The organism is Oerskovia sp. NPDC060287 (assembly GCF_042726775.1).
GTDB lineage: Bacteria > Actinomycetota > Actinomycetes > Actinomycetales > Cellulomonadaceae > Oerskovia > Oerskovia merdavium.
Genome location: NZ_JBHXBO010000003.1, coordinates 1 through 47,933 on the forward strand (window position 1 = coordinate 1; position 47,933 = coordinate 47,933).

A 47,933-nucleotide genomic window follows, 5' to 3' on the forward strand; every position below is an offset into this window, starting at 1 on the left:
CCGGCCGCGGCCGGAGGTCCCTGCGCTTGCGGTGGGGTCTACCGCTGGCGGGGCTGCGGTCCGCTGGTCGCGTCCTCGAGAGGCCCGACGGCGTCGCTCGCCTCGTCCTCGTCGGTCACCAGGAGCTGGCCCTCGGCCAGGGACTCCGCGGCGATCTCTTGCTCGACCGAGGTCGCGAGCGGCTTCTCGTGGATGAAGCACAGGGCGATCGCGGCGATGAGCGCGAGCGGCACCATGTAGAGGAAGAGCGGCACGAGCGCCTCGTTGTAGGACTCGATCACGAGGGCGCGCACGCCGTCGGGCAGGGACTGGACCAGGTCCGGGGTGAGCGAGCCCGTCCCGCCCGCCGACCCCGTGCCCTGCGGGAACTTCTCCGCGATGAGCGTGGTCAGACGCGAGATGAAGACGCTGCCGACCACGGCCGATCCCAGCGTGGCACCGACCTGACGGAAGTAGTTGTTGGCCGCTGTCGCGGTCCCGACCTCGCGCAGGGGGAACGAGTTCTGCACGATCAGCGTCAGGATCTGCATGCTGCTGCCCAGCCCGATCCCGATCACCGCGAGGAACACGCAGATCATCGGGGTCGCGGTGTCGGCCTTGACGGTCGAGAGCAGCGCCAGGCCCACGCCCAGGATCAGCGAACCGACGATCGGGAGGACTTTGTACCTCCCGGTCCGCGAGACCATCTGGCCCGTGATGACCGAGGTGACGAGCAGCGATCCCATCATGGGGATCATGAGCAGGCCTGCGACGGTCGCGCTCGCGCCGGTCGCCATCTGGAGGTACGTCGGCATGTAGCCGATCGCGCCGAACATCGCGATACCGGTCGCGAGCGCCGCGATGGTCGTGACCGTGAAGTTGCGGTCCGCGAACAGGTGCAGCGGGATGATCGGCTCGTCGGCACGCTTCTCGACGAGCACGAACGCCACGGCGGCCACGACCGCCAGCGCGATGAGCCCGAGGATCGTCGCCGAACCCCACTCGTACTGCGAGCCGCCCCAGGTCCCGACCAGCACGATCGCCGTGGTGGCCACGGCCATGAGGGCCATGCCGAGGTAGTCGTGGCGCACGCGCTCGGCGCCTCGCTGCTTCCTGGGCAGGTGCAGCAGGAAGATCGCTGCGAGCGCGGCGAGGATGCCCAGGGGGATGTTGATCCAGAAGACCCAGCGCCAGCCGGGCCCCTCGGTGAACCAGCCGCCCAGCAGCGGTCCCGCGACCGAGGAGACCGCGAAGACCGCGCCCATGATGCCCATGTACTTGCCGCGCTCCCGCGCGGGGATGACGTCGGCGATCGCGGCCTGCGACAGGATCATGAGCCCACCGCCGCCCAGGCCCTGGACCGTGCGGCCCACGATGAGCAGGTTCATGTCGCCTGCGACGGCGCCGATCACGGAGCCCGCCATGAACAGCAGGATCGCGGTGAGCAGCAGGGGCTTGCGGCCCAGGACGTCCGAGATCTTGCCGTAGATCGGCATGGTGATGGTCGAGGCGAGGATGAAGGCCGTGATGACCCAGCTCATGTGCTCGACGCCGTTGAGCTCGCCCACGATGGTGGGCAGAGCACTGGACAGGACGGTCTGGTTGAGCGACGCGAGCAGCATGGTGACCATGAGGCCCATGAACAGCAGGACGATCTTGCGGTCCTTCGGTGCTGGGGCCGCCGCGGACGTGGCCTGTCCGGGCGCGGTGGGTGCCGCGCGCCGGGTGGGTGCCGGCGTGCCGCCGGCCGGGGTGGGGTGGGTCATAGCGTGGCCTCGAAGACCTCTCGGAAGATGGTGATCGCTTCGCTGATCTCGGCTTCGGCGTCGGCGTCGCTCAGGGCGGCTCCGGGGTCGCGCGAGTACGCGAAGCGCATGATGGTGCCGGCGAGCATGAGGAGCGCTCGGGCGGTGTCGGGGCTGTCGGGCAGGCCCAGCGACGCGAGCTCGCTGAACCCCGTCCCGTCCTCGGCCCGGTCGGACAGCAGGTCGTTGACGAGCGACTCGACCTGGGAGACGTAGCCCATGGCGTGCCGACGCAGCTCGGGGTGCTCCCGCACGAGAGCCTTGCGCTCGGCGAACGGCACGCCGGGGTGCAGCGTGGACCGCAGGATCGAGAGCAGGAACCGCACGACCCGCTCGAACGCGGGACCCTCGGTCTCCGCGCGGAAGGCGGCGAGCGCCTCGTCGGAGACGCTCGGGGGCACGAGCCCCAGGATCGCCTCCTCCTTGGTCGCGAAGTAGTTGAAGAACGTCCGCTGCGAGACGCCTGCCGTGGCGGCGATCTCCTCGACGGTCGCGTGGTGGAGCCCCTTCTCGCGCACCAGGGCGGAGGCCGCCTGGTGGATCGCGAGCCAGGTCTCGGCGCGCTTGCGTTCGCGGAGGGACGTCGGAGGGTTGTGCATTACTGCACTATATGCACGACTGCAAAGATTGCACAACTGCACGTTCGAGGTCTAGGTGGCGGGAGCGGAGCGGCCGTCGTCGGCCGGGCCGATCGACGACGGCCGCTCGGCACTCACGAAGGGTCGTCGACCCCCGCGCCCCTCACATCCCCATCCCGCCGTCGACCGGGAGCCCCGCACCGTTGACGAACCGCGCCGCGTCCGATGCGAGGAACACGACGGCGTCGGCCATGTCCTCGACCGTCCCCAGGCGCCCGGAGGGAGTCAGGTCGACCACGGCACCGACCGCCTCCTGGGCCGAGCCGTACAGCCCCAGGGTCGCCATGTCGTTCGCGAGCCCCGCACCCATCGCGGTCGGCACGAGGCCCGGGTAGACGCAGTTGACCCGGACGCCGTAGCCGAGCTTTCCGCTCTCCATGGCGGCGACGCGCGTCAGGCGGTCGACCGCGGACTTGGTGGCCGAGTAGACGGAGATGCCGGGGAAGGCGATCGTGGCCGCGACCGAGGAGACGTTCACGATCGCACCCCCGGAACCAGCGGGCCCACCAGGGCGCATCGCTCGCAGGCCGTGCTTGATCCCGAGCGTGGTCCCGAGGACGTTCACCTCCAGCATCCGCCGGACGTCGTCGGGATCGACCTCGGTGAGCAGCCCCGAGATCTCGATGCCCGCGTTGTTGACCAGGACGTCGAGCCCACCCACGGCGTCGATCGTCGCGGCGATCGCCCGCTCCCAGTCCGGCTCCACGGTGACGTCGAGCCGGGTGAACGCGTGCTCCTGCCCGTGCTCGGACGGCAGTCCGGCCGCGACCTGCGCTCCGCTGTCCTGCAGGTCCGCGACCACGACGGTCGCGCCCGCCGCCGCGAGAGCGCGGGCCATCCCTTCGCCGAGGCCCTGGGCCCCGCCCGTGACGAGGGCCCGGCGCCCGGTGAGGTCGAACACTGTCATGGCATCTCCTGAGGTGTCGGCAGGGCGGTCGAGACAGGGAGGACGGGCCGCGCGGCGGCCGGTCGCCACCGCTGAGGCGGCCGAGAAGTGGTGCGCGTCACATGCTCGCCGAGTCCCCGGTGCCCGTCAATCGCTCGCTCGCCCGGGCGGCTTCCGGTGGGTACGACGACGAGCAGGGCCGGCCTACCCCGCTCCGGCCCCGTGCCACTGAGACGCCGTGCGTCACGAGCCCGTGAGATAGAGATGCTCGCTCGCCGCGCCGGAGCAACGGTCCCGTCTGCCCGCGGCCCGCAGCTGGCGACCGAGCTCTCGGCGAAAGGCGCTCGACGCCTCGTCCACGGCCAGCTGGACCCGCCCGGCCGGGGACCGGACGACCAGCTGAAGCGGGCCGTAGGGGATCCAGAAGACGTCCACCTCGGTCACGCCCACCAGGTCGAGATCCGTTCGACGGGTCATGAATCGACGCAGGAGGTGCCCGTCGCGGAGGTCGAGCCGGATGCTGGGGCCCAGAGCCGCGTAGCCGATCCCGCCCACCACCACCCCACAGATCAGGAGCACCCTCCACGGTCCGTCGGTGGCGAACGCCGCCAAGGGGACGACGATCACGAGCGTGATGACGGCCAGCCCGGTCCGGTTCACGCGGTCGTACTCCACCAGGGTCGCCGCGACCGGTCCCTCGTCCATGAGTCACTCGGTTCCCGGGCCGTCGGGGAGCTCGATGTCGACGGAGGTCCGGCCGCCGCACCGAGGGCCACCAGTTCCGGGACCGGCGCAACGGTATCCCGATGGTGGGGTCCGGCATCCGCCTGGCACACGACCCACCGAGCGCAACCACCCGCCCCGGGCAACCATGGACCCATGGCCTCCTCCACGGCGGCGCAGACCGTGAGCGTCGGCGGTCACCGCCTCAAGCTCACCAACCTGGACAAGGTCCTGTACCCGGCCACGGGCACGACCAAGGGCGAGGTCCTGGCCTACCTCGCTGCGGTCGCCGACGTCCTGCTCCCCCACGCCTCGAACCGGCCGGCGACCCGCAAGCGCTGGCCCAACGGCGTCGAGGGGCCCGTGTTCTTCCAGAAGAACCTCGACGCGGGCACCCCCACGTGGGTCCGGCGCCGCACGATCCAGCACAAGCACAGCACCAACGCGTACCCGCTCGTCAACGACCTCGCGACGCTCACGTGGCTCGGGCAGATCGCCGCCCTGGAGATCCACGTGCCGCAGTGGCAGTTCGGCCGGACCGGGGTCCAGAAGAACCCGGACCGCCTGGTCCTCGACCTCGACCCCGGTGAGGGCGCGGGGCTGCCCGAGTGCGCCGAGGTCGCCCGCCTGGCCCGCGAGGTGCTGCGTGGCATGAGCCTGAACCCCCTGCCTGTGACGAGCGGCTCCAAGGGCATCCACCTGTACGCAGCCCTCGACGGGCACCAGACCACCGACGAGGTCAGCGCGGTCGCGCACGAGCTCGCCCGCTACCTCGAGGCCGAGCACCCCGACCTCGTCGTGAGCGACATGAAGAAGTCGCTGCGCGGCGGGAAGGTGCTCGTCGACTGGAGCCAGAACAACGGCAACAAGACCACCATCGCGCCCTACTCGCTGCGCGGCCGCACCCACCCCACGGTCGCCGCTCCGCGTACGTGGGAAGAGCTCGACGACCCCGACCTCGCGCACCTCGACAAGGACGAGGTCGTGGAGCGCGTGCGGACGGTCGGCGACCCGCTCGCGGCGCTCACCGCGGGCCACCTGGCCTCGCTCGAACCCACGCCCGAGCGCATGGCGACGTTCGCGCGCAAGGGCGCGACGCCGTCGGGCAGCGACGGCGACGAGCAGGACGGAGCCCCACGGCGCGACCGCCTCGAGACCTACCGCGCCAAGCGCGACGCCTCCCGGACCCCCGAGCCCGTCCCCGACGAGGCCCCTACGCCGAGTCGAGGGAACTCGTTCGTCATCCAGGAGCACCACGCGCGACGCCTGCACTGGGACTTCCGCCTCGAGCACGACGGCGTGCTCGTGAGCTGGGCCCTGCCCCGCGGCGAACCGACCGACACCCGGCAGAACCATCTCGCGGTCCAGACCGAGGACCACCCGCTCGCCTACGGCTCGTTCGAGGGGACCATCCCTGCGGGCGAGTACGGCGGGGGCGAGGTGAGCATCTGGGACGCCGGCACGTACGAGCTCGAGAAGTGGCGCGACGACGAGGAGGTCATCGTCACGCTGCACGGCGAGCAGCACGGGACACGGAGGCTCGCGTTCATCCACACTGGCGGGCACGGCCCGTCGGGGAAGGGCGAGGAGAACAACTGGCTCATCCACCTCATGGCCCCGCGCGACGAGGCCCGTCCCACGGGCCACGCGAGGCCTCGCAGCAGGGCGTCCGGGCAGCGCCCGTCCGAGACCGACGACGAGCCCGTCGGGGTCGCGCTGCCGCGCCCCATGCTCGCGACCGCCGGGACGGTCGAGACGCTGACCGCCGAGGGCGACCCCGACGACTGGGCCTACGAGATGAAGTGGGACGGGTTCCGCGTGATCGCGCAGGTCACGGGCACGGCCGACGACGCCTCGGTCCGCCTCGTGAGCCGCAGCGGCAAGGACATGACGCTCACCTACCCCGAGCTCCAGGACCTCGCGGTCCGCGTCCCGGCCGCCGACCTGCCTGTGGTCGTCGACGGCGAGATCGTGGCCCTCGACGCGCGCGGGCGCCCGAGCTTCCGCCGCCTCCAGCAGCGCGCGAACCTCACCAAGGCGGGCGACGTCGCAGCGGCCCGCGCCAAGGTCGGGGTCGAGCTCATGCTGTTCGACGTCCTGTCCGTCGGTGGGCGCTCGCTCGTCCGGCGCACGTACGACGAGCGGCGCGAGATCCTCGAGGACCTGGTCGACGGGTCGGGGACCGTGCACGTCCCGCCCGCGTTCGACGGCGACCTCGAAGGGGCCGTCGCGACGAGCCGGCAGCTCGGCCTCGAAGGTGTCGTGGCCAAACGGCGCACGAGCACCTACACGGCCGGGCGGCGCTCGCGGAGCTGGATCAAGGTCAAGCACTCGCACACCCAGGAGGTCGTGGTGGTCGGGTGGCGCCCGGGGCACGGGGACCGGTCGCACCTCGTGGGCTCGCTGCTGCTCGCGGTGCCCGACGACCAGGGCCTGCGCTACGTGGGCCGCGTCGGGTCGGGCTTCACCGAGAAGGACCGGCGCGACCTCGTGACGCGGCTCGGTCGGATCGAGCGGGTCACGAACCCGGCCCTCGACGTCCCGGCCGCGGACGCCTCGGACGCCCGCTGGGTCACGCCGCACCTGGTCGGCGAGGTCGACTACGCGGACTGGACGAGCGCGCCCGAGGGCGACGGCAAGCTGCGGCACGCGGTCTGGCGCGGCTGGCGCCCGGACAAGTCGCCCGAGGACGTGCGCCGGGAGGGCTGAGCCCTCAGTCCCGCGCGGTCTCGCCCTGCTGGGCGAGGCGGGCGCGCGCCGCGTCGCGGCTGGTCCGCAGGTGCCCGACGGCGAGCCGCGCCGCCTCCTGCCCGTCGCCCGCGCGGATCGCGGCGAGGAGGCCCCGGTGCTCGTCGACCATCTCCTGGAGGTCGACGTGCTGCCCGAGCAACCAGCGCAGCCGGCTCGCGGTGATCGCGCCGATCTCGTCGAGCAGGGGGCTCGCGGCGGTCGCGGCGACGAGCTCGTGGAAGTCGGCTCCGGCCCGGTGCGCGGCCGTCGCGTCGTGGTCGCGCGCCGCCTGCTCCTCGCGGTCGAGCGTGGCCTCGAGCTCGACGAGCCGCTCGGGGGTCCTGCGCTCGGCCGCGAGGCGGAACGTCAGGGTCTCGATCGCGGAGCGGACCTCGATGAGGTCCTCGACGTCGGCCTCCGTGAAGGTGCGTACGACCGCCCAGGTGCGGGGACGCGGGGTCACGAGCCCTTCGGCGATGAGCGTCTTGAGCGCGTCGCGCACGGGGACGCGGCTCACGCCGAGCTCGGTCGCGAGGTCGCGCTCGACGAGCTTGTCCCCCGGGGCCCGCTCGCCGTCGATGATCTGCTCGCGCACGATCCGGGCGACACGGTCGGCCTCGGGCTCGAACCGCTGCTCAACGCTCATGGGTCCATCCTCCCGCGAAAAGACGCCACTCACGGCGACCCGAAAATGGTATACCGTTTGAGCGCAGGCCGTTCCAGGGGGTTGAGACGGCCCGCGGACCGCCGAGCACCACCCGAGGAAGGACCTCTCATGCCCCCGTTCTCCACCACGCCCCCGTCCACGGTGTCGGTGCTGCGCAACGTCCGGCCCTGGGGCGGCGAGGCCGTCGACCTCCACGTCGCGGACGGACGCATCACCCAGGTGACGCCGCACGTCCCGGCCGGCGCGGCGGCGTCGGGCAGCGCGACTCTCGCCCCGGGCGAGGTCGACGGGCGCGGCCTCCTCGCCCTGCCCGGGTTCGTCAACGCGCACGCGCACGTCGACAAGAGCTGGTGGGGCAAGCCCTGGGTCAGCTACGGCGGCGAGGCCACCACGCAGGGGCGCATCGCGCACGAGCGCGAGCACCGCGACGAGCTCGGCATCCCCGGAGTCGACGTCACGGTCGCGGTCCTGCGCGAGTTCCTGCGCCACGGCACGACCGCGATCCGCACCCACGTCGACGTCGACCTGGGCCTCGGGCTGCGCGGCATCGACGTGGTCCGCGAGTCGCTGTTCGTGCTGGGCGGCGCGGTCGACGCAGAGATCGTCGCGTTCCCCCAGGACGGCGTCCTGCGCCGGCCCGGCGTGCTCGAGCTGCTCGACGCCGCGGCCGCCGCGGGGGCCGAGCACATCGGCGGGCTCGACCCCGCCTCGATCGACCGTGACCCCGTGACCCAGCTCGACGGGCTGTTCGAGATCGCCGAGCGGCGCGGCGTCGGGGTCGACGTCCACCTGCACGACGGCGGCGAGCTGGGCGCGTTCCAGATCGAGCTCATGATCGAGCGCACGGTCCGCGCCGGGCTCCAGGGCAAGGTCAACGTGGCGCACGGATTCGCGGTCGGGCAGCTGCCCGCGACCCGCATGGCCGACCTGGTCGAGGCCATGGGCGACGCGGGCATCAGCATGACGACGGTCGCACCGATCGGCGCGACCCCGCTCCCCCTCGACCTGCTGCGCGAGCACGGCGTGCGCGTGGGCCTGGGCACCGACGGCATCCGCGACCTGTGGGCGCCCTACGGGACGGGCGACCTGCTCGCCCTCACGACGCGCCTGGCCCAGCTCGCGCGCTTCCGCTACGACGAGGACCTGGTCCGCGCGGCCCGGCTCGCGACGAGCGACGCAGGCTTCTTCGTGGGCCACGACGTCCACGACCTGGTCGTCGGGTCACGGGCCGACGTGGTGCTGGTCGACGCCGAGAACACCCAGGACGCCGTGGTCCGCGCGCCGGCTCGTGCGCTCGTCGTGGCCGCCGGCCAGGTCGTCGCCCGGGACGGTGAGGTGCTGGTCTGACGGGCGCGCCGGGCCGGACGGGCCGGACGGGCCGATGAGTTCTCCGGGGATGCCCGGTCTACACCGACGACACCCTGTCCTCGCCGACCGGAGCTGCACCCCGGCGGCACGTCCGAAGGAGAACGACATGGCCGGAACCCAGATCTTCGTCAACCTGCCCGTGTCAGACCTCGAGAAGTCCAAGGCGTTCTACACGCAGCTCGGGTTCTCGATCAACGAGCAGTTCACCGACGAGAACGCGTCGTGCGTGGTCATCAGCGACACGATCTACGTAATGCTCCTGACCCACGAGTTCTTCCGCCGCTTCACGCCCAAGTCGATCGTCGACGCGCAGGGCGCGACCGAGGCGATCAACGCGATCAGCGCCGAGTCCCGCACGGGCGTGGACGACCTGGCGGACCGGGCGCTCGCCGCGGGCGGCGCGCAGACCAACCCGCCGCAGGACGAGGGATTCATGTACTCGCGCAGCTTCTCCGACCTCGACGGTCACCTGTGGGAGGTCATGTACATGGACCCGAGCACGATCGAGGGCTGACCGACCGGGACGCGACGGGCGGTGGTGGCCGGGGAATGCCTCGGCGCCGCCGCCCGTTGCCGCCTGCATGCGAGCCATCACCTACTCCCGCTACGGCGGAGCCGACGTCCTCGAGCTCAGCGAGCTCCCCACGCCCAAGGTCGGACCGGACACCGTCCTGGTCCGGGTCAGGGCCACGAGCGTGAACCCCGTGGACTGGAAGGTCCGCGAGGGCTACCTCGACGCGATCATGGACACCACGTTCCCCGTGGTGCCGGGCTGGGACGTCGCGGGCGTGGTCGAGCGCGTCGGCCTGGACACGCCCGAGCTCTCGGTCGGTGACGAGGTCTTCGGCTACGTCCGCAAGGACGTCGTCTCCGGGGGCACCACGGCCGAGCTCGTCGCGGCCCCGGTCCGCACGCTGGCCCGCAAGCCCTCGTCCTGGACGTGGGAGCAGGCAGCCGGCGCGCCGCTCGCCGGGCTCACGGCCCTGCAGACGATCGACCGCGCCGGTGTGACGAGCGGTCAGACCGTGCTCGTGCACGCGGCCGCGGGCGGCGTCGGGTCGATGGCCGTCCAGATCGCGGTGGCGCGCGGGGCGCGCGTGATCGGCACCGCATCCGAGCGCAACCACGAGTACCTGCGCTCCCTGGGCGCCGAGCCCGTGACCTACGGCGAGGGCCTGGCCGAGCGCGTGCGCGCCCTCGCGCCCGACGGCGTGGACGTCGTCCTCGACTACATCGGCGGCGAGGCGCTGGCCACCACGCCCGACGTCCTGCGCGAGGGCGGCACGGTCGCCTCGGTCGTCGACGCCGCAGCCCGCGACGAGCTCGGCGGGCACTACGTCTGGGTCCGCCCCGACGTCGAGGGGCTGACCGAGCTGGCCCGCCTCGCGGACGCCGGACAGCTCACGGTCGACGTCGCCGAGGTCTACGACCTGGCCGACGCCGCGAAGGCCCACGAGGCGAGCCGGACCGGGCACGTGCGCGGCAAGGTCGTCATCACGGTCTGACCTGCCTGGCCCGCGGGAGCGGAGTGCCTGCGAGGCACGCTGGGCGTGTCGCACAGGAACTCCGCACTCGACCGAGAAGGTGTCCGGGTGAAGCACTACCAGAGCAGCGTGCCCGACGACGACGCTGCGGTCGGACCCGACGACGTCGATCCCCCCAGAGCGCCCCTCGACGCGAGGTCCGCGCACCGGATCGCGCTCCGCTATCGAGAATGGTCCCTCCTCGACCGAGGCGGGCGCGCTGGGCGGCTCGAGGCAGACCGCCGCCTCGACGACTACGAGGAGGTCGCCCAGCGGCTCCTGCACGACCTCGACCCCCTGCCGCTGCTCGACGCCCTGATCTCGCTGGGCGTCGAGAGCGACGACGAGGGCGCTTTCCTCGACCGGGTCAGCACGGGCGCCGTCGAGGACGTCCTGAACCACCGCGCCGACCTGCACCAGCGGATCGCCGTCCGGTGCCGTGCCGAACCGTCGTGGTCCGAGGCCGTTCGCGGGGCCAGGATCGACGACGAGCTCGCGTCCCGGCTGCCGTCACCGCTGCCCGATCTCTTCCCCGCCCCTCCCCCGGAAGCCGCCGGCACGGGCGGCCTGGGGCGTCCGAACGGCCGCCGGCCGTCCAAGCGACAGGACCGTACTGGTCGACGCAGGAGCCCCACGGTCTGAACTGTCTGCCCCTACCGCTGAGTGCGGAGCTCTTGTGCGACTCGCCGGGCGTTTCGCGCAAGAGCTCCGCACTCAGTGTGGCGCCCGGCCGGTACCGTGAAGCCCATGCCCGCCACCGTCCCCGCCCTCGTCGCAGCCGACACCGCACGCCTGCGGACCCGCGCCGCACGGCACGCTCGCTCGCTCCCGCTGGCCGCAGCCGGGGTCGCCACGCTCGTGATCACCGGACTGAGCCTGCTCGCAGGCGACTGGTTGTGGCTCATGGTGCTCGTGCCGCTCGCGGCGTTCCTGCTGACGTTCCTGACGGCTTTCGTGCTGCGACTGCCCACCGGAGTGGGGGTCGGGAGCGACGGGTACGGGATCGCGATCGTCCTGAGCGCCGTGATCGCCTTCCTGCTCCCCTCGATCAGCTTCTGGATCGGCGTGCCGTCCATCCTGGGGATGGGACTGGCCGTCCTGGGACTGCGCGCCTCGGACCGCTTCCTGTGGCTGGCGGGCATCGCGACGATGGCGGTGTCCTTCGTGCTCACCGCCACGGGTGACGCCCTGTTCGACCCGTCCGTGCCCACGGCACTCGGCGGCCTCGCGCTCGGCCTGGGCCTCCTCGTGGTCGCGGGCCTCGCGCTCCGCGGGGAGCGGCAGACCCTCGCGTCGGGCGACGGCGCGCTGAGCATCGGCGACCCCGCGACCGACAACCTGCGCGTGCTCGCGGTGCTCGGGGACGCCGACGAGGCCGACCAGCCCGCGCTCGCACGCCTCACGGGCGTCGAGGAACGCAACCTCGCGGCACGCCTGCACGACCTCACCGAGGCCGGACTGGTCCATGCCCGGATCACCAAGAACCGGAACTGGGCACAGATCACTCGCGAGGGCCGCGAGGAGCTGCGGACCCGCCGCGAGGCGCTGCGCGGCGTCGCGGAGCACCGCAAGGCCTGAGCCCCACCCACGGTGGACGGCGCGTCCGGGCTGCGCTCCGCCGTCGGTCACCCCGCTCCTCCGGACTCCCGCTCGTCCGGCGCACCCGCGCCGCCGGTGGCAGGCTGGCCCCATGAGGGAGTTCACCGCACAGGACTTCGCCGCGCGCATCGACCGCGCGGCTGCCCAGGCCCGCGACGCAGGGCTCGCCGGGGTGCTCGTCACCCCCGGCCCGGACATGACGTACTTCACGGGCTACACCCCCACGGCCATGACCGAGCGCATCACGCTGCTCGTGGTCCCGGCCGAAGGGGAGGCGTCGATCGTGGTGCCCGTGCTCGAGCGCCCGGACCTCGACCGGGTACCCGGTGCAGCCGCCCTGCACGTGACCCCGTGGACCGACGGCGTCGACGAGTACGCGGTCACGGCCGGCCTGCTCGACGCGGCCGGGCGCTACGCGATCTCCGACTCGGCGTGGGCCATGCACCTGCTGGGGCTCCAGCGCACCCTGCCGGGCTCCTCGTACTCGGCCATGACGCAGGCGCTGCCCATGCTGCGCGCGGTCAAGGGACCTGACGAGATCGAGCGGCTCGCGGCAGCGGGAGCGGCGAACGACGCGACGTTCGCGGACATCGTCGAGATCCGCTTCAGCGGGCGCCGCGAGCTCGACGTCGCCGCAGACCTCGCGGGCTTCCTGCGCGACCACGGGCACTCGCAGGTCGACTTCACGGTCGTCGGCTCGGGGCCCAACGGTGCCAACCCGCACCACGAGGCGGGCGACCGGGTCATCCAGGAGGGTGACATGGTCGTGCTCGACTTCGGCGGCCTCAAGGACGGCTACGGCTCGGACATGACCCGCATGGTGCACGTCGGCGGCGACGTCACGGACCAGCAGCGCGAGGTCTTCGAGATCGTGCGCGCCGCGCAGCAGGCCGGCGTCGACGCGGTACGTCCCGGAGCGACCTGCCAGGACGTCGACCGTGCCGCCCGCGCCGTGATCACCGAGGCCGGGTACGGCGAGCAGTTCATCCACCGCACGGGCCACGGGATCGGCCTGACGACGCACGAGCCGCCGTACATGATCGAGGGCGAGGAGCAGCCCATCGTCTCCGGGATGTGCTTCTCGGTCGAGCCGGGTATCTATCTGTCGGGGAGCTTCGGGGTGCGCATCGAGGACATCGTGGTCGCGTTCCCGGACGACGTGCCCGACGGCGCCCGTCGCCTCAACCACGCGCCGCACGACCTGCACGTGGTCGAGTAGGCGGCCCTGCGGGAACCGTGGCGGACGGGCACCCGGCGCACGGCCCCACGCGCTAGGTTCGCGGCGCTCGGCCGAGAGGGCGTCGAGGATCGACGTCGGCTGGTCGTCACGGTCGTAGTTCTGCATCGACAGGACGAGGCTCTCCGACATGCCCATCAGCGGGGCGATTTGCTACGTTTCGCCCATGACATCAGTCGAGCAGGCGTCAACCTCACACCTCCAGCAGGCGGGGGGCCGTCGACGACTCGTCGCAGGTACTGCACTGGCCGCGGCAGCGCCGACCGCGCTTATCGGCTGGGCGCTCAACGAATACCTCTACGAGCTGAAATGGCTTGGCTCCTCCAGCGGTTGGCTCGACGGCAGACCCGACCAGCTCGTCGTCGTGGCAGGCACTGCAGGCATCGTCCTTCTCGTCGGGGTGGCATTCGGTGCCTACCTGCTCGGTGCCCGCCGAACGTCCTCCCGACGCCTCTCGCCCAGTCAGACACTGATGTGCACGATCACCGGCATCGGAGTCCCTCTGGTGCTGCTCGCCCTCGTGCTGCTCGTGTGGGCGGCAGCATCGCCGCTGACCTCGACTCTCGTCCCTGTCCGATAGCCTCCTAGCACCCTTCCGCAGGCCTAGAATCTCGCGTCTGGCCTGAGACGACGCGCGCCAGGTGGACCGCAACGGCGGCCACGACCAGGACACCCAGAGCCCCTCGGCACGACGAGTACGAGACCACGGCCGTCTCGGACACTCCTGTGCTCACGGCGCGGGTGCGCCACACTCTCGGTCCTGCTCCCGGCACGTGTTCGGGGGCTCGTCCGAGACGGCTCCGCTCAAGCCTCCGCCGCGTCCGCACCCGCTGAGGCGTCGGCGACGCCCGCGGCCACGACCTGCTCGTTGCGGATGCCCGCCCAGCTCACGAGGCCGCCCGCGACGAGCAGCGCGGCCGTGACGATCAGTGCCCGGTGGAACCCGGCGACGTCGAGCACGGGACCGATGACGATGCCCGCGCACGCGATGACCACGAGGCCCGCGATACGCGACACCGCGTTGTTGACGGCCGACCCGATGCCCGCGTCCGCGGCCGGGATCGAACCGAGGATCGCCGCGGTCAGGGGCGCCACCGTGATCGCGAGGCCCAGGCCGAACAGCAGGATCCCGGGGAGGAGCTGCGTGAAGTAGCTCGCCTCGGCGGTCGTCGTGAGCATGAGCAGGTACCCGCAGCCCGCGATCAGGGGGCCCACCGTCATGAACAGGCGCGGCCCGTACCGGCCCGCGAGCGCCCCGAAGCGCGACGACAGGAACAGCATGAGGAGCGTCACGGGCAGCAGGGCGAGGCCTGCGAGCGTCGCGCTGTACCCGGCGACCTGCTGCACGAACAGGGTCACGGCGAAACCGCCGAACGCGAGCGCCCCGTAGATCGCGGCCGTCGCGACGTTGCCCGCCGCGAAGTTGCGCACCGAGAACAGGGACAGCGGCAGCATGGGGTCCGGGGCGCGACGCTCCCAGCCCAGGAACGCCACGAGCGCCGCGACGCCGACGGCGAGCGGCACCCACACGACCGGGCTCGCCCACCCGAACCGCCCGTGCTCGATGAGCGCGAAGACGGGCCCGGCGAGCCCGACGGCCGCGAGCACCGCACCGCGCACGTCGATCCGGCGTCCCGTCGCGGTGTCCCCCTCCTCCATGCCGTGCAGGATCCACAGGGTCACCGCGACGGGCAGCAGGTTGATGCCGAACACCCAGCGCCACGAGAGCGTGTCGACGAGCACACCTCCGAGCAGCGGGCCGGCGATCATCGCCGTGCCCGTCCAGGCCGTCCAGGTCCCGATCGCCTTGGCCTGCGCCGCCCCGCTGAACGCCGAGATGATCATCGCGAGCGAGCTCGGCACGAGCAGTGCACCCGCGACGCCCTGTAGCCCGCGCGCGACCACGAGGAAGACACCGGTGGGTGCCAGCGCGCACAGCACCGACGTGACCGCGAACCCGAGCAGTCCCCACCACATGACGCGGCGCCGCCCGTGGACGTCGGACAGCGAACCGGCCACGAGGATGAGCGAGCCGAGCGTGATGAGGTACGCGTCGACGACCCACTGCTGGAGGGCGAGCCCTCCGAGCGCTCCCCCGGCGAGCTCGTCCGCGATCGCGGGCAGCGCGACGTTGACCACCGTCCCGTCGAGGAAGGACACGAACGAGGCGAGGATCGCGACGAGCAGCACGCGGCGTTGAGCGGGCGTCACGCCTCCACGCTAGCCCCGCCGTCGAACCTCCACCGGGTCGCGGTGTAGTCCTCGCCGCGCCCGTAGGCGTGGACCGTGACGGGGCGGACCTGGAAGACGTGGGCCTCCCCGGCGGCAGGCGGGTCGGAAGGCGCGCTCTCCGAGGGCGCCTCGCTGTCCCAGAACGCCCCGTCACGCACCTCGAAGCGCCAGTCGTACTTGCACGCCCAGCGGTCGGCCAGGCGTTGGAGCACATGGTCCTCCGTGAGGCGTTCGGCGGCTCCGGCGAGCACGACGTCGAGCCCCTCGTTCATGAGGTTGGTGCCGGTGGTCAGCACGCACCAGGGGTTCTCCTCGAGGTTGCGCGCCTTGCGCTCGGTGCGGCCCGTGCAGAAGTGGAGCGCACCGTCGGCCCAGACGGTGATGAGCGGCGTGACGTGGGGGCGCCCGTCGGGGCGGACCGTGGACAGCCAGAAGACCTCGGCGGTCTGGAGCACCTTCAGGGTGTCCGCCCAGGAGGTGGGGGCTGCGCCGGGCGACGAGAAGTCCGTCATGAGCTCGCCCGCGGTGCCACCGTCGGGGGTGGGTGCCGGGTCGGGCTGCGCGATCGATGCCGTGGTCATGGAGGCCCTCCGTCTCTCGGTCGGCGCCGTCGCCGCACCGTCCTCCTTCGACCGGCGCGGGCCCTCGAACTCATCGGTGGCGCGGGACCTCACGCGTTGGGGGCGACGGACGTCCCGGGGCCGCGGCGCCGGACCGTCACGGCGTTCTCGCCCGACGCGGCACCGGTGCCCCGTGCCACGGTCGTCGTGTCGTGCTCGCCCGGGGCGGCCGTGGCCTGTCCATCACCGTCGGCCCCCTCCACCACGAACCCTCCGTCGGCGAGCAGGTCGAGGTCCGTCTGCGCGGCCTGCCCCTCGCTCGTGAGGTAGTCGCCCAGGAAGATCGAGCTCACGATCTCCAGGGCCAGCGGCTGGAGCGAGCGCAGGTGCACCTCGCGTCCGGCCGCGAGCCGGAGCTCGGCGGTGGGGCACACGAAGCGCACCATCGCGAGGATGCGCAGGCACCGCTGGGGCGTGAGGTCCCAGGTGCCCGCGAGCGGTGTGCCCTCGAACGGCACGAGGAAGTTGACCGGGACGGAGTCGGCGCCGAGGGCGCGCAGCGCGAAGGCCACCTCGACCAGGTCCTCGTCGCTCTCGCCCATGCCCGCGACGAGTCCCGAGCAGGACGAGAGCCCCGCTCCCCGCGCCCGCTCGACCGTCTCCACGCGGTCGGCGTACTCGTGCGTGGTGCAGATGTCGGCGTACGCCGCTTCGGACGTGTTGAGGTTGTGGTTGTAGGCGTCGGCGCCCGCCGCGGCCAACCGTTCGGGCTGGCCCTCGCGCAGCAGGCCGAGGCACGCGCAGACCTCGACGTCGGGATGCTCGGTCTTGATGCCGCCGACCATCGCGGTCACGCGCGTCAGGTCGCGGTCGCTCGGCCCGCGTCCGCTCGCGACCAGGCAGACGCGACGCGCTCCGCCCGCGATCCCGGCCCGAGCCGCCGCGACCGCGTCCTCGGTGCTCAGCCACGAGTACTTCAGGACCTGGGCCGTCGAGCCGAGGCGCTGCGAGCAGTACGTGCAGTCCTCGGGGCACAGACCCGACTTCAGGTTGACCAGGTAGTTGAGCCGCACGCGTCGGCCGAACCGGTGACGGCGGACCCGACCGGCGGCGGCCACGAGGTCGAGCAGGTCCTCGTCGGCCGTCCGCAGGACCGCGAGCGCCTGGGCGCGGGCCGGCGGTTCGTCGCGCAGGCCCTGCGCGGCGAGCACGTCGAACCGCGCGCGTGCGTCGTGAGCACTGTCGAGGGCCGGCGCGAGAACGTCAGGTCGGGGCGTGGGCGTCTGGTTCACGACCCACGATCCTTCTCGCCTGGTCACGCCCGCTCCTCGGCCGACCTCCACAAGGTGACCTGCTGCTCGTTGGGCGGGACCGCAGCACGTCGTCGGCTTCCTCCAAGTACCTGGCCCACGGGTTGGCGCCGGCCCATCTCTCGACACCATACCTAGAGGTAGGTATGGTGTCGGCATGGACGATCTCGACCTCCCTCGCCGCGAACGCCTGCTCCGCGCGGCCCGTGACCTCTACTGGGCCCAGGGGGTCGAGGGCACGAGCCCCCGCCAGGTACTCGAGGTGAGCGGCGTGGGGCAGGGCAGCCTGTACCACCACTTCCCCACCAAGCACGACCTCTCGCTCGCCGCGATCAGCGCGACGACGCAGGAAGCGCTGGACTCCGTCTCGGGCGAGCTCACGGACACCGATCGTCCGCCCGTGGAGCGGCTCGTGGCCTACCTCGAGCGGCCGCGCCCCGCGCTCGCCGGGTGCAAGATCGGGCGCCTGACGAGCGACCGGTCGGTCATGGCGGACGACGAGCTGCGCTCGCCCGTCCACGACTACTTCGCGGGCCTGGTCGCGCTGGTGCAGGAGGTCTTCGAGGAGACCGGCCTGCCCGACGACGTCGCGCACGACCGCGCGTACGCGGCGGTCGCGATCGTCCAGGGAGGGTACGTGCTCGCGCGCGCCCTCGACGACCCGGCGGCGCTGAGGGCCGCGGTCGACGGGTTTGTGTCGATGCTCGAGCCGGCTCTCCAGGCCGAGGTGGTGACCCGATGAACGGCGGACCGGGCAACGACGAGGGGTCCGGGCCTGGCGACGCACGGACGGTCGGACGGACCGAGGACACGGCGGACGGACCGAGCCTCCGCGAGCGGTTGCGCGCCCTGCCGACGTTCGGACCCGGCCTGCCGACGCTCGACCCGAGCGAGGCTCCGCCGGAACCCGTGACGTTGTTCCTCGAGTGGATCGGTCAGGCGATCGACGCCGGGGTACCTCTCCCCCATGCCATGACGCTGTCCACCGCGGGGGCCTCAGGTCGGGTGACGGCGCGCACCGTGATCCTCAAGGACGTCGACGCGTCGGGCTGGTGGTTCGCGACCAGCTCGTCGAGCCCCAAGGGCCACGACCTCGCGGAGAACCCGAACGCCGCCCTCACGTTCCTCTGGCCTGCGCTCGGGCGTCAGGTCAGGATCGTCGGGCCCACGCTCGCCGCAGACACCTCGACGAGCGAGGCCGACTTCCTCGCCCGCTCGGAGGGCTCGCGCGCCGCAGCGCTCGTGGGTCACCAGAGCGAGACCCTCACGTCGCGCCAGGAGTACTGGGACGCCTTCGCGGGCACGCTCGCCTCGGTGCGGGAGGATCCCGCGCTCGTCGCACCCGAGTGGACCGCGTACGCGCTCGCGCCCACGTCGGTCGAGTTCTGGCAGGCGTCGGACGACCGCGGACAGACCCGGCTGCGCTACCGCGTGGCAGGACACCACTGGGAGAAGGGGCTGCTCTGGCCATGACAGGGACAACGCAGGACATGACATCACCGCACGCCGTCGACCCGGCACCCACGAGCCCGCTCGATTCCCCACAGGCAGCGCCCCGCGACGACCTTCCGGCGATCCGACGTGACGCGGCAGCCGCGCTGCGCGCGCTGACCGAGGCCGTCCTGGGTCTCGACGACGAGGCACTCGGGTCCCCGAGCTCGCTCGACGGATGGACCATCGGGCACGTGCTGTCGCACGTGGCGATGGTCGGAGACGCCCTCGCCCGGCAGGCCGAGCTCGCCGCCCAGGGGGAGACCGCCGAGGTGTACGAGGGCGGGGCCGAGGGGCGCGCGGCGGGTATCGAGGCCGGCGCGCACCGCACCCGGGACGAGCACGTCGACGCGCTCACCGCGGCAGGCGCGAGGCTCGAGGCCGCGTGGTCGCTCACGGACGGCTCGGGGTGGGACGCCCCGGTGACCTACCGCGAGGGGACCGTCGCCGACGTCCTCGACTGCTGGTGGCGCGAGGTCCGCATCCATGCGACCGACCTCGGCGAGGTCAGCGCCGCCCGGCGGCTCACGCCGTCGGGAACGTGGGGCCTCGCCTTCACGGACCACCTGCTCGACTTCCTGAGCCTGCGCCTGCCCGGCTCCGTGCTCGTGGTGCGGCTCGAGGACGGGGCGCGCTCCGTCGTCGGGCCCGAGGGCGCGCGGCCCGCCGCCGAGGACGCGGGCGACGACGACCTCACCACCGTGACCGGCAGCGCGGCGGACGTCGCCGCGTGGCTCGCGGGACGCGCGACGGCCATCGACCCCACGGCGCACAGGAACGGCAAGACCGTCGACCTTCCGGCGCTCGGCCCGTGGCCGTCGGGCGTCCCCGTCCGACGCTAGGCGCGGCTCACGCCCGGACCAGGACCGTCCCGTCCTCGACCGCCACCTCGAACGTCCGCAGCGCCTCGGGCTCCTTGCCGCTCGGGTCGAGGCACTCGCCCGTCGTCAGGTCCCACACCTGCTTGTACATGGGGGACGTGATGGTCGGGGTCTCACCCACCGAACCGACGATCCCGCGAGAGAGCACGTTCGCCCCGGAGTACGGGTCACGCTGCTGGACCGCGAGCACGCGGTCGTCAGCCAGCCGGTAGACCGCGACCTGGGTCCCCTCGACGAGCGCAGCGACTCCGCGCTCGGGGACGAGCCGCTCGAAGGGGCAGACCGTGGTCCATGCCGTCGCGCTCACTTGCGAACCTCCACCGTGCGGGCGATCACCGGGTTGTTGTCCGACGGCTCGCCGGGGCGGGCCGGGCGCACCTGCCCGCGCACGCCCACGTAGGCGAGGTCGGGGTCGTGCTGGTCGGGGGCGTTGACGAACGACACGAACCGCGACAGGCGGTCCGGGTCGTCGAGGGTCTGCGCCCACTCGTCGACGTAGGACTCGACGTGCTGGGCGATCTCGGCCTCGAGGTCGGCCGCGATGCCGAGCGAGTCCTCGACCAGGACCTTGCGCAGCTCGACGATCCCGCCCGGGAAGTCCGCGACCCAGGGGGCGGTGCGCTGCAACCGGTCCGCGGTCCGCACGTAGTACGCGAGGAACCGGTCGATCACGGCCACGAGACGTTCGTCGTCGAGATCCTCTGCGAGGAGCTCGGCGTGGCGCGGGGTGAATCCGCCGTTGCCGCCCACGTAGACGTTCCAGCCCTTCTCGGTCGCGATCACGCCCACGTCCTTGCCGCGGGCCTCGGCGCACTCGCGCGCGCACCCCGAGACCCCGACCTTGAACTTGTGCGGCGAGCGCAGCCCGCGGTACCGCAGCTCGAGGCGCACGGCCATGCCCACCGAGTCCTGGACCCCGAACCGGCACCAGGAGGAGCCGACGCACGACTTCACGGCCCGCAGCGACTTGCCGTAGGCCTGGCCGGACTCCATGCCCGCGTCGACCAGCCGGCGCCAGATCTCGGGGAGCTGGTCGATCCGCGCCCCGAACAGCCCGATGCGCTGTGCTCCCGTGACGCGCGTGTAGAGCCCGAAGTCCTTCGCGACCTGCCCGATCACGATGAGGTTCTCGGGCGTGATCTCCCCGGCCGGGACACGCGGCACCACCGAGTAGGTCCCGTCCTTCTGCAGGTTGGCGAGCGCCCGGTCGTTGGTGTCCTGGAGCGCGGCCTGCTCGCCGTCGAGGATGTACCCGCCCCACAGCGACGCGAGGATCGAGGCCACGACGGGCTTGCAGACCACGCAGCCGCGACCCGTGCCGTGCGCTGCGACGATCTGGGTGAAGGTCCGCAGCCCGTCCTGGCGCACGAGCGCGAAGAGCTCGGCGCGCGACATCGAGAAGTGCTCGCACATGGCCTTCGACACCGTCACGCCGCTGGCCTCGAGCGCGGTGTTGACGATCTTGGTGAGCACGGGCACGCACGACCCGCACACCGTCCCGGCCTTGGTGCAGGCCTTGACCTCGCCCACGCTCGTGCAACCGTGCTCGGTCACCGCCCCCCGGACCGTCCCGGCCGTGACGTTCGCGCACGAGCAGACCACGACGTCGTCGGGCAGGTCACCACCGAGAGCCGGAGCCCCGCCTTCTGGGGCGAGGAACGCCGACGGGTCGGCGCCCAGCGAGCGTCCCAGCATGGGGCGCAGCGACGCGTACAGCGCGGTGTCCCCCACGAAGACCCCGCCGAGCAGCGTGCGCGCGTCGTCCGAGACCACGAGCTTGCGGTACGTGCGGGCGACCGGGTCCGCGAACGTGACCTCGAGCGCACCGGGCGTCAGCCCGAACACGTCACCGAAGCTCGCGGCCTCGATGTCGACGCCCTTGAGCTTGGTCCCCTCGGGAGCCGGGGAGTAGGTGGCGCTGCCGCCCAGGAGACGGTCGACCACGACGTCGGCCATGGCGTTGCCCGGTGCGACCAGGCCCACGCACTGGTCCTCGAACGACGCGCACTCGCCCGCGGCCCACACGGCCGGGTCCGAGGTGTGGCACGCCGCACCCACCACGACGCCGCCGCGCTCGCCGATCGCCAGACCGGCCTCGCGCGCCACGCGGTCCCGCGGGCGGATGCCCGTCGAGAAGATCACGACGTCGGCCGGGATGCGCGACCCGTCCGACAGGTCCATGGTCCCCACGGCGCCGTCGCCCGCCGCCGTGAGTCCCGTGGCGCCCGTCGACGTCCGCACGTCGATGCCGCGGTCGGTCACGAGCACGCGCAGCGCCTCACCACCCGCGTCGTCGAGCTGGACGCTCATGAGCCGGTCCGCGAACTCCACGACGGTCGCGGACGTCCCGAGCCCCTGGAGCGCGGCTGCGGCCTCGAGCCCCAGCACGCCTCCCCCGACCACGACGCCGTGCAGCGTGCGCCCCAGGCGCTCGGTGCGCAGCTCGACGTACTCGCGCAGCGCCTGCACGTCGGCCATGGTCCGGTAGCTGAACACGCCCGGCAGGTCGGTGCCCTCGGTCCGCGGCGTCCAGGCCCACGACCCGGTCGCCAGGACCAGGTGGTCGTAGGCGAGGACCCGTCCCGAACGGGTCGTGACGGTCTGCGCCTCGCGGTCGACGGCCGCGACGGCGTCCCCGGTGACCAGCTCGGTGCGGGGGTCCTCCCAGACCGTCGGGTCCATCGTCAGGTCGTCCGCCGAGCGGCCGCCGAAGAACTCGGACAGGTGGACGCGGTCGTACGGGGCGCGGTCCTCGTCGCCGACGACGGACACCCGCCACTCCCCCTCGGGCGAGCGTGCGATCATCTGGCTCACGAACCGGTGGGCGACCATGCCGGCGCCGACCACCACGACGCGGCCGGGGGTGGGAGTGCTCATCTGGGGGGCCTCATAGGACGTTGGGGTGTGACGTGGAGCGAGGTGACGAGTCGAGGCCGACCGGGGCGGGATCTGCCTCGCGCACCATCCTCGTCCATAGATACGAGCGATCGTGGTCAAAACTGCTGATCAGCGCGTCGCGAGGACTTTCGAGGGGCTGCCGAGGGACCTTGGTCCCGAGAAAGTGTGACCCACGACCGTGACGGACCGCACACCATGTGCACTCCTTCACAAGCGTAAAATCGAGCGCGTGGCGACTAAGAAGACAACGGGTCAGAACACCATCGACGTAGCCCTCATCGGCGGCGGCATCATGAGTGCGACCCTCGGCGCCCTCCTGAAGCTCCTCGAGCCCTCGTGGACCATCAAGGTCTTCGAGCGCCTCGACGCGGTGGCCCAGGAGTCCTCCAACCCGTGGAACAACGCTGGCACCGGCCACGCTGCGCTCTGCGAGCTGAACTACACCCCCGAGAAGGCCGACGGCACCGTCGAGATCGCCAAGGCGGTCGCGATCAACGAGCAGTTCGAGGTGTCGCGCGAGTTCTGGCACCACCTGCTCACCGGCGGTCACCTGCCCGAGCCCGCGAGCTTCATCAGCCACACCCCGCACATGACGTTCGTGCGCGGCGCGGCCAACGTGGACTACCTCAAGCGCCGCTTCACCGCGCTGAGCGCCCACCCGCTGTTCAGCGAGATGGAGTTCACCGACGACCCCGCGGTCATCGCGCAGTGGGCCCCCCTCCTGGTCCTCGACCGCGACAGCGACGAGGCCGTCGCAGCGACCCGCGCGACGAGCGGCACCGACGTCGACTTCGGCGCCCTGACCTCCCAGCTCTTCGCCTACCTCACGGCCAACGGCGTCGAGCTGAACCTCCAGCACGAGGTCAACAAGCTCAAGAAGCGCAAGGACGGCACCTGGGACGTCACCGTCAAGGACGTGTCCTGGAACGCCAAGGCGGCCCCGCGCACCGTGAACGCGCGCTTCGTGTTCGTCGGCGCCGGCGGTGGCGCGCTGCCGCTCCTGCAGAAGGCGGGCATCAAGGAGGCCAAGGGCTACGGCGGCTTCCCCATCAGCGGTGAGTTCCTGCGTACGGACGACCCGGAGCTCGTCGCGCAGCACCAGGCCAAGGTCTACGGCAAGGCCGACGTCGGCTCGCCGCCCATGTCCGTCCCGCACCTCGACACCCGCGTGGTCGACGGCAAGACGTACCTGATGTTCGGCCCGTACGCCGGGTTCAGCCCCAAGTACCTCAAGAAGGGCTCGCTGCTGGACCTGTTCACCTCGCTGCGGACCCACAACATCGGGTCCATGCTCGGTGCGGGTCTCAAGAACATCGACCTCACCCAGTACCTCGTGGGCCAGCTCCTCGCGAGCCCCGAGTCCAAGTTCACGGCGCTCCAGGGCTTCATGCCCACCGCGCACCCCAAGGACTGGGAGAAGATCACCGCGGGCCAGCGCGTCCAGGTCATCAAGAAGGACCCCAAGAAGGGCGGCGTGCTCGAGTTCGGCACCGAGGTCATCGCGGCCGCCGACGGCTCGATCGCCGGCCTCCTGGGCGCCTCACCGGGCGCCTCGACCGCGGTCCCCGCGATGATCGACCTGCTCGAGCGGTGCTTCCCGCAGCAGTTCGCCACGTGGCGTCCCGAGCTCGCGACCATGATCCCGAGCCTCGGCCAGGCCCAGTGGGAAGCGACCGAGCTCGACTCGCTCTCCGCCGCCGCCGGCCCCTCGGAGGAGGCGGTCGGCGCCCGCTGACCTCGACGTCGCAGAACGCACCGACGCCCCGGCCTCCGTACGGAGACCGGGGCGTCGTGCTGTACGGGGCGGCGTCGGACCTGCGGCCCTCGCGCCCGGATCAGGGCTGCTGCTTCGCCTCCGCGAGCACCTCGTCGACCGCGTCCCAGAAGTCGACGCGGGCCTGGTGCGTGGCGGCTGGAGTCGCCCCCGGCTCGTCGAGACCGAACGGCCGGTAGGGTGCGATCGCGAGAAAGTGCCCGGCGTCCTTCTGCTCGACGGCCGTGACCAGCCCCTTGTCGGCGAAGCGGGGCCTCACGTCCCGCAGGCGGCCGCACGCGTCCCACTGCGTATCGGCCGTCCCGCAGGCCAGCACGACCGGGCCGTCGATCGCCTCGACCGGCACCTGGGTCTCGGGCGGCGTGCCGACCGCGCTGCTCGGCGCGCACGGCAGTCCCACCCCGTCGAGCGTCCAGGCCGACACCCTCCAGTTCGGGTAGCCGCAGTACAGGCTGCCCGCACCGGTCGGCGCGAAGGCGCCGTACACCTCGTCAGGGCGGTTCGCGGCGAGCCACAGCGCCATCTCCCCACCTCGCGAGACGCCGAACATGAAGACCCGGTCGGTGTCGACCCCTGGCTGCTCACGCAGCCAGGCGAGCCCGGTCAGGAAGGTCTCGACCGGCACCTCCGCGAGCTCGGTCGGCTGCCCCGGGCTCTTGAAGTAGCTGATCGCCAGGGCCGGGTAGCCGAGCCCTGCGAGCCAGGTGGCGTTGGCTCGGGCGTTCCCGAGCCCGCCTTCCGACCCGCTGAACACGAGCACGGCCGGCAACGTGTCGTCAGCCGAGAACCCGGCGGGAACGGCGTAGGCGGCCACCATGGCGTCGTCGGTCACGTCGCGGACCTCGACGTCCGCGCCGTAGCCCGTCCGCTCGACGACCGTCTCGGCGAGGGGCTCGCCGTCGGCGCTCAACGACAGCGTCACCGAGTGGTCCACGCTCCCTGCCTCGATACCGAGCCTGCTGCCCGTCATGGACCAGAACGGCCCCATCGCGTCGACCGTCGTCCACGACCCCTCGGTCGGGGCGGTCGTCGTGAGGTCGACCCGGCCGTCCTCGTCGGCCAAGAACGTCGCCCGCGACGACATCGCCGCCCCGTCGAGGTCCGTCGTCGCGACCAGGCGCACCTCGCGTCCCGCACCGAGCCCGGTCAGCGTGATCGCCAGGGGGTCGAACGCCCCGTCCTGCTCGACGACCTCGATCGCCGGGTCCGGTTCCGGAGGCGCCGAGCACGCCGCGAGTGCCAGCAGCGAAGCGGTCAGCAGGAGGGCAACGGCAGGGACATGGTCACGTCGTCGGGAGGCCATGGGCAAATGTTCCCGTACCGCACTAATCCGGCACAACCCGCCACGCCGGGGCCGTGCGACGCAGGTCTCACCCCCGAGGACCGCGCGTGCCGACCACGTCCACCTGTTGGCGCGGGTCGCCCCGCCCGGCCGGCGGCAGGGTCCATCCGTCGTTCGTCCCGGCGGGGAACCGGCCTCCTGGCGGCGGGCGCCGCACCGCCATCACCACGAGCGGCGCCACGAGCGCCGCGATCACGACCAGTCTCATCACGAGCTCCACGATGTCCATGCCTCCACCCTGGTCCGGCCGCGCGGCGCGCACGAGTGGCAGGAGAGACAGGTATCGACAAGATCCTGCCAGCGGCGTAGCGTCGAAGGATGTTGCGCACAGTGGCGGCCGTCGTCGCCGACGGACTGGCCCCGTTCGAGTTCGGCGTCGTGTGCGAGGTCTTCGGCCTCGACCGCACGGACGACGGCGTGCCCCTGGTCGACTTCCGCGTCTGCGGCCCGGTCGCCGGAGTCCCCGTCCGCACGAGCATGGGCGCCTCGCTGATCCCCGACCACGGTCTCGACGCGCTCGAGGACGCCGACCTGGTCGCGGTCCCCGCGATGACCATCCGCGACGAGTACCCGCAGGAGATCATCGACGCCCTGCGCGCGGCCCACGCGCGCGGCGCCGTCCTGCTGAGCGTCTGCTCGGGCTCGTTCCTGCTCGCCGAGGCGGGGCTCGTCGACGGGCGCCGCATCACGACGCACTGGCGCCACGCCGACGAGCTCACGGCCCGCTACCCGCAGGTCGAGGTGGACCCGGACGTCCTGTTCGTCGACGACGGCGACATCATCACGAGCGCGGGCACGGCCGCGGGGATCGACGCGTGCCTGCACATCGTGCGCAAGGAGTTCGGCAGCGCAGCGGCCAACGCGATCGCGCGCCGCATGGTCGTCCCTCCCCAGCGCGACGGCGGCCAGCGCCAGTACATCGACCGCCCCGTGCCGCAGTGCGAGGAGCAGAGCATCCGCGACGTGCTCGCCTGGATGGACGAGCACCTCGACGAGCCCCAGACCGTCGAGGACCTCGCGCGCCGCGCCCACCTGTCGGCACGCACGTTCGCGCGGACGTTCGTCGCCGAGACCGGGACCACCCCCATGCAGTGGCTCGCGACCCAGCGCGTCCACCGCGCGCGGACGCTGCTCGAGGAGTCGGGCCTCGACCTCGAGGAGATCGCGCGCCTGAGCGGGTTCGGTTCGGCCGCGCTGCTGCGCCACCACTTCCGGCGGGCGGTCGGCGTCCCGCCGACCGACTACCGCCAGACGTTCCGCCACGCGTCCTGAGCCTCTCCCTGGGCGAGGCGCGCACCCGGGGGTGCGGCGCCGTCGGGCACGGTTCTCCACGTTGCACGACGGCGGCACGCGCCTAGGGTCGAGAGGGTCCGGTCCCGTACGACGTGAGGCGCGCTCCATGACCATCCCCACCACCCTGCTGTCCTCCGGCCACCCCATGCCCCTGCTGGGCCTGGGCACCTGGCCGCTCGACGACCACGCCTCGGCGCGGGCGGTCGAGAGCGCGATCGGGCTCGGGTACCGGCTCGTCGACACCGCGTCCCGCTACGAGAACGAGGTGGGCGTCGGGCAGGGCATCGCCGCGTCAGGCGTGGACCGCGCCGAGCTGTTCGTCACGACCAAGCTCCGCGGGGCGGACCAGGGGTACGACGCGACGCGGGACGCACTGCACGCGAGCCTCGACCGGCTGGGGCTCGACTACGTCGACCTCTACCTGATCCACTGGCCGCTCCCCCGCCTCGACCGGTATGTCGAGTCGTACCGCGCGATGCTCGACCTGGCCGCTGAGGGCCTGGTCCGCAGCGTCGGCGTCTCGAACTTCCGCGAGCACCACCTCGACCGGCTGATCGCGGAGACGAGCCACGTCCCGGCCGTGAACCAGATCCAGCTCTCGCCCGCGCTCGCACGCACGGACCTGCGGCGGTACCTCACCGAGCGCGGCATCACGGTCGAGGGCTGGAGCCCGCTCGGGCAGGAGGAAGGCGTCCTGACCGAACCCGTGATCCAGGAGATCGCCTCGGCCCACGGCCGCTCCGCCGGCCAGGTCGTGCTGCGCTGGCACGTCCAGCAGGGCATCGTGACGATCCCCAAGTCCGCGAGCGCCGAGCGCCAGCGCTCCAACGCCGAGATCTTCGACTTCGCCCTCACCGAGGACGACATGGCCCGGATCGCGGGTCTCGACCGCGGCGAGGACGCCGCGCGCGACTCCGACGAGCACGAGGAGTTCTGATGAGCGACCTGCCGACCGTCACCGTGCTGGGCACCGGGACCATGGGGACCGGGGTGACGCACTCACTGCTGCGCGAGGGCTTCGACGTCACGGTGTGGAACCGCACTGCGTCGCGCGCCGCGCCGCTCGCCGACGCCGGAGCGCTCGTGGCCCCGACCGCCGCGCAGGCGGCGCACGGCGCCGACGTCGTGCTGAGCATCCTGTTCGACACGGCCGCGGTCCTCGACGTCCTCGACGCCGCCGGCCCCTCGGTCGGCACGGGGGCCGTGTGGGTCCAGGCGTCGACGATCGGGCGCGAGGGGACGGCCCTCGTCGTCGAGCGCGCGCGACAGCTCGGCGTCACCCTGGTCGAGGCCAACCTGCTCGGTACCAAGCAGCCCGCCGAGGAGGGGAACCTCGCCGTGCTCGCGGCGGGAGACCCCGACGTCCTGGCCGGTATCGCCCCCGTGCTCGACGCGATCTCGGCCAAGGTCGTGATCGCAGGCACCGAGGTGGGCCAGGGCACCGCGCTCAAGCTCGCGTGCAACGCGTGGCTCGCGACGATCACCGCGGGCACGGCACAGTGGATCGCCCTGGCTCGTGCCGAGGGGATCGACCCCCACCTGTTCCTCGACGCCATCGCGGGCGGCGCGTCCGACTCCCCCTACGCGCATCTCAAGGGGGCCGAGATGATCGCGGGCGAGTTCGCGCCGCAGTTCGCGCTCGACGGGCTCCGCAAGGACATCGGCCTCATCTCGGAGGCCGCGGCCCAGGCGCACCTCGACCCCGCGCTGCTCGACGCGCTGTCCGATCTCTACGGCAGCGCAGCAGCGCGTGGGCACGGCAGCGACGACATCGCGGCCGTGTACACGGCGTTCGGCACGGCACGCGCGCCGTCGCCTGCCAGCGACTGACCGGAGTGCGGCACGATTCCTGGGCCTTGCCGTCGCAGGTCAGGCCGCGGCGCGCCCGTGCCGCCAGTACCCGATGAAGTCGACGTTTGCCTTGGGGAGCCCGCGGTCGTTCACGAGGTGGCGTCGCGCCCCCGTGACGAGGCTCGACTCGCCCACCACGTAGGCGTAGACCTCGCCGGGCGGCAGGTCCGCGCGCTTCAGCACGTCCAGCGCGAGGCGCCCGGGGATCGCGTGCGGCTCGGCCCCGTGCTCGTCGCGCGCGACCCACAGGAGCTCGAGCCCGGCCGGGACCCGGAAGTCCTGGGCGTCGGCCGCGTGCGGGAGCTCGACGATCGCGAGCCCGCGCGCGTCGTCGGGCAGCGAGGCGCAGATGCCCGCGACCGCGGGCAGGCCCGTCTCGTCCGCGACGAGGAGCGTCCAGTCGTGCGGGACGCGCGGGTTGTAGCCGACCCCCTGGTCGAGGATGCCCACGGGATGGCCGGCGCTCGCCCCGAGCGCGAACGCCGACGCCGGCCCGCCGTCCTCGTGCGCGACGAAGTCGATGTCGATCTCACGATCCGCCGGGCGCGCTTCCCGGACCGTGTAGTTGCGGACCCACGGCCGCCGCGCCTTGGGCGTCGCGAGGTACTGCACGTACCAGAGCCCCGACGTCGCGGTCGGCAGTCGCAGCGACTCCTGCTCGTCCCGGGGCAGGAAGAGGCGGAACCACTGGTCGAACCCCATGGGCGAGAAGTGCTCGACGCCCTCGCCCCCGACCGTGACGCGCACGATCGACGGACTCACCCGCTGCGAGGCGACCACCTCGGCAGCGATGACCTGCACGGCGGTCGGCTTGACCATCTGGAACCCGGCCACGACACTCCTTCTGCTCGGAAAGAAGGCCAGGCTAACCTAACCACCGGCTCGGCGTCACCATCGTCCCTGCGCACGGGACAGACCGGTACGACCCTCGCTTCCCGACCCGCGACACGCCCGGGTGGGCAAGTGGGCCAGGCCGCACGACGTCGTCGTTCCCGAGCAGACCCGGGCCGGGTCAGCACCGGACCTTCGTCCTTTCTCCACGCCGATGCCGACGCCACACGTAGACTCGGGCCATCTGTACAACGGGCATCTCGCTCACCCCGCGGCTGGGAAGTCGACCCCCAGCCCTGTGAGGGACGCATGACCGACGCAGCCGTTCTCCCCGGATTCCGCCCCACCAAGCCCCGCACGGGCGACGGGACCAGCATCACCAGCACCTACACGGACCTGTCCAAGCGCGTCCGCGAGGCCGGGCTCCTCGAGCGGACGCACGGGTACTACGGCTGGGTCGCGGCGATCCTCACGGTCGCGCTCGGCGGGGCCGTGGCCGGCTTCGTCCTCCTGGGCGACTCATGGTTCCAGCTCCTGATCGCGGGCGCCCTGGGACTGATCCTCACGCAGTTCGCGTTCCTCTCGCACGAGGCGGCGCACCGCACGATCCTCACCTCGGGCCCCGCGAACGACCGCGTGGGGCGGTTCCTGGCCAACGGCGTCGTGGGCATCAGCTACTCGTGGTGGATGAACAAGCACACCCGCCACCACGCGAACCCGAACCGCGTGGGCAAGGACCCGGACATCGAGACGGACACCATCTCGTTCCTCGAGGAGAGCGCCGCCGAGCAGAAGGGCTTCCTCGCCCTCATCACGCGCCACCAGGGCTGGCTGTTCTTCCCGCTGCTCACGCTCGAGGGCATCAACCTGCACATGATCTCGATCCGATCGCTGCTCTCCTCGGCCAAGAGCCGCGCGCGGACCATGGAGCTCGTGACGATCGCGCTGCGCCTCACGCTCTACGTGGGCGTCGTCTTCTGGTTCCTGCCGCTCGGCATGGCGTTCGCGTTCCTCGGTGTACAGCTCGCGGTGTTCGGCGTGTACATGGGTGCGTCGTTCGCCCCGAACCACAAGGGCATGGCGATCATCCCCGCGGACAGCAAGCTCGACTTCCTGTCCAAGCAGGTCCTGACCTCGCGCAACATCACGGGCGGCCGCGTCATGAACGTCCTCATGGGCGGGCTCAACTACCAGATCGAGCACCACCTGTTCCCGAGCATGCCCCGCCCGCACCTCGCCAAGGCCCGCCTCATGGTCCGCGAGCACTGCGCACGCCTCGGCATGCCGTACACCGAGACCAACCTGCTCGCGTCCTACGCGATCGTGGTCCGCTACCTCAACCAGGTGGGCCTCGCAGCACGCGACCCGTTCGACTGCCCGCTGTTCAACCAGCTCCGCAAGGTCTGAGCGCTCTCGGGGGCCGGCCCCGCACAGGTCAGAGGGCACGGACGGGCTGGCGCAGCACCGTCCGCAGCTTCTCGGGGGCAGTCCGGCGCACGTCACTGAGGTAGACCTCGTGGTGCGGCCCGTTGAACGTCAGACCGTGCTCGGGCAGGTACTCGTCGTGCAGCCGCGCGAGCGTGGGCGCCTCGTCGTCGTAGGAGCCCACGTGCAGGACCTGCACGCAGTCGCCCTCGTCGTACGCGGCGAACCGCACGCGATCGAGCGCCGGCAACACCTTCTTGCGTCGCGTCGCCTCGGCCACGTCCGCGACGAACGCGTCGTCGAGCCAGCCGGGCTGCAGGACCATGAGCGTCCAGCTCCACGCGTCCTTGTCGCGGCGCACGAACGCCGCGGGGTCCTCGGCGGTCCACAAGCCTTCGAGCGGTCCGACGACGTAGTCCCTGCCCAGGTCCTTCTTGCTCGCGAACTTCACGGCGTACGCGAGCGAGAACAGCGCCTCGACCGCCTCGGCGTAGGCCGGGGCCGAGTTGGGATCGCCCTCGCCGTCGATCTGCAGGTAGTTCAAGGGCGGCACGACGACCCGGACGAACTCACGGGGTGGCGCGTAGAGCTCGCGGTACTCCTTGCGCAGGTCGACCTTGTCCATGGGGTCCTCCAGCGGACGTCGTAGCGGCTCGTCGGTGCGTGGGTCGGCACCATGCTCCACCCGGCCCTCGCTCCGGGCCACCCGACGGCGAAGGGCTCGCTCCGCCGTCGGGCGGGCGGACGACGAGGAGGCGGGCCCGTCGCCCTGCCTGACGACCGACCCACCTCCTCGCTCCCCTCACCTCGCGCGGGTCGCTCCACCCGCGCCGGGCCTCAGAGCGCCTGGATGATGTTCTCCACCTGGTCCTTGGCGTCTCCGAAGAGCATCGCGGTGTTGTCCTTGAAGAACAGCGGGTTCTGGACCCCCGCGTACCCCGTGGCCATCGACCGCTTGAACACGATCACCTGCTTCGCGTTCCAGACCTCGAGCACGGGCATGCCCGCGATGGGCGATCCCGGGTCGTCGAGCGCCGCCGGGTTGACCGTGTCGTTGGCGCCGATGACCAGCACGACGTCGGTGTCCGGCAGGTCACCGTTGATCTCGTCCATCTCGAGGACGATGTCGTAGGGCACCTTGGCCTCGGCGAGCAGCACGTTCATGTGCCCCGGCAGGCGCCCCGCGACGGGGTGCACGCCGAACCGGACGTCGACCCCTCGCTCGCGCAGTCGGCGCACCAGGTCCGCGACCGGATACTGCGCCTTGGCGACCGCCATGCCGTAGCCGGGCGTGACCACGACCGAGCGGGCGTGCTTGAGCAGGTCCGCGACCTCGGCCGCCTGGATCTCGTGGTGCTCGCCGTAGTCCTGGTCGGAGGCCACGACCGTGCCGCCCTCGGCCCCGAACCCGCCCAGGATCACGCTGATGAACGACCGGTTCATGGCCTTGCACATGATGTAGCTGAGGATCGCACCCGAGGAGCCCACCAGGGCTCCCGTGATGATGAGCAGGTCGTTGCTGAGCATGAAGCCCGCCGCGGCCGCGGCCCACCCGGAGTACGAGTTGAGCATCGAGACGACGACAGGCATGTCGCCGCCACCGATCGAGGCGACCAGGTGCCAGCCGAGCGCGAGCGCGACGACCGTCATGAGGATGAGCGGCAGCAGCCCGTGGCCCGCGATGAACCAGGCCATGAGGCCGCCCGAGGCGACGAGCGCCCCGAGGTTCCACCAGTTGCGCCCCGGCAGCATGAGCGGGTTGGAGCGGATGCGCGCCGACAGCTTGAGGTAGGCCACGATCGAGCCCGTGAACGTCACGGCGCCGATCAGCACCCCGAGGAAGACCTCGACCAGGTGCACCACGTCGCCCTGCTCGGTCAGGTACGAGTTGAACCCGACGAGGACCGCGGCGAGGCCCACGAAGCTGTGCAGGAGCGCGATCATCTCCGGCATCTGCGTCATCTCGACGCTGCGCGCACGCCACGTCCCGACGACCGCGCCGATCACGAACACCATGCAGATGAGCAGCAGCGTCACCATGACGGGACGCTCGCTGTCCTGCAGCGCGAGCGCGACCGTGGCCACGAGGGCGAGCCCCATGCCCGTCATGCCGAGCAGGCTGCCGCGCCGGGCCGTCTCCTGCTTGGACAGGCCCGCGAGGCTGAGGATGAACAGGACAGCTGCGATGACGTAAGCAGCCTGGACCAGGGAGGTCAGCACGGGTCAGGCCTCCTTCCGGAACATGCCGATCATGCGGTAGGCCACGAGGAACCCACCGAAGATGTTGACGGAGGCCAGGGCGGCCGCGACGAAGGCGATCGTGGTGACCACCCAGCTCGAGTCGCCGATCTGCAGGAGCGCGCCGACCAGGATGATCCCGGAGATCGCGTTCGTCTGGGCCATGAGAGGGGTGTGCAGCGAGTGGCTCACGTTGGAGATCACGTAGTAGCCCACGACGACCGCGAGCGCGAACACCGTGAAGTGCCCCACGAACGCGGGCGGCGAGAACGTGATGGCCAGCGCGGCCAGCACCGCGGCCAGGGCGTACCCGACCGCCCGGCGGGTGCCGCGCCGTCGGGCCTCGTCGAGGGCCGTCGCGGCGTCGAGCGCGGCCTGGGCCTCGTCGACCACGGGCGCTGCCGGGGCCGCGGGGGCCGCGGCCGAGACGGCGACCGGGGGCGGCGGCCACAGGACCTCGCGCGCGCGCGCGACCGTCATGCCGCGCAGCACCTCGTCGTCCAGGTCGAGCACGACCTGTCCGTCCTTGCCGGGGGTCAGGAGCTTGAGCAGGTTGACGATGTTCGTGCCCACGAGCTGCGACGTGTGCTTGGGCATGCGGCTCGTGAGGTCCGTGTAGCCCAGGATCACGACGCCGTTGTCCGTGACGACGCGCTCCCCCGGCACCGTGAGCTCGCAGTTCCCGCCGCCCGAGGCCGCGAGGTCCACGATCACGCTGCCGGGCCGCATCGCGGCGACCATCTCGGCGCTGATGGTGCGCGGGGCGCGTCCCCGCACGAGCGCCGTGGTGATGACGATGTCGGCGCGCGCGCTCTCCGCCGCGTACATCTCGGCGGTGAGGCGCTCCTGCTCAGCCGTCAGCGCGCTCGCGTAGCCGTCGGTGCTGACCTCCTGGCGCGCGCCCTCGGCCTGGACGAACTCGGCGCCCATCGACTCGATCTGCTCACCGACCTCGGGACGCACGTCGAACGCACGCACCTGCGCGCCCAGGCTCGCGGCCGTGCCGATCGCGGCGAGACCCGCGACGCCCGCACCGATCACGAACACCGACGCCGGGGCCGTCTTGCCGGCGGCCGTCACCTGGCCGGCGAACATGCCGCCGTACTCCTCCGCGGACTCGACCACGGCACGGTACCCCGCGACGTTCGACATCGCGCTGAGCACGTCGAGCGACTGCGCGCGCGAGATGCGCGGCACCGCGTCGAGCGCCAGGGCCGTGACACCGTGGTCCGCGAGCTGCTGGACGAGCGCCTCGTTCGAGCCGGGGGCCAGCATCGCGATCAGGGTCGCACCCTCCGACAGCGACGCGACCTGCTCGGCCGACGGGCTGTTGACGGCCGTGACGACGTCGGCTCCCCACGCCTGCGCCGCGTCACCCAGGCTCGCGCCCGCCTCCACGTACGCGTCGTCGGGGTAGCTCGCGCGCTCACCGGCGCCGCACTCGACCACGACGTCGTACCCCAGGCCCACGAGCTGGGCCACGGTCCGGGGCGTCGCGGCGACGAGCCGCTCGCCGGGACGGGTCTCTCTGGGCACGCCGATGCGCATGCTGACCTCCTTGCTCGGATGGCTGCACGGTATCGGTACGGCAAAGGATCCGCCGCAAAGCACGCATCGTGGACGGATGTCGTCCATGCGAATGAGGGTCCGGTACGCGAGGCGGGTGCCACCGCGCCCGCTGCCCCTGCCCCTGCCCGACGGCGTCAATCGCCTGGCGTGGTCTGTGCGCCCTTGGCTACGGTCGCCGCATGAGCAGATCCGGCCCTCCCGACGCACGCGGGCGCCTCGTCGAGGACCCGTTCGACCACCGCGTCACGGCGTCCGGGACCGTCCTCGCTTACCGGGGCGGGCGGCTCGTCGCGACGATCTCCGGCGCCCGGGCGGCACGGCTGATCGCAGCTCTTGAGACCGCCGACGAGGACCGGGCGCAGCACCTGCTGGCGCGGGCGACCGGGAACTACCGTCGAGGCAACGAGCGGCGGTGATCTACCCGCTACCGACGTAGCGTCACGGTCCTGGCCAAGAGAGGGTAAGCACGACCTCGTCGTGCCTGTGCGAAGAGCGCTACCGCGGACGCGACGAGGCGCATCACAAGTCCTCGACAGGCGGACCTGTCCGGCTCGTCCACCGCGGGCCGGTACGAGCACCCACGAGGCAATCGCGCCGACGCCGAGACCTGCGGCGGCGCCGCGACGCCGCCAGAGCGTTTGATCAGCACGACATCACCCCCACGGGTCGTCGCTGGCGAACGAGGTCTGCGGTCGGGACTCGTCCATCCGGCTTCCGTCGAGCCGTCCAGCCACCCACGAGACAGACCGCGGGCGTTCCCCGGAGTCCTCCGTGACGAATTCGTTCAGTACCTCCCGCACCTGGCTGATCGGCAGGGTGCTTCGTTCGGAGAAGAACGTCGGGACGTGCGGGTCCGCCACGACGTCCGCACGCACAGGACCCTGCGCACCACCGCCCGACACCCAGACCTGACCTGCCGTGGCGCCGTGCCGCTCGTGCGCCGTGCCGGCCATCCACACGACCCCGCCCGACGCCGTCTCGCAGTTGGCGCCCACGCGCAGCAGACCGAGATCGACTCCGAGGGGCATCTCCGGGGAGTCGGCCAGCGACCCTGGTGAGGGGGCCGCTGCCACCCACAGCCACGCGTCGGACCACAGCTCGAACCCTCCACCACGACGAACGGGCGGCCTCATTACGTGCGCCAAAGCAACATCAGCCAACCGCTGCCGATCACTTGACATCACAGCCGAGTGCCAGACCTCGCCACACAGCAGGTAGATCACGAGCCCACTCCTCTACCCCACACTCGCCAAATACCTGCGGGACGTCAGCCCGAGGAGTCAGTTCGCCACACCTTACAATTCCACCCTGCAATCAGCCAAGCCGAGGATGCAAATTCCAGAATTGAGGGGTCCACCAGTAGAGAACAACTCGGTCCTCCGGCCAGGGGCGCCAGCTTTCAAGCGTCGCTTCGAAGACGTCCCGAGACATATCGATGACCCGCCAGCACGGAGAACGAAACTCGCACTCCTCAGCACCTCTAACTTTAGTCAGAAATCTCTCCTCCGAGGCCTCAAGAAGCTGATAGTTCGCCTGAGCCTCCACCAACGAGACCTTATTCGAACAGCCTTCAAGTAGCGGCCAGCGGAGCTGTGTTTCATCATCTTCCCAGAAGCAAACCGGGCAGATCAACTGGGATCCCGGCCCGCTATCGAAGACTCGATACCCGCAGCACGGGCAGGGGAACTTCTCATCACGAGCGGACTTGACAATCATTCCATCACTCCATTCGGTGTGGCAGCAGGTCCTGGGAGCGCTCCAACACAGTCACACATGAGATCCTTCTACCTCACGAGAATCGACCTGAGAGCCAAGCCCCATTTCCGGCCCATGCTTCCCCTAGTGCACTTCGAGATTCGCCACACTTGTCCACTCGTCGCAATTGAGGACAAGTACTGGCGTCGATCCCGCGAGGACACGGTACGAGTGGGTCGCTGATGACGGTGAGGCTATACGCGCACGCATGGATCCTGTTGCTGAGATCAGTCCCGTCGACGGTCGACGATAGCCCCTGTCGCGGTCAGGGCCACCAGGCGCTCTCCGCGCTGGCGCCGGCAGACGAGGACCGGGCGCAGCACCCCAATGCTCGGGCGACCGGGACCTGCCGTCGGCGAACGAGCGGCAGAAGCCTGAGCCCCGGCACCGCAGCAGCGTAACGCCCCCGGCCACGAGAAGGATGAGCACGACCTCGTCGTGCCTGCGCGAAGAGCGCTGCCACGGACGAGTCGAGGCGCAGCACGAGTCCCCGACACAGGCGGACGCGTGTCCGGCTTGTCCAGGGGCTGGCAGCCTCACCATGAATTGCGCACACCCCCTGCCTCGTCATATATGACGAAAGCGGGGTCATCAACCAGAGTCTCAGTGATCGCCACCATCGAAGAAAGGTCCGGATCTCGCCCTGAAGCCGTCCAGGATACAATCACGTTGGGACGGGCACGGTCAACGAAGAGAGTCTTGGCCACGCCGTCGGCGTACCAATTTAAGAGATCCTCCCACAGATCAAACTCCACATAGAGACGGCCGTCACCATTACCGACGTAGAAATCCAACTTCTCACGACTCGGATTTCGCAGGTTGAAGAGTTCCCACTTGCTGCACATCTCACTGACAAAGCCTGGCGTCTACCAGCCTTCGTGGGTGCGAGCTCACGGCAATTACCATCAATTGATACATCGATTTATGTCGCGCCTTCTTGCCGCACTGGCGTGGCATACGAGGCCCTGCGGGTTGTGAGGTCTTCGACATCCCCACCAAGCCCGCCGGCCTTCCCGCGTGACGACCGGAACGAGCGCCAACGTCATGACAGGGTACACCTGGTCGGCCTGCATGCCCGCTAACACTGCGAGCGCCTCCGAGCGACGCTTATCCAAGGCCGTCGCCTCGAGACGAATCAGGGCTGAGGTCCGAGGAGACGCCCCCTAGCTCGGAGATGAGCACATTCAGGGAAGATCGGACCGCCCAGTCCACCCACTCCCCGTGGCCGACTTCTGCCATGACCAGATCCTCCTCCCTCTCAAACTCACGTGGCGTAACAGCAACAATCACGCAAGGCGACCCATCCGCGCGTTCATTGACGAGCACCTGAGCGACGCGTCTCGCAGGGTCGGCACCGCAACACTCACCCCGACATGAGAGTATTCACCAGGAGCCACATCGCACCCGCTCGCAGTTTCAGCGAGCCCTCCAGGTCGGAACCCAGATGGGAACAATGGGTCGAGCGCCGGGCGAACTTGCTGGAATCGCCAGGCACCGCCACTCGCAATCGCGAACTCCGTTATCCCCCGTTCCCTGATTGGGCGGACTCAGCAGCTGAGAACCTGCCGCCACATCGTCGGAGACACTCGTCAGTGTCGGCGCTTCGCGGTCGACTCGATCAGCGCAACCGCGAGCCAGTGTCCACCCAGTCGCGCCATGTGAAGTGCCGATCCACCAGGTGCAAGGGACGAGGCGAGTGGATCGGCGCCCCGAGCGAGCAGGTAGGCCGTGACGTTGACCTGTAGCGGCTCTCCGCTTTGGACATGTTCGTCCAGCTCGACGTCGATCGCATGCTGCAGCAGCGTCAGGCCACCTTCGATCTCCTCGACGTCGACCCCACCGTCCAACAGGTCTCGAAGGCGGAGAAGGTCCCCGTGCTCGACCGCCTCATGCGCCGGTGTCATCCTGCACCCCCCTGTTCACTCTCGTGTCACACCGCACGCGGCCGTCGCCAACGCACGATGCATCCACGCCTAACCGGCCAGATCGTGATCGCCGAGGTCAGTGTGGCAGGTCAGTCTCTCCCTTTTCGACGACGCCGACACACGCGAGATGCTGGAGTTCGCGCTGCCGACAGTGTCCGACTCCCACACCCTCACCGCGTCGAACACTTCCAGCGACCGCTCGCCCAAGGGGCGCCCAGACCCTGACGTCCAGTCCGTCTGAGACCGAACACGTCGCGTGTCGACCTCGAGGGAGAATCCACCAGGGAGATCCCCGGTACCCAACTCTTCGAGGCTCGCCCTCAGACGAGCGCCGCCAGCACCTCGTTGAACCCCTCGGTCGAGGACGGGTGGGTATAGATCGCGTCGCGCAGCCCTGTGGCGCTGATGCCGTGCCTCATCGCGAGCGCGACCGTGTTGATCAGCTCCTGGGAGTCCACGCACAGGAGCGCGGTGCCCAGCACGAGACCGCTCCCTGCGTCCACGACGAACTTCATGAGGCCGTCGGTCTGCTCGACGATCCGCGCCCGCGGCATCGCGGCGAGGGCGGCGACCGCCTTGCTCGCCACGAGCACGTCGTGGCCTGCTGCACGCGCTTCCCGCTCGGTGAGGCCCACGCGCGCGAGGGGCGGCGAGACGAACACCGTGTACGGCACCGCGACCCGGTCCGCGGTAGACCGCTCCCCCGATCCCACGAGCTGGTCGAGCACGATCCGCGAGTCGTCGAGGGAGATGTACGTGAACTGCGGTCCGCCGTTGACGTCGCCGACGGCGTACACCCCGGGGACGCTCGTCCGCAGGTGCTCGTCGACCTCGATCGCGCCCCGGTCCGTGGTGCGGATCCCGGCGACGTCGAGCCCCAGCCCGGCCGTGACGGGCCGCCGCCCCGCGGCCAGCAGGACCAGGTCGCCCGTCACCGCGCCCCCGCCGGCGCCCCCCGGCCCCCTACCCTCGTACGACACAGTCGCGCCGTCGTCGGCGTCCCGGATCGAGGTCGCGCGCACCCCGGTGAGGAACGTGACCCCCTGCCGCTCGAGGATCTCGCGTGCGGCGGCCGCGACGTCGTCGTCCTCCCGGCCGAAGACCCGCTCCGCGGACTCGAGGACCGTGACCTGCGACCCGAACTGTGCATACATGCCCGCCAGCTCGATCCCCACGTACCCGCCGCCGATGACGACGAGCCGCGCCGGGAGATCCTCGGTCGCGATGAGCGTCGTGCTCGTCGTCACGCGCGGGTTGTCGTGCACGCCCGGGATCTCGGGGATCACGGGCTCCGAGCCCGTGTCGATCACCACCGTCTCCGCGCGGATCCGCAGGAGGTCGGTTCCCGCCCGGACCTCGACCTCGCGCGGCCCGGCGAACGTCGCCCGCCCCGTCACGACGGTCACGGAGTCGATCACGTCGAGCATGTCGAAGTTCTTGCCCCGCAACAGCGCGGTCAGGTCGGTCTTGCGGGTGACTGCTCGCGCGTACCAGTGCTTCGGAGCGTCGCCCGGTCGACGCGACTCGGCGTCGTGGACGAGCGCCTTGGTCGGCACGCACCCGATGTTGATGCACGTCCCGCCGTACATCTGGTCGGACTGCTCGACCATCACGACCCGCTGGCCACGGCGTCCCATCGCCGCAGCGATGGTCTTGCCACCCTTCCCGAACCCGATGACCAGAAGGTCGACGTGCAAGGCGTCCATGGTCTGTCTCCTTCGACGGTGCGGGCACGGGACGAGGCTGCGACGCGCCGCGTCGTGGACCCCGTCGCGACCAGTCAACCAGGGACGACCCCGCGGCACAGCCGCAGACAGTGATCGGGGTCACCCTACGACCTCGGTGCGATCCGCCGGCATCAGCGCCTGGAAAGAAGAACGACCCCCGGGACCTTCCCGAAAGAGGATCGGCCAGGCCCCTGTGACGCGCGACACAAGAGGCCGCCTGCTCCGCAGAAAAGACCCGGGAAACGACGAAGGCCGCCTCCCGTGAGGGAGACGGCCTTCGTGTCGGGTGGAGCTGAGGGGACTCGAACCCCTGACCCCCTGCATGCCATGCAGGTGCGCTACCAGCTGCGCCACAGCCCCGAGAACCATTGCTGGTCCCGCACTTCCTTGAGGTTTTCCCCCTCGGAAGCATCGCTAGTTTATGCCGAAGTCGGCTGGAAAATCCAATCGGGTCCAGAGCTCCACTCGTCGAGCGAGAAGTCGGCTCCGACGTTGTGCGCGACGAGCCTCCACGAGGGGTACGCGTTCGCTCCCGAACGCTGCAGCTGGGACCAGTGGACGTTGTTCAGTCCCGAGATCCCCCGCCAGCCCGTCGGGTCCAGACCGAGCATGGCCGTGATGGCCAACGTGATCGCCGCACCGTGCGAGACGACGACGAGCGTGTCCTTCTCGTCCAGTGCGTCGGCGTGCTCGGTGACGGCCGCGACCATGCGCGCCGCGACGTCGGCCCGCGACTCGGCGCCCGCACGAGCGGGCTCCTCGCCACGGCGCCACGCCGCGTACTCGTCGGGCCAGCGCTCGGAGAGCTCCTCGCCCGTCATGCCCTCCCACTCGCCGAACCCGCGCTCGCGCAGACGCTCGTCGAGGGAGACGGGCATGCCCGTCGCCTTCCCGTAGTACCCGGCCGTCTCGGCCGCACGCGTCAGGTCCGACGCGACGACGAGCGTCGGGGAGTGCGCGGCCGCGAGCGACCGGGCCCCCTGCTCGGCCTGCCAGTGCCCGACGGCGTCCAGCGGGATGTCGACCTGCCCCTGGAGGCGCATGGCCGCGTTGTACTCGGTGCGCCCGTGGCGCAGGAAGACGACGGTGCGCGCGCTCACGCCTGCGAGTCCTCCGCGAGGTAGATGGCGCCGTCGTCCGCGGCGTCGGTGACGTCGGTGCTCGACGACCCGTCTCCGCCACGCGCGTCCTCGGGCAGCTCGATGACAGGGCAGTCCTTCCAGAGGCGCTCGAGCGCGTAGTAGACCCGGTCCTCGGCGTGCTGGACGTGCACGACGATGTCGCCGAAGTCCAGCAGGACCCAACGGGCCTCCGCCTTGCCCTCGCGACGGATCGGCTTGACGCCGACCTTGTGCAGCTCTTCCTCGACCGCGTCCACGATCGCGGACACCTGCCGCTCGCTCGTTCCCGAGGCGATGAGGAAGACGTCCGTCAGCACGAGCTGCTCACTGACGTCCAGGGCGATGATCTCTTCGGCCTTGCGGTCCGATGCGGCGCGAGCCGCAATCACCGCAAGCTCGACAGCGCGTTCCGTTGCAGTCACGACTCTCCGTTGTGTGTTCCGAGGCCTGTCAGGAGGACAGGCCGACGTATGGGTGGGTGGCGCTCGCCGCGATCTCGCGCGGCGCAGCGGCTGCAGCCCCTGCAGCGCTGCCGTTGAGGAGCATCTGCCAGATCAGCAGGCCGAGCACGAACGCGACGGCGATGAGGATCAGGTAGTGGAGCCAGGTGTAGGCGTGGCCCGGGGGACGTTCGTCCTCGTCGAGCTCGTCGTCCGCCGCGCGACGACCGGAAGCGCCGGGGCGTGCACCACCTGCGACGGGGAACGGCGAGCCGCTCTGCTCCTCGTGCGCGGCCGTCGGCGCACCGAACGGAGAAGGAGGAGCCGCCGCCGCCCCCGCTGCAGACCCCGTGGTCACGGTCTCCCAGGGAAGTGCCGGAGGCGCGTCGGCTGCCTGAGCCGGAGCCTGGGTCTGCACCGGGGCGGGCGCGGCAGGTGCGGTCGCCTGCTGCCAGGGCAGCGTGGGCTGTGCCGGCGCAGGCGTCGCCGCAGCCCGCGGCGTCTCCGAAGGCTGGATGCGCGAGGACATGGACTCGCGGGCCGGGGCCGCAGCCTGGGACGGCGGGAACGGAGAAGGAGAAGGAGAAGGAGCAGGCGCTGCGGGCGGTGCAGCCTGGGGAGCCGGCGTGGGCCGTGAGGCCGGGGTCTCGAACGGCGACGGCGCTGTCGACGGAGCGCGCATGCTCTGACGGACCGGGGGCGTCATCCCTGCCGGGGGGCCCTGGTTCGGCCGGATCGCGACGTGCTCGACGGTCTCCTGGATCGGCGTGAGCCGACCCGTCTGGTCGACCCCTCGCATGCCACCCGTCATGGACGGCGGGCGCACGACCGGGGCCGGGCTCGCGAAGCCGTCCCCCGCGGTCGGGCCGACGGGCTCACGCATCGAACGGCGCGAGGGCGGCGGTCCTGCCGGAGCGGCGGGGACCGCCGGCGCCGGCGCGGGAGCGGGAGTGGGCGCCGGCGGCGGGAACCCGCCCGAGGCGGGCGCGGTGGAGCCGGCGGCCTGCTCGGCCGCAGCTGCCTCGCGCTCGCGGATCTCTCGGCGCGTCAAGGGACGGACGGGCTGCATGCTGCCCCCGTGCTGATCACTCATGGTGCTGACCTCTATACAGACCGTGCTTCGCGATGTACTGGACGACACCGTCCGGTACCAGATACCAGACCGGCTGGCCGGCCTCCGCCCGCTGCCGACAGTCGGTCGACGAGATGGCGAGCGCGGGGATCTCCAGCGTGGAGACGACCCCCGGCGGCAGTCCCTCGACGCTGAGCTGATGACCCGGACGGGAGACCGCCACGAAGTGTGCCATCTTCCACAGGTCGTCGGCATCCTTCCAGGTCAGCATCTGCTCGATCGCGTCCGCTCCCGAGATGAAGAAGAGGTCCGCGTCCGGGCGCTGCGCGCGCAGGTCGCGCAGCGTGTCGACCGTGTAGGTGAGCCCCGGTCGGTCGACGTCCACCCGGCTGACCGTGAACCGCGGGTTCGAGGCCGTCGCGATGACCGTCATCAGGTAGCGGTGCTCGGGAGCCGTGACCTTCTGGTGCTGCTTGAAGCTGGGCTTGCCCGTGGGGACGAAGACGACCTCGTCGAGACCGAAACGGGCTGCTGCCTCGCTCGCCGCGACGAGGTGACCGTGGTGGATGGGGTCGAACGTGCCACCCATCACCCCGAGCCGGGGCCTGCTCGACGTCATGTCCGACGGGTCCACCAGCGACCGGGTCAGTGGCGGGTACCGACGCTACGGAAGGCGTAGGTCACGAGGAGGAGACCGACGAGCACGCCGAACCCGACGATGCCGAACCCGATCGGCGGGATCGGAAGGTGGGTGACGGCCTCGGCGTTCTCCTGGGCAACCTGTGCGGCAGCAGCGAGCACGATGTCCTCCTACTAGTTCTGGTGCGTGGTGCGTGGATCAATGGATGACCGGCGCCGGGCGCCGATCGTCGTCCAGTCTCTCACGGTCGTGCTGGACGCAGGGCAGCCTGTGATCAGGGACGCACGTGACCGTCGCCGTGGACGACCCACTTGGTCGTCGTGAGCTCGGCCAGGCCCATGGGCCCGCGCGCGTGGAGCTTCTGGGTCGAGATCCCGATCTCGGCCCCGAGCCCGAACTGGGCCCCGTCGGTGAAACGGGTCGAGGCGTTGACCATGATCGCGGCCGAGTCGAGCTCGGCGACGAAGCGCTCGGACGAGGCCAGGTCGCGCGTGACGATGGCCTCGGTGTGCCCCGACGTCCAGGTGCGGATGTGCTCGAGCGCCGCGTCGAGGTCCGGGACGACGCGCACAGCGATCTCCGGGGCGAGGTACTCGCGCGCCCAGTCGTCCTCGGTCGCGGCCAGGATCTCGATGCCCGCGGGGGCGAGCTCCGCGGTGCGCGCGTCGCCGTGCAGCACGACCCCGGCCCCGTCGAGCGCGGCGAGCGCCGAGGGCAGGAACTCAGGGGCTGCGTCGGCGTGGACCAGCAGCGTCTCGGCGGCGTTGCAGACCCCCACGCGCTGCGTCTTGGAGTTGAGCAGGATCGCGAGCGCGCTCGCCTGGTCCGCCGAGGCGTCGACGTACACGTGGCAGTTGCCGACGCCCGTCTCGATCACGGGGACGGTCGACTCGCGCACGACGGTCTGGATGAGGTCCGCTCCCCCGCGCGGCACCAGCACGTCGACCAGACCGCGCGCGTGCATGAGCGCGACGGCGCCCGGACGCCCGTGCCGGTCGATGGACTGGACGAGGTCTGCGGGCAGCCCCTGGGCCTCGAGCGCACGCCCGAGCACGTCGACGATGACCTCGTTCGAGGCCGCTGCGGCCGAGCCGCCGCGCAGGATCACGGCGTTGCCGCTCTTGAGCGCCAGGCCCGCCGCGTCCACGGTCACGTTGGGGCGCGCCTCGTAGATCATCCCGACGACGCCCATGGGCACGCGGACCTGACGCAGGCGCAGACCGTTGGGCAGGGTCGAGCCACGCACGACCTCGCCGACCGGGTCCGGCAACGACGCGAGGTCGCGCAGCGCGTCGGCGATCGCGGCGATGCGCTCGGGGGTCAGCGCGAGGCGGTCGAGGAGACCGGCGGACGTCCCGTTCTCGCGGCCGCGCTCGAGGTCCTGCGCGTTGGCCGCGACGATCTCCTCGGTCGCCTCGACCAGGGCGTCGGCCAGCGCGAGCAGCGCGGCGTCCTTGGTCGCGCGCGTGGCGGTCGCGAGCGTGCGCGAGGCCGTCTTGGCGCGACGGGCCGTCGCCTCGACGGCCTCCGCGACCGTGGGGGCCGGGGCGCCGGGCGCCTGCGGGGCGCCCGTGGCGGTGGTCGCGGTCTGGTCGAGGTCCGAGTCGGGGATCAGCGCGGTCATGCGACGAGCCTACGTCGCACGGACCGGACCTGTCTGCGGCGTCCGGGGACTGACGCGCTCATCCGCCGAGCAGCTCCATCTGAGGGTGCCGCTGCCCACGGACCGCGCTGCGCGGCCACAGCGCACCGATGGACTCGACCTCGTCCGCGCTCAGGTCCACGAGCGCCGCGGCCACGTTCTGCTCGAGGTAGGCGGTGCGCTTGGTGCCAGGGATCGGGACGACGTGCTCCCCCTGGGCGAGGATCCACGCGAGGGCGAGCTGCGCCGTCGTGACACCGCGGCCTGCAGCGACCTCCTCGAGCCGGGCGACGAGCGCCCGGTTGTGCGCGAAGTCCTCGCCGCGGTAGCGCGCGTGGGCGCGACGGACGTCGTCGGCGGCGAAGCCCTCGGTCAGGTCGACCGTCCCCGTGAGGATGCCGCGCCCCAGGGGCGAGAACGGTACGAACCCGATCCCGAGCTCGGTCAGGGCGGGCAGCACCTCGTCCTCGGGGTCGCGCGTCCAGAGCGAGTACTCGCTCTGGACGGCCGTCACCGGGTGCACGGCGTGCGCGCGCCGGACCGTCTCGACCGAGGCCTCCGAGAGCCCGACGTGGAGCACCTTGCCCGCGTCGACCAGCTCGGCGAGCGCCCCGACCGTGTCCTCGACCGGGACCTGGGGGTCGACGCGGTGCAGGTAGTAGAGGTCGAGCCGGTCCGTGCCGAGGCGGCTCAGGCTCGCGTCGATCGCGCGGCGCACGTAGGCAGGGCGACCGTCCACTGGGCGCCCGTCCGGGTGGCCCCCGGCCGGGGGCAGGCCCAGCTTCGACGCGATCACCACGCGGTCCCGGTGCGGCCCGAGGACCCGCCCGAGCAGCTCCTCGTTGCGACCGTGCCCGTAGACGTCGGCCGTGTCGAACAGCGTGACGCCGGCGTCGAGCGCGGCGTGCAGGGTGTCGGTGGCCTCACGCTCGTCGGCCGGTCCGTAGGCGTCCGTGACGGACATGCCGCCGAAACCGATCGCGGAGACCGTGAGCGGACCGGCGGGGGCGGCGCCGCCGAGGGTGCGGGTGGGAAGGCTCATGCCCGCATGCGATCACCCCGCGGGCCGGGTGACAAGGCCCCTGCCCGTTCTTCCCACCGTTCGAGAACGTGTGACGCGCGAGAGGGTCACACGGGCTGGAGAGCGGCCTCGGCAGCGGGGCTCCCTGCTCGGGCCCGACGACGGCGCGCGAGCACGTCGTCGAGCACCGAGCACGCCGTGGCCGCCACGGCGAGGAGCGCGGTCACGACGACCGCGCCCGCGAGCGCCGCGCCGTGCCCTGCGGGGCCGGCCGCGACGCCGACGAACGCGCCGGTCATCGCGGCGATGCACACGGTCGCGGAGAGCCGCTGCGAGACCTGGAGCATCCCGGCCGCGACGCCGTGCTGCCCGGTCGGTGCCCGGTCGAGGGTGAGGGCCTGGTTGGTGGAGATGGTCAGTCCACCCGTGACACCGGTGAGCACCTGCCCGACGACGAGGCTCACCACCACGAACCGGTCAGGCAGGAGCAGCACGGCCAGTAGGAGCGCGACCGCGACCGGGATCTTGGCCCCGATCGCCGCGGTGACCCCCGTGCGGCCGAAGCGTCGCACGAGCCGCCACGAGAGGTGGGCCGCGACGACCGACGCGAGGGCGCCAGGGGTCGTGACGAGCCCCGCCTGGACCGCGGTGAGCCCAGCCCCCTCCTGGAGATAGATCATGAGGACGGCCGAGAACCCGAGCGCCGAGCCGAACGTGAACGTCGCCACGAGACAGCCGAGCGCGAAGCCCGGCGCCCGGAGCAGCTCGGGCGAGAGCACCGGCGTCCGGCCCGTGCGGGCGTATCGCCGCTCCCACCACACGAGCGTCACCGCGCCCACGACGACGACCGCGCCCCAGGGCGCGCGGGCGGCGAGCGGGCCGGCCAGGACGAACGGCACGAGGAGACCGAGCGCCGTCACCGAGAGGAGCGCGAGACCCACCGGGTCGAGGCCGGGCGCGGCCCGGACCGCACGGTCTGCGCGCGGCACGAGGCGCACGCACAGCGCCGCGGCCACGAGCGCGAACGGGAGGGTCAGGAGCAACGAGACGCGCCAGCCCGAGGGACCCGCCACAGCGAGCACGACCCCACCGACGAGCGGGGCGATCACGGCCGCGAACGCCCCGGTCGAGGCGTAGGCGCCGAGGCTGCGTGCTCGGGCGGGACCCTCGAAGTGGTCCTGGAGCAGCCCGATGACCTGCGGGTTGGCCGTGCCCGCCCCGATCCCCTGCACCAGTCGCGCGACGACGAGCACGTCGGCATCCTGCGCGCTCGCCCCGACGATGCTCGTCAGGGCGAACAGCACGAGACCGGCCACGAGGAACCACGGGCGTCCGTAGCGGTCGCCCAGCCTCCCCGCCGGGACGAGCGCGAGCCCGAACGTCAACGAGTAGCCCGCGAGGATCCACTGGAGCTGCGCCGTGCTCGCCCCGAGCCCGTCCCGCAGTGCGGGGGCGGCGACCGTGAGCACCGCGGAGTCCAGGAGCGTGGCGAACCCCGTGACGAGACACACGACCAGGACGCCGGTCTGGAGCGGGGTGCGGGCGGGGGTGACGGGAACGAGCCGTCTCGGCATGGTGTGCTCTGCTCCGTGGTGGTCGTCGGGGCACGCCCGCCGGGCGCGACGGTCGGGGCGGACCAGGGGCTGCGGTGGGCCGCGGCCGTCGTGCTCGCGATCACCACCGAAATCGTCATCAACAGAACCAAATTCGGCCGCGCCATCCGCGCGGTCGCCCAGGACC

The 47,933-nt window shown here is 71.5% G+C and carries 45 protein-coding genes and 1 tRNA gene; 17 read left to right on the forward strand and 29 right to left on the reverse strand.

Going from position 1 to position 47,933, the window contains the following annotated elements:
• Positions 1 to 38: 38 nt before the first annotated feature.
• The 4 genes from ACFWFR_RS00345 to ACFWFR_RS00360 form a co-directional block, all read right to left on the reverse strand.
• Positions 39 to 1,745, reverse strand: a complete 1,707-nt coding sequence (locus ACFWFR_RS00345; protein WP_377620412.1) for an MDR family MFS transporter — start codon at positions 1,743 to 1,745, stop codon at positions 39 to 41.
• Entirely contained in the window at positions 1,742 to 2,383 is a 642-nt protein-coding gene (locus ACFWFR_RS00350) for a helix-turn-helix domain-containing protein (protein WP_354507046.1), read from the reverse strand. The genes ACFWFR_RS00345 and ACFWFR_RS00350 overlap by 4 nt, the downstream gene beginning before the upstream one ends.
• A 142-nt stretch (positions 2,384 to 2,525) precedes the next feature.
• The gene (locus ACFWFR_RS00355) at positions 2,526 to 3,329 is read right to left on the reverse strand and encodes an SDR family NAD(P)-dependent oxidoreductase (protein ID WP_191805473.1); all 804 of its coding nucleotides are present in this window, start codon (positions 3,327 to 3,329) and stop codon (positions 2,526 to 2,528) included.
• A 222-nt stretch (positions 3,330 to 3,551) separates the two neighbouring features.
• Positions 3,552 to 4,013, reverse strand: coding sequence for a hypothetical protein (locus ACFWFR_RS00360; protein ID WP_377620414.1), 462 nt, complete (start codon positions 4,011 to 4,013; stop codon positions 3,552 to 3,554).
• A gap of 174 nt (positions 4,014 to 4,187) precedes the next feature.
• Between ACFWFR_RS00360 and ACFWFR_RS00365 the strand changes: the two genes are divergently transcribed.
• Positions 4,188 to 6,740, forward strand: a complete 2,553-nt coding sequence (locus tag ACFWFR_RS00365) for an ATP-dependent DNA ligase (RefSeq protein ID WP_377620416.1) — start codon at positions 4,188 to 4,190, stop codon at positions 6,738 to 6,740.
• A gap of 4 nt (positions 6,741 to 6,744) precedes the next feature.
• Here the strand turns inward: ACFWFR_RS00365 and ACFWFR_RS00370 are convergent, their stop codons facing one another.
• Complete coding sequence (locus ACFWFR_RS00370; protein WP_377620418.1) at positions 6,745 to 7,407, reverse strand: GntR family transcriptional regulator; 663 nt, start codon at positions 7,405 to 7,407, stop codon at positions 6,745 to 6,747.
• A gap of 129 nt (positions 7,408 to 7,536) precedes the next feature.
• Between ACFWFR_RS00370 and ACFWFR_RS00375 the strand changes: the two genes are divergently transcribed.
• The 7 genes from ACFWFR_RS00375 to ACFWFR_RS00405 all read left to right on the forward strand — a co-directional run bounded on the left by ACFWFR_RS00375 (position 7,537) and on the right by ACFWFR_RS00405 (position 13,735).
• A complete protein-coding gene (locus tag ACFWFR_RS00375; RefSeq protein ID WP_377620419.1) occupies positions 7,537 to 8,775 on the forward strand; it encodes an amidohydrolase in 1,239 nt (412 codons plus the stop codon).
• A 127-nt stretch (positions 8,776 to 8,902) separates the two neighbouring features.
• Positions 8,903 to 9,310: a VOC family protein gene (locus ACFWFR_RS00380; protein WP_191805478.1), complete on the forward strand. Its 408-nt coding sequence runs from the start codon at positions 8,903 to 8,905 to the stop codon at positions 9,308 to 9,310.
• A 67-nt stretch (positions 9,311 to 9,377) separates the two neighbouring features.
• Positions 9,378 to 10,301: an NADP-dependent oxidoreductase gene (locus ACFWFR_RS00385; protein WP_377620421.1), complete on the forward strand. Its 924-nt coding sequence runs from the start codon at positions 9,378 to 9,380 to the stop codon at positions 10,299 to 10,301.
• Positions 10,302 to 10,388: 87 nt separating this feature from the next.
• Positions 10,389 to 10,961, forward strand: coding sequence for a hypothetical protein (locus ACFWFR_RS00390; protein ID WP_377620423.1), 573 nt, complete (start codon positions 10,389 to 10,391; stop codon positions 10,959 to 10,961).
• Positions 10,962 to 11,066: 105 nt separating this feature from the next.
• Positions 11,067 to 11,897, forward strand: coding sequence for a hypothetical protein (locus ACFWFR_RS00395; RefSeq protein ID WP_377620425.1), 831 nt, complete (start codon positions 11,067 to 11,069; stop codon positions 11,895 to 11,897).
• A gap of 112 nt (positions 11,898 to 12,009) precedes the next feature.
• Positions 12,010 to 13,137, forward strand: a complete 1,128-nt coding sequence (locus ACFWFR_RS00400; protein ID WP_377620427.1) for a M24 family metallopeptidase — start codon at positions 12,010 to 12,012, stop codon at positions 13,135 to 13,137.
• A 184-nt stretch (positions 13,138 to 13,321) separates the two neighbouring features.
• The gene (locus ACFWFR_RS00405) at positions 13,322 to 13,735 is read left to right on the forward strand and encodes a hypothetical protein (protein WP_377620428.1); all 414 of its coding nucleotides are present in this window, start codon (positions 13,322 to 13,324) and stop codon (positions 13,733 to 13,735) included.
• 224 nt (positions 13,736 to 13,959) lie between these two features.
• Here ACFWFR_RS00405 and ACFWFR_RS00410 read toward each other — a convergent pair whose 3' ends face one another.
• The 3 genes from ACFWFR_RS00410 to bioB form a co-directional block, all read right to left on the reverse strand.
• A complete protein-coding gene (locus tag ACFWFR_RS00410) occupies positions 13,960 to 15,366 on the reverse strand; it encodes an MFS transporter (RefSeq protein ID WP_377620430.1) in 1,407 nt (468 codons plus the stop codon).
• Positions 15,363 to 15,968, reverse strand: coding sequence for a pyridoxamine 5'-phosphate oxidase family protein (locus ACFWFR_RS00415; protein ID WP_377620432.1), 606 nt, complete (start codon positions 15,966 to 15,968; stop codon positions 15,363 to 15,365). The genes ACFWFR_RS00410 and ACFWFR_RS00415 overlap by 4 nt, the downstream gene beginning before the upstream one ends.
• Before the next feature lie 89 nt (positions 15,969 to 16,057).
• Entirely contained in the window at positions 16,058 to 17,158 is a 1,101-nt protein-coding gene (bioB, locus tag ACFWFR_RS00420) for a biotin synthase BioB (RefSeq protein WP_377620472.1), read from the reverse strand.
• 256 nt (positions 17,159 to 17,414) lie between these two features.
• Here bioB and ACFWFR_RS00425 point away from each other — a divergent pair, with 256 nt between their 5' ends.
• The 3 genes from ACFWFR_RS00425 to ACFWFR_RS00435 are packed head-to-tail and all read left to right on the forward strand — an operon-like array spanning position 17,415 to position 19,590.
• On the forward strand, positions 17,415 to 17,999 hold the full coding sequence (locus ACFWFR_RS00425; protein WP_377620434.1) for a TetR/AcrR family transcriptional regulator: 585 nt from the start codon (positions 17,415 to 17,417) through the stop codon (positions 17,997 to 17,999).
• A complete protein-coding gene (locus ACFWFR_RS00430) occupies positions 17,996 to 18,730 on the forward strand; it encodes a pyridoxal 5'-phosphate synthase (protein ID WP_377620436.1) in 735 nt (244 codons plus the stop codon). The genes ACFWFR_RS00425 and ACFWFR_RS00430 overlap by 4 nt, the downstream gene beginning before the upstream one ends.
• 17 nt (positions 18,731 to 18,747) lie before the next feature.
• The gene (locus ACFWFR_RS00435) at positions 18,748 to 19,590 is read left to right on the forward strand and encodes a maleylpyruvate isomerase family mycothiol-dependent enzyme (RefSeq protein ID WP_377620437.1); all 843 of its coding nucleotides are present in this window, start codon (positions 18,748 to 18,750) and stop codon (positions 19,588 to 19,590) included.
• A gap of 7 nt (positions 19,591 to 19,597) precedes the next feature.
• Here the strand turns inward: ACFWFR_RS00435 and nirD are convergent, their stop codons facing one another.
• Together nirD and nirB are read right to left on the reverse strand one after the other, a co-directional pair.
• Complete coding sequence (gene nirD, locus ACFWFR_RS00440; RefSeq protein ID WP_068708463.1) at positions 19,598 to 19,936, reverse strand: nitrite reductase small subunit NirD; 339 nt, start codon at positions 19,934 to 19,936, stop codon at positions 19,598 to 19,600.
• Positions 19,933 to 22,506, reverse strand: coding sequence for a nitrite reductase large subunit NirB (nirB, locus tag ACFWFR_RS00445; protein WP_191805491.1), 2,574 nt, complete (start codon positions 22,504 to 22,506; stop codon positions 19,933 to 19,935). Before nirB ends, nirD begins: the two co-directional genes overlap by 4 nt.
• Before the next feature lie 241 nt (positions 22,507 to 22,747).
• Between nirB and ACFWFR_RS00450 the strand changes: the two genes are divergently transcribed.
• Positions 22,748 to 24,262 (forward strand): malate:quinone oxidoreductase, encoded by a 1,515-nt coding sequence (locus ACFWFR_RS00450; RefSeq protein WP_377620474.1) that lies wholly within the window; start codon positions 22,748 to 22,750, stop codon positions 24,260 to 24,262.
• 100 nt (positions 24,263 to 24,362) lie between these two features.
• Here the strand turns inward: ACFWFR_RS00450 and ACFWFR_RS00455 are convergent, their stop codons facing one another.
• Together ACFWFR_RS00455 and ACFWFR_RS00460 are read right to left on the reverse strand one after the other, a co-directional pair.
• Positions 24,363 to 25,604, reverse strand: a complete 1,242-nt coding sequence (locus ACFWFR_RS00455; RefSeq protein ID WP_377620440.1) for an acyl-CoA thioesterase/BAAT N-terminal domain-containing protein — start codon at positions 25,602 to 25,604, stop codon at positions 24,363 to 24,365.
• A 67-nt stretch (positions 25,605 to 25,671) separates the two neighbouring features.
• Entirely contained in the window at positions 25,672 to 25,872 is a 201-nt protein-coding gene (locus ACFWFR_RS00460) for a hypothetical protein (protein ID WP_377620442.1), read from the reverse strand.
• An 89-nt stretch (positions 25,873 to 25,961) separates the two neighbouring features.
• Here ACFWFR_RS00460 and ACFWFR_RS00465 point away from each other — a divergent pair, with 89 nt between their 5' ends.
• The 3 genes from ACFWFR_RS00465 (at position 25,962) to ACFWFR_RS00475 (ending at position 28,766) form a co-directional block, all read left to right on the forward strand.
• Entirely contained in the window at positions 25,962 to 26,915 is a 954-nt protein-coding gene (locus tag ACFWFR_RS00465) for a helix-turn-helix domain-containing protein (protein WP_377620445.1), read from the forward strand.
• Between the two features lie 127 nt (positions 26,916 to 27,042).
• Complete coding sequence (locus ACFWFR_RS00470; RefSeq protein WP_377620447.1) at positions 27,043 to 27,873, forward strand: aldo/keto reductase; 831 nt, start codon at positions 27,043 to 27,045, stop codon at positions 27,871 to 27,873.
• Positions 27,873 to 28,766 (forward strand): NAD(P)-dependent oxidoreductase, encoded by an 894-nt coding sequence (locus ACFWFR_RS00475; protein WP_377620448.1) that lies wholly within the window; start codon positions 27,873 to 27,875, stop codon positions 28,764 to 28,766. Before ACFWFR_RS00470 ends, ACFWFR_RS00475 begins: the two co-directional genes overlap by 1 nt.
• Positions 28,767 to 28,805: 39 nt before the next feature.
• Here the strand turns inward: ACFWFR_RS00475 and ACFWFR_RS00480 are convergent, their stop codons facing one another.
• Complete coding sequence (locus ACFWFR_RS00480; protein ID WP_377620449.1) at positions 28,806 to 29,621, reverse strand: siderophore-interacting protein; 816 nt, start codon at positions 29,619 to 29,621, stop codon at positions 28,806 to 28,808.
• A 306-nt stretch (positions 29,622 to 29,927) separates the two neighbouring features.
• Here ACFWFR_RS00480 and ACFWFR_RS00485 point away from each other — a divergent pair, with 306 nt between their 5' ends.
• Positions 29,928 to 31,025: a fatty acid desaturase gene (locus tag ACFWFR_RS00485; RefSeq protein WP_082608880.1), complete on the forward strand. Its 1,098-nt coding sequence runs from the start codon at positions 29,928 to 29,930 to the stop codon at positions 31,023 to 31,025.
• A 28-nt stretch (positions 31,026 to 31,053) separates the two neighbouring features.
• On the opposite strand, the gene ACFWFR_RS00490 is transcribed toward ACFWFR_RS00485, so the two are convergent.
• The 3 genes from ACFWFR_RS00490 to ACFWFR_RS00500 all read right to left on the reverse strand — a co-directional run bounded on the left by ACFWFR_RS00490 (position 31,054) and on the right by ACFWFR_RS00500 (position 34,829).
• Positions 31,054 to 31,668, reverse strand: coding sequence for a GyrI-like domain-containing protein (locus tag ACFWFR_RS00490; RefSeq protein ID WP_377620451.1), 615 nt, complete (start codon positions 31,666 to 31,668; stop codon positions 31,054 to 31,056).
• 212 nt (positions 31,669 to 31,880) lie between these two features.
• Entirely contained in the window at positions 31,881 to 33,263 is a 1,383-nt protein-coding gene (gene pntB / locus ACFWFR_RS00495) for a Re/Si-specific NAD(P)(+) transhydrogenase subunit beta (RefSeq protein WP_068708453.1), read from the reverse strand.
• A 3-nt stretch (positions 33,264 to 33,266) separates the two neighbouring features.
• Positions 33,267 to 34,829, reverse strand: a complete 1,563-nt coding sequence (locus ACFWFR_RS00500; protein WP_377620453.1) for a Re/Si-specific NAD(P)(+) transhydrogenase subunit alpha — start codon at positions 34,827 to 34,829, stop codon at positions 33,267 to 33,269.
• A 200-nt stretch (positions 34,830 to 35,029) separates the two neighbouring features.
• On the opposite strand from ACFWFR_RS00500, the gene ACFWFR_RS00505 reads away from it, so the two are divergent.
• Positions 35,030 to 35,266, forward strand: a complete 237-nt coding sequence (locus ACFWFR_RS00505) for a hypothetical protein (RefSeq protein ID WP_377620455.1) — start codon at positions 35,030 to 35,032, stop codon at positions 35,264 to 35,266.
• A gap of 237 nt (positions 35,267 to 35,503) precedes the next feature.
• On the opposite strand, the gene ACFWFR_RS00510 is transcribed toward ACFWFR_RS00505, so the two are convergent.
• The 13 genes from ACFWFR_RS00510 to ACFWFR_RS00570 form a co-directional block, all read right to left on the reverse strand.
• Positions 35,504 to 35,983: an Imm1 family immunity protein gene (locus tag ACFWFR_RS00510; RefSeq protein ID WP_377620457.1), complete on the reverse strand. Its 480-nt coding sequence runs from the start codon at positions 35,981 to 35,983 to the stop codon at positions 35,504 to 35,506.
• 181 nt (positions 35,984 to 36,164) lie between these two features.
• Positions 36,165 to 36,566 carry a CPCC family cysteine-rich protein gene (locus ACFWFR_RS00515; RefSeq protein WP_377617314.1) on the reverse strand — a complete coding sequence of 134 codons (402 nt, stop codon included), beginning with the start codon at positions 36,564 to 36,566 and terminating at the stop codon, positions 36,165 to 36,167.
• A gap of 1,628 nt (positions 36,567 to 38,194) precedes the next feature.
• The gene (locus ACFWFR_RS00520; RefSeq protein ID WP_377620459.1) at positions 38,195 to 38,509 is read right to left on the reverse strand and encodes an ankyrin repeat domain-containing protein; all 315 of its coding nucleotides are present in this window, start codon (positions 38,507 to 38,509) and stop codon (positions 38,195 to 38,197) included.
• A 341-nt stretch (positions 38,510 to 38,850) separates the two neighbouring features.
• The gene (locus ACFWFR_RS00525) at positions 38,851 to 40,236 is read right to left on the reverse strand and encodes an FAD-dependent oxidoreductase (protein ID WP_377620460.1); all 1,386 of its coding nucleotides are present in this window, start codon (positions 40,234 to 40,236) and stop codon (positions 38,851 to 38,853) included.
• Positions 40,237 to 40,544: 308 nt separating this feature from the next.
• A tRNA-Ala gene (locus ACFWFR_RS00530) sits at positions 40,545 to 40,617 on the reverse strand.
• 59 nt (positions 40,618 to 40,676) lie between these two features.
• Entirely contained in the window at positions 40,677 to 41,357 is a 681-nt protein-coding gene (locus ACFWFR_RS00535) for a histidine phosphatase family protein (protein WP_377618875.1), read from the reverse strand.
• Positions 41,354 to 41,800, reverse strand: coding sequence for a ribosome silencing factor (gene rsfS / locus ACFWFR_RS00540; RefSeq protein ID WP_377620462.1), 447 nt, complete (start codon positions 41,798 to 41,800; stop codon positions 41,354 to 41,356). The genes ACFWFR_RS00535 and rsfS overlap by 4 nt, the downstream gene beginning before the upstream one ends.
• 28 nt (positions 41,801 to 41,828) lie before the next feature.
• The gene (locus tag ACFWFR_RS00545) at positions 41,829 to 42,911 is read right to left on the reverse strand and encodes a hypothetical protein (RefSeq protein ID WP_377620464.1); all 1,083 of its coding nucleotides are present in this window, start codon (positions 42,909 to 42,911) and stop codon (positions 41,829 to 41,831) included.
• The gene (nadD, locus tag ACFWFR_RS00550) at positions 42,904 to 43,509 is read right to left on the reverse strand and encodes a nicotinate-nucleotide adenylyltransferase (protein WP_056650547.1); all 606 of its coding nucleotides are present in this window, start codon (positions 43,507 to 43,509) and stop codon (positions 42,904 to 42,906) included. Before nadD ends, ACFWFR_RS00545 begins: the two co-directional genes overlap by 8 nt.
• Before the next feature lie 26 nt (positions 43,510 to 43,535).
• Positions 43,536 to 43,691: a hypothetical protein gene (locus ACFWFR_RS00555; RefSeq protein ID WP_377620465.1), complete on the reverse strand. Its 156-nt coding sequence runs from the start codon at positions 43,689 to 43,691 to the stop codon at positions 43,536 to 43,538.
• Between the two features lie 113 nt (positions 43,692 to 43,804).
• Positions 43,805 to 45,154 (reverse strand): glutamate-5-semialdehyde dehydrogenase, encoded by a 1,350-nt coding sequence (locus ACFWFR_RS00560; RefSeq protein WP_377620467.1) that lies wholly within the window; start codon positions 45,152 to 45,154, stop codon positions 43,805 to 43,807.
• Between the two features lie 58 nt (positions 45,155 to 45,212).
• Positions 45,213 to 46,214: an aldo/keto reductase gene (locus ACFWFR_RS00565; RefSeq protein WP_377620469.1), complete on the reverse strand. Its 1,002-nt coding sequence runs from the start codon at positions 46,212 to 46,214 to the stop codon at positions 45,213 to 45,215.
• An 86-nt stretch (positions 46,215 to 46,300) separates the two neighbouring features.
• Positions 46,301 to 47,767, reverse strand: coding sequence for an MFS transporter (locus ACFWFR_RS00570; protein WP_377620471.1), 1,467 nt, complete (start codon positions 47,765 to 47,767; stop codon positions 46,301 to 46,303).
• Between the last annotated feature and the right edge of the window lie 166 nt (positions 47,768 to 47,933).

Coding starts and splice junctions, on each gene's coding strand:
- ACFWFR_RS00345 (WP_377620412.1), bottom strand. CDS start 1,745: ATGACCCACCCCACCCCGGCCGGCGGCACGCCGGCACCCACCCGGCGC.
- ACFWFR_RS00350 (WP_354507046.1), bottom strand. CDS start 2,383: ATGCACAACCCTCCGACGTCCCTCCGCGAACGCAAGCGCGCCGAGACC.
- ACFWFR_RS00355 (WP_191805473.1), bottom strand. CDS start 3,329: ATGACAGTGTTCGACCTCACCGGGCGCCGGGCCCTCGTCACGGGCGGG.
- ACFWFR_RS00360 (WP_377620414.1), bottom strand. CDS start 4,013: ATGGACGAGGGACCGGTCGCGGCGACCCTGGTGGAGTACGACCGCGTG.
- ACFWFR_RS00365 (WP_377620416.1), top strand. CDS start 4,188: ATGGCCTCCTCCACGGCGGCGCAGACCGTGAGCGTCGGCGGTCACCGC.
- ACFWFR_RS00370 (WP_377620418.1), bottom strand. CDS start 7,407: ATGAGCGTTGAGCAGCGGTTCGAGCCCGAGGCCGACCGTGTCGCCCGG.
- ACFWFR_RS00375 (WP_377620419.1), top strand. CDS start 7,537: ATGCCCCCGTTCTCCACCACGCCCCCGTCCACGGTGTCGGTGCTGCGC.
- ACFWFR_RS00380 (WP_191805478.1), top strand. CDS start 8,903: ATGGCCGGAACCCAGATCTTCGTCAACCTGCCCGTGTCAGACCTCGAG.
- ACFWFR_RS00385 (WP_377620421.1), top strand. CDS start 9,378: ATGCGAGCCATCACCTACTCCCGCTACGGCGGAGCCGACGTCCTCGAG.
- ACFWFR_RS00395 (WP_377620425.1), top strand. CDS start 11,067: ATGCCCGCCACCGTCCCCGCCCTCGTCGCAGCCGACACCGCACGCCTG.
- ACFWFR_RS00400 (WP_377620427.1), top strand. CDS start 12,010: ATGAGGGAGTTCACCGCACAGGACTTCGCCGCGCGCATCGACCGCGCG.
- ACFWFR_RS00405 (WP_377620428.1), top strand. CDS start 13,322: ATGACATCAGTCGAGCAGGCGTCAACCTCACACCTCCAGCAGGCGGGG.
- ACFWFR_RS00415 (WP_377620432.1), bottom strand. CDS start 15,968: ATGACCACGGCATCGATCGCGCAGCCCGACCCGGCACCCACCCCCGAC.
- ACFWFR_RS00425 (WP_377620434.1), top strand. CDS start 17,415: ATGGACGATCTCGACCTCCCTCGCCGCGAACGCCTGCTCCGCGCGGCC.
- ACFWFR_RS00430 (WP_377620436.1), top strand. CDS start 17,996: ATGAACGGCGGACCGGGCAACGACGAGGGGTCCGGGCCTGGCGACGCA.
- ACFWFR_RS00435 (WP_377620437.1), top strand. CDS start 18,748: ATGACATCACCGCACGCCGTCGACCCGGCACCCACGAGCCCGCTCGAT.
- nirB (WP_191805491.1), bottom strand. CDS start 22,506: ATGAGCACTCCCACCCCCGGCCGCGTCGTGGTGGTCGGCGCCGGCATG.
- ACFWFR_RS00455 (WP_377620440.1), bottom strand. CDS start 25,604: ATGGCCTCCCGACGACGTGACCATGTCCCTGCCGTTGCCCTCCTGCTG.
- ACFWFR_RS00460 (WP_377620442.1), bottom strand. CDS start 25,872: ATGGACATCGTGGAGCTCGTGATGAGACTGGTCGTGATCGCGGCGCTC.
- ACFWFR_RS00465 (WP_377620445.1), top strand. CDS start 25,962: ATGTTGCGCACAGTGGCGGCCGTCGTCGCCGACGGACTGGCCCCGTTC.
- ACFWFR_RS00470 (WP_377620447.1), top strand. CDS start 27,043: ATGACCATCCCCACCACCCTGCTGTCCTCCGGCCACCCCATGCCCCTG.
- ACFWFR_RS00475 (WP_377620448.1), top strand. CDS start 27,873: ATGAGCGACCTGCCGACCGTCACCGTGCTGGGCACCGGGACCATGGGG.
- ACFWFR_RS00485 (WP_082608880.1), top strand. CDS start 29,928: ATGACCGACGCAGCCGTTCTCCCCGGATTCCGCCCCACCAAGCCCCGC.
- ACFWFR_RS00490 (WP_377620451.1), bottom strand. CDS start 31,668: ATGGACAAGGTCGACCTGCGCAAGGAGTACCGCGAGCTCTACGCGCCA.
- ACFWFR_RS00500 (WP_377620453.1), bottom strand. CDS start 34,829: ATGCGCATCGGCGTGCCCAGAGAGACCCGTCCCGGCGAGCGGCTCGTC.
- ACFWFR_RS00505 (WP_377620455.1), top strand. CDS start 35,030: ATGAGCAGATCCGGCCCTCCCGACGCACGCGGGCGCCTCGTCGAGGAC.
- ACFWFR_RS00510 (WP_377620457.1), bottom strand. CDS start 35,983: ATGAGGCCGCCCGTTCGTCGTGGTGGAGGGTTCGAGCTGTGGTCCGAC.
- ACFWFR_RS00515 (WP_377617314.1), bottom strand. CDS start 36,566: ATGATTGTCAAGTCCGCTCGTGATGAGAAGTTCCCCTGCCCGTGCTGC.
- ACFWFR_RS00520 (WP_377620459.1), bottom strand. CDS start 38,509: ATGACACCGGCGCATGAGGCGGTCGAGCACGGGGACCTTCTCCGCCTT.
- ACFWFR_RS00525 (WP_377620460.1), bottom strand. CDS start 40,236: ATGGACGCCTTGCACGTCGACCTTCTGGTCATCGGGTTCGGGAAGGGT.
- ACFWFR_RS00545 (WP_377620464.1), bottom strand. CDS start 42,911: ATGAGTGATCAGCACGGGGGCAGCATGCAGCCCGTCCGTCCCTTGACG.
- nadD (WP_056650547.1), bottom strand. CDS start 43,509: ATGACGTCGAGCAGGCCCCGGCTCGGGGTGATGGGTGGCACGTTCGAC.
- ACFWFR_RS00560 (WP_377620467.1), bottom strand. CDS start 45,154: ATGACCGCGCTGATCCCCGACTCGGACCTCGACCAGACCGCGACCACC.
- ACFWFR_RS00565 (WP_377620469.1), bottom strand. CDS start 46,214: ATGAGCCTTCCCACCCGCACCCTCGGCGGCGCCGCCCCCGCCGGTCCG.
- ACFWFR_RS00570 (WP_377620471.1), bottom strand. CDS start 47,767: ATGCCGAGACGGCTCGTTCCCGTCACCCCCGCCCGCACCCCGCTCCAG.